This window comes from Pseudomonas sp. NPDC089554, assembly GCF_050280645.1.
Classification (GTDB): Bacteria; Pseudomonadota; Gammaproteobacteria; order Pseudomonadales; family Pseudomonadaceae; genus Aquipseudomonas.
The window spans coordinates 1-56865 of the sequence record NZ_JBNNVR010000020.1 but is presented as its reverse complement, the minus strand read 5'-3'; the positions used below and the strand labels follow the sequence as shown (position 1 = coordinate 56865).

49 protein-coding genes and 1 pseudogene (1 of these 50 only partly in view) are annotated in these 56865 nt (G+C 64.8%); 28 read left to right on the top strand and 22 right to left on the bottom strand.

The window, feature by feature from the left end; genetic code table 11:
* The 9 genes from ACQKPE_RS09005 to ACQKPE_RS08965 all read left to right on the top strand — a co-directional run.
* Positions 1-179 carry the final stretch of an alpha/beta hydrolase gene (locus ACQKPE_RS09005; RefSeq protein ID WP_427665062.1) on the top strand. 676 nt of this gene lie to the left of the window's left edge, so only the last 179 of its 855 coding nucleotides appear in the window; its start codon lies off the left edge, out of view; the stop codon is at positions 177-179.
* 106 nt (positions 180-285) lie between these two features.
* Positions 286-1077: a DUF4892 domain-containing protein gene (locus ACQKPE_RS09000; protein ID WP_427665060.1), complete on the top strand. Its 792-nt coding sequence runs from the start codon at positions 286-288 to the stop codon at positions 1075-1077.
* A gap of 13 nt (positions 1078-1090) precedes the next feature.
* Positions 1091-2140, top strand: coding sequence for an AI-2E family transporter (locus ACQKPE_RS08995; RefSeq protein ID WP_427665058.1), 1050 nt, complete (start codon positions 1091-1093; stop codon positions 2138-2140).
* 228 nt (positions 2141-2368) lie between these two features.
* Complete coding sequence (kdpF, locus tag ACQKPE_RS08990; RefSeq protein WP_082421007.1) at positions 2369-2458, top strand: K(+)-transporting ATPase subunit F; 90 nt, start codon at positions 2369-2371, stop codon at positions 2456-2458.
* A gap of 9 nt (positions 2459-2467) precedes the next feature.
* Positions 2468-4162 (top strand): potassium-transporting ATPase subunit KdpA, encoded by a 1695-nt coding sequence (kdpA, locus tag ACQKPE_RS08985; protein WP_427665056.1) that lies wholly within the window; start codon positions 2468-2470, stop codon positions 4160-4162.
* 10 nt (positions 4163-4172) lie between these two features.
* The gene (gene kdpB, locus ACQKPE_RS08980; protein ID WP_427665054.1) at positions 4173-6224 is read left to right on the top strand and encodes a potassium-transporting ATPase subunit KdpB; all 2052 of its coding nucleotides are present in this window, start codon (positions 4173-4175) and stop codon (positions 6222-6224) included.
* 11 nt (positions 6225-6235) lie between these two features.
* Entirely contained in the window at positions 6236-6799 is a 564-nt protein-coding gene (gene kdpC / locus ACQKPE_RS08975) for a potassium-transporting ATPase subunit KdpC (RefSeq protein ID WP_427665052.1), read from the top strand.
* A gap of 144 nt (positions 6800-6943) precedes the next feature.
* The gene (locus ACQKPE_RS08970) at positions 6944-9598 is read left to right on the top strand and encodes a DUF4118 domain-containing protein (RefSeq protein WP_427665051.1); all 2655 of its coding nucleotides are present in this window, start codon (positions 6944-6946) and stop codon (positions 9596-9598) included.
* Entirely contained in the window at positions 9595-10296 is a 702-nt protein-coding gene (locus tag ACQKPE_RS08965; RefSeq protein WP_427665049.1) for a response regulator, read from the top strand. Before ACQKPE_RS08970 ends, ACQKPE_RS08965 begins: the two co-directional genes overlap by 4 nt.
* A gap of 10 nt (positions 10297-10306) precedes the next feature.
* On the opposite strand, the gene ACQKPE_RS08960 is transcribed toward ACQKPE_RS08965, so the two are convergent.
* Positions 10307-11170, bottom strand: a complete 864-nt coding sequence (locus ACQKPE_RS08960; RefSeq protein ID WP_427665048.1) for a pirin family protein — start codon at positions 11168-11170, stop codon at positions 10307-10309.
* Positions 11171-11334: 164 nt separating this feature from the next.
* Here ACQKPE_RS08960 and ACQKPE_RS08955 point away from each other — a divergent pair, with 164 nt between their 5' ends.
* The 3 genes from ACQKPE_RS08955 (at position 11335) to gstA (ending at position 13878) form a co-directional block, all read left to right on the top strand.
* On the top strand, positions 11335-12270 hold the full coding sequence (locus ACQKPE_RS08955; protein ID WP_427665046.1) for a LysR family transcriptional regulator: 936 nt from the start codon (positions 11335-11337) through the stop codon (positions 12268-12270).
* 113 nt (positions 12271-12383) lie between these two features.
* Positions 12384-13250: a glutathione-dependent disulfide-bond oxidoreductase gene (gene yghU / locus ACQKPE_RS08950; protein WP_427665044.1), complete on the top strand. Its 867-nt coding sequence runs from the start codon at positions 12384-12386 to the stop codon at positions 13248-13250.
* A gap of 16 nt (positions 13251-13266) precedes the next feature.
* Complete coding sequence (gstA, locus tag ACQKPE_RS08945; RefSeq protein ID WP_427665042.1) at positions 13267-13878, top strand: glutathione transferase GstA; 612 nt, start codon at positions 13267-13269, stop codon at positions 13876-13878.
* Positions 13879-14023: 145 nt separating this feature from the next.
* Here gstA and ACQKPE_RS08940 read toward each other — a convergent pair whose 3' ends face one another.
* From ACQKPE_RS08940 to ACQKPE_RS08915, 6 genes are all read right to left on the bottom strand, one after another.
* The gene (locus ACQKPE_RS08940) at positions 14024-14932 is read right to left on the bottom strand and encodes a LysR family transcriptional regulator (RefSeq protein ID WP_427665041.1); all 909 of its coding nucleotides are present in this window, start codon (positions 14930-14932) and stop codon (positions 14024-14026) included.
* A complete protein-coding gene (locus ACQKPE_RS08935) occupies positions 14929-15231 on the bottom strand; it encodes a LysR family transcriptional regulator (protein ID WP_427665039.1) in 303 nt (100 codons plus the stop codon). The genes ACQKPE_RS08940 and ACQKPE_RS08935 overlap by 4 nt, the downstream gene beginning before the upstream one ends.
* A complete protein-coding gene (locus ACQKPE_RS08930; RefSeq protein WP_427665037.1) occupies positions 15228-16316 on the bottom strand; it encodes an NADH:flavin oxidoreductase in 1089 nt (362 codons plus the stop codon). The genes ACQKPE_RS08935 and ACQKPE_RS08930 overlap by 4 nt, the downstream gene beginning before the upstream one ends.
* 64 nt (positions 16317-16380) lie before the next feature.
* Entirely contained in the window at positions 16381-17886 is a 1506-nt protein-coding gene (locus ACQKPE_RS08925) for an efflux transporter outer membrane subunit (protein ID WP_427665035.1), read from the bottom strand.
* On the bottom strand, positions 17883-21089 hold the full coding sequence (locus ACQKPE_RS08920) for an efflux RND transporter permease subunit (RefSeq protein WP_427665033.1): 3207 nt from the start codon (positions 21087-21089) through the stop codon (positions 17883-17885). The genes ACQKPE_RS08925 and ACQKPE_RS08920 overlap by 4 nt, the downstream gene beginning before the upstream one ends.
* On the bottom strand, positions 21086-22240 hold the full coding sequence (locus ACQKPE_RS08915) for an efflux RND transporter periplasmic adaptor subunit (RefSeq protein WP_427665032.1): 1155 nt from the start codon (positions 22238-22240) through the stop codon (positions 21086-21088). Before ACQKPE_RS08915 ends, ACQKPE_RS08920 begins: the two co-directional genes overlap by 4 nt.
* Positions 22241-22458: 218 nt before the next feature.
* Here ACQKPE_RS08915 and ACQKPE_RS08910 point away from each other — a divergent pair, with 218 nt between their 5' ends.
* The 4 genes from ACQKPE_RS08910 (at position 22459) to ACQKPE_RS08895 (ending at position 26141) form a co-directional block, all read left to right on the top strand.
* Positions 22459-23397 (top strand): LysR family transcriptional regulator, encoded by a 939-nt coding sequence (locus ACQKPE_RS08910; RefSeq protein ID WP_427665031.1) that lies wholly within the window; start codon positions 22459-22461, stop codon positions 23395-23397.
* Between the two features lie 81 nt (positions 23398-23478).
* On the top strand, positions 23479-24102 hold the full coding sequence (locus ACQKPE_RS08905; protein WP_427665029.1) for a DJ-1/PfpI family protein: 624 nt from the start codon (positions 23479-23481) through the stop codon (positions 24100-24102).
* Positions 24103-24183: 81 nt separating this feature from the next.
* Entirely contained in the window at positions 24184-25155 is a 972-nt protein-coding gene (locus ACQKPE_RS08900) for an ornithine cyclodeaminase family protein (protein ID WP_427665028.1), read from the top strand.
* A 20-nt stretch (positions 25156-25175) separates the two neighbouring features.
* Positions 25176-26141, top strand: a complete 966-nt coding sequence (locus tag ACQKPE_RS08895) for a threo-3-hydroxy-L-aspartate ammonia-lyase (RefSeq protein WP_427665026.1) — start codon at positions 25176-25178, stop codon at positions 26139-26141.
* 26 nt (positions 26142-26167) lie between these two features.
* On the opposite strand, the gene ACQKPE_RS08890 is transcribed toward ACQKPE_RS08895, so the two are convergent.
* A complete protein-coding gene (locus ACQKPE_RS08890) occupies positions 26168-26797 on the bottom strand; it encodes a helix-turn-helix transcriptional regulator (protein ID WP_427665024.1) in 630 nt (209 codons plus the stop codon).
* A 138-nt stretch (positions 26798-26935) separates the two neighbouring features.
* Here ACQKPE_RS08890 and ACQKPE_RS08885 point away from each other — a divergent pair, with 138 nt between their 5' ends.
* On the top strand, positions 26936-28063 hold the full coding sequence (locus ACQKPE_RS08885) for a DSD1 family PLP-dependent enzyme (protein WP_427665022.1): 1128 nt from the start codon (positions 26936-26938) through the stop codon (positions 28061-28063).
* Between the two features lie 126 nt (positions 28064-28189).
* Here the strand turns inward: ACQKPE_RS08885 and ACQKPE_RS08880 are convergent, their stop codons facing one another.
* From ACQKPE_RS08880 to ACQKPE_RS08865, 4 genes are all read right to left on the bottom strand, one after another.
* Positions 28190-29170: a D-2-hydroxyacid dehydrogenase family protein gene (locus tag ACQKPE_RS08880; RefSeq protein ID WP_427665020.1), complete on the bottom strand. Its 981-nt coding sequence runs from the start codon at positions 29168-29170 to the stop codon at positions 28190-28192.
* A 71-nt stretch (positions 29171-29241) separates the two neighbouring features.
* Positions 29242-30327 (bottom strand): alkene reductase, encoded by a 1086-nt coding sequence (locus tag ACQKPE_RS08875; RefSeq protein WP_427665019.1) that lies wholly within the window; start codon positions 30325-30327, stop codon positions 29242-29244.
* 236 nt (positions 30328-30563) lie between these two features.
* Complete coding sequence (locus ACQKPE_RS08870) at positions 30564-31265, bottom strand: cysteine hydrolase family protein (RefSeq protein WP_427665017.1); 702 nt, start codon at positions 31263-31265, stop codon at positions 30564-30566.
* Between the two features lie 19 nt (positions 31266-31284).
* The gene (locus tag ACQKPE_RS08865; RefSeq protein ID WP_427665016.1) at positions 31285-31800 is read right to left on the bottom strand and encodes a DUF1097 domain-containing protein; all 516 of its coding nucleotides are present in this window, start codon (positions 31798-31800) and stop codon (positions 31285-31287) included.
* Positions 31801-31983: 183 nt separating this feature from the next.
* On the opposite strand from ACQKPE_RS08865, the gene ACQKPE_RS08860 reads away from it, so the two are divergent.
* From ACQKPE_RS08860 to ACQKPE_RS08840, 5 genes are all read left to right on the top strand, one after another.
* The gene (locus ACQKPE_RS08860) at positions 31984-33432 is read left to right on the top strand and encodes a glutamine synthetase family protein (RefSeq protein ID WP_427665015.1); all 1449 of its coding nucleotides are present in this window, start codon (positions 31984-31986) and stop codon (positions 33430-33432) included.
* Positions 33433-33487: 55 nt separating this feature from the next.
* A complete protein-coding gene (locus ACQKPE_RS08855; RefSeq protein ID WP_427665013.1) occupies positions 33488-34441 on the top strand; it encodes a carbon-nitrogen hydrolase family protein in 954 nt (317 codons plus the stop codon).
* A 36-nt stretch (positions 34442-34477) separates the two neighbouring features.
* A complete protein-coding gene (locus ACQKPE_RS08850) occupies positions 34478-35146 on the top strand; it encodes a glutamine amidotransferase-related protein (RefSeq protein WP_427665012.1) in 669 nt (222 codons plus the stop codon).
* 18 nt (positions 35147-35164) lie between these two features.
* Positions 35165-35794, top strand: coding sequence for a helix-turn-helix domain-containing protein (locus ACQKPE_RS08845; RefSeq protein WP_427665010.1), 630 nt, complete (start codon positions 35165-35167; stop codon positions 35792-35794).
* Between the two features lie 86 nt (positions 35795-35880).
* Positions 35881-36210 (top strand): hypothetical protein, encoded by a 330-nt coding sequence (locus ACQKPE_RS08840; RefSeq protein ID WP_427665009.1) that lies wholly within the window; start codon positions 35881-35883, stop codon positions 36208-36210.
* Here the strand turns inward: ACQKPE_RS08840 and ACQKPE_RS08835 are convergent.
* Complete coding sequence (locus ACQKPE_RS08835; RefSeq protein ID WP_427665007.1) at positions 36201-37136, bottom strand: LysR family transcriptional regulator; 936 nt, start codon at positions 37134-37136, stop codon at positions 36201-36203. The two genes, ACQKPE_RS08840 and ACQKPE_RS08835, sit on opposite strands and share 10 nt — an antisense overlap.
* A gap of 83 nt (positions 37137-37219) precedes the next feature.
* Between ACQKPE_RS08835 and ACQKPE_RS08830 the strand changes: the two genes are divergently transcribed.
* Together ACQKPE_RS08830 and ACQKPE_RS08825 are read left to right on the top strand one after the other, a co-directional pair.
* Positions 37220-38542, top strand: coding sequence for an MFS transporter (locus tag ACQKPE_RS08830; protein WP_427665005.1), 1323 nt, complete (start codon positions 37220-37222; stop codon positions 38540-38542).
* A gap of 30 nt (positions 38543-38572) precedes the next feature.
* Positions 38573-39502 carry a carbon-nitrogen hydrolase family protein gene (locus ACQKPE_RS08825; protein ID WP_427665004.1) on the top strand — a complete coding sequence of 310 codons (930 nt, stop codon included), beginning with the start codon at positions 38573-38575 and terminating at the stop codon, positions 39500-39502.
* Positions 39503-39544: 42 nt separating this feature from the next.
* On the opposite strand, the gene ACQKPE_RS08820 is transcribed toward ACQKPE_RS08825, so the two are convergent.
* On the bottom strand, positions 39545-41053 hold the full coding sequence (locus ACQKPE_RS08820; protein WP_427665003.1) for a hypothetical protein: 1509 nt from the start codon (positions 41051-41053) through the stop codon (positions 39545-39547).
* Positions 41050-42735 (bottom strand): hypothetical protein, encoded by a 1686-nt coding sequence (locus ACQKPE_RS08815; protein ID WP_427665002.1) that lies wholly within the window; start codon positions 42733-42735, stop codon positions 41050-41052. Before ACQKPE_RS08815 ends, ACQKPE_RS08820 begins: the two co-directional genes overlap by 4 nt.
* Positions 42736-42942: 207 nt before the next feature.
* Here ACQKPE_RS08815 and ACQKPE_RS08810 point away from each other — a divergent pair, with 207 nt between their 5' ends.
* Complete coding sequence (locus ACQKPE_RS08810) at positions 42943-44295, top strand: spinster family MFS transporter (protein ID WP_427665000.1); 1353 nt, start codon at positions 42943-42945, stop codon at positions 44293-44295.
* 119 nt (positions 44296-44414) lie between these two features.
* Here ACQKPE_RS08810 and ACQKPE_RS08805 read toward each other — a convergent pair whose 3' ends face one another.
* Positions 44415-44906, bottom strand: coding sequence for an Lrp/AsnC family transcriptional regulator (locus ACQKPE_RS08805; protein WP_427664999.1), 492 nt, complete (start codon positions 44904-44906; stop codon positions 44415-44417).
* 136 nt (positions 44907-45042) lie between these two features.
* Here ACQKPE_RS08805 and ACQKPE_RS08800 point away from each other — a divergent pair, with 136 nt between their 5' ends.
* Together ACQKPE_RS08800 and ACQKPE_RS08795 are read left to right on the top strand one after the other, a co-directional pair.
* Positions 45043-45972 carry a DMT family transporter gene (locus ACQKPE_RS08800; RefSeq protein ID WP_427664997.1) on the top strand — a complete coding sequence of 310 codons (930 nt, stop codon included), beginning with the start codon at positions 45043-45045 and terminating at the stop codon, positions 45970-45972.
* Between the two features lie 73 nt (positions 45973-46045).
* Positions 46046-47899, top strand: a complete 1854-nt coding sequence (locus ACQKPE_RS08795) for an ABC transporter ATP-binding protein (RefSeq protein WP_427664995.1) — start codon at positions 46046-46048, stop codon at positions 47897-47899.
* A 54-nt stretch (positions 47900-47953) separates the two neighbouring features.
* Here the strand turns inward: ACQKPE_RS08795 and ACQKPE_RS08790 are convergent, their stop codons facing one another.
* Positions 47954-50503: an HWE histidine kinase domain-containing protein gene (locus ACQKPE_RS08790; RefSeq protein ID WP_427664993.1), complete on the bottom strand. Its 2550-nt coding sequence runs from the start codon at positions 50501-50503 to the stop codon at positions 47954-47956.
* 233 nt (positions 50504-50736) lie between these two features.
* On the opposite strand from ACQKPE_RS08790, the gene ACQKPE_RS08785 reads away from it, so the two are divergent.
* A complete protein-coding gene (locus tag ACQKPE_RS08785) occupies positions 50737-52941 on the top strand; it encodes a TonB-dependent receptor (RefSeq protein ID WP_427664992.1) in 2205 nt (734 codons plus the stop codon).
* Positions 52942-53015: 74 nt separating this feature from the next.
* Here the strand turns inward: ACQKPE_RS08785 and ACQKPE_RS08780 are convergent, their stop codons facing one another.
* From ACQKPE_RS08780 to ACQKPE_RS08760, 5 genes and pseudogenes are all read right to left on the bottom strand, one after another.
* Positions 53016-53270, bottom strand: coding sequence for a DUF3077 domain-containing protein (locus ACQKPE_RS08780; RefSeq protein ID WP_427664990.1), 255 nt, complete (start codon positions 53268-53270; stop codon positions 53016-53018).
* Between the two features lie 154 nt (positions 53271-53424).
* On the bottom strand, positions 53425-53661 hold the full coding sequence (locus ACQKPE_RS08775; protein ID WP_427664989.1) for a hypothetical protein: 237 nt from the start codon (positions 53659-53661) through the stop codon (positions 53425-53427).
* A gap of 328 nt (positions 53662-53989) precedes the next feature.
* Positions 53990-55600 carry an ABC transporter ATP-binding protein gene (locus tag ACQKPE_RS08770; protein ID WP_427664987.1) on the bottom strand — a complete coding sequence of 537 codons (1611 nt, stop codon included), beginning with the start codon at positions 55598-55600 and terminating at the stop codon, positions 53990-53992.
* Between the two features lies 1 nt (position 55601).
* The gene (locus tag ACQKPE_RS08765) at positions 55602-56621 is read right to left on the bottom strand and encodes an ABC transporter permease (protein ID WP_427664985.1); all 1020 of its coding nucleotides are present in this window, start codon (positions 56619-56621) and stop codon (positions 55602-55604) included.
* Between the two features lies 1 nt (position 56622).
* Positions 56623-56784 (bottom strand): annotated as a pseudogene (locus ACQKPE_RS08760) (microcin ABC transporter permease); the annotation flags it as partial.
* Positions 56785-56865: the final 81 nt, after the last annotated feature.

Sequence of the window (56865 nt, the reverse complement as noted above, 5' to 3'; positions counted from 1 at the left end):
AATGCCCGGCCTGCCTGGTGGTGGCTGCCGATGGCATGCTGGCGCGCCACACGACGCTGCTGGAGCAGCTACCCTTCGAGCAGGTGACCTTGTCCGGTGGCCATCATCTGCACCTGAACGATGAGCAGGGCGCGATCCTTGTCGCAGACTGTTTCAATCGCTTCTTTGGCTTTTCTTGACTTGCACCGGACAAGTGTCGAGGCTTGGCGGGTTGAACAGGGAGACAACCATGTATATGCCAGACACCCACTGCCTTCATTGCGGCACCTGCCGCCAGGTTGGCCGATGAGCGCGCCGTTTTTCCTTCGCGGCGGCATCGCCTGCATCGCCTTCGCCAGTAGCTTTGCGTTCGCCGGCAGCCTGCCGGTGCCAGTAGATGGCAAAGTGGTCGACCAACGCCCCGCCGTCGAGCAGGAACGGGTCTACCCGATGGGCCCCTTGCGCAAGATCAGCGGCCGCCTGCGGGTCGAGGACAAAGTCGAAAGCCGTGGCCAGGTCAGCTCCATCACTTACGAGTTGCCCGCCGAACGCACCGCCCGCGAAGCCTTCACCAGTGCCCGTGAACAGTTGCAGAAAGACGGCGGCTACCCGTTGTTCTGGTGCCAGGGTCGTGACTGTGGCGAAGCTAGCCTGTGGGGCAACGAGGTGTTCAATAACGCCCGTCTCAATGGTGGTGACGAACAGCAGGCCTTCCTCCTGCTGCGTCGCTCGGCCGAGGAGGCCGACACCCTGGTTGCCCTGTACAGCGTTACCCGCGGCAACCGCCGCGCCTACCTGCACGTCGAGGAGTTCGTTGCCGGCAGCCCGCTGGGTGACCTGCTGCCCACCGCCGCCACCGTGCTGCGCGAAATGCGCGACACCGGCAAGCTCGACTACCCTGACCTGGGCAGCCCGCAAGCGGCCTGGGTCACGCTGCTGGCACGCAGCCTGAACCTCGACAGTACCTTGCGCGCCAGCCTCAGCGGTGCCGAGGCTGAAGCCTGGCGCGAGCAACTGGTCAATGCCGGCGTGCGCAGCGCCCGGCTGGAGGTCGGCACGGCGCCGACCGATGGCTTGCACCTGGAATTGATCCGCTAGAAAGAGGGCCTCCATGGCCAGCAATGACCGCCTGTTGGTGCAGATCCTGCTGCTGGCGCTATTGGGCGCTGGCTTGTGGGTGATGGCTCCGTTCATCTCCGCCTTGCTGTGGGGCGCGATCCTGGCCTTCGCCAGCTGGCCGTTGATGCGCTTGCTGACACGTTGGCTGGGCGGGCGCGAGACCCTGGCCGCGAGCATCCTCACCACCCTGTGGATTCTTGTCGTCGCCCTGCCGCTGGTGTGGCTGGGCTTCAACCTCGCCGACCATATCCGCGATGCCACCAATTTCGTGCGTGACGTGCAGGTCGACGGCCTGCCCGACGCGCCGGAATGGGTACGCGGCATACCCTTCGTTGGCGAGCGCCTGGTGAGCTGGTGGGAGTCTCTCGACCAGCAGGGCGCGGCACTGATCGCCACGATCAAGCCGTACTTCGGCCAGGTCGGCAACTGGTTCCTGGCGCGCAGCGCGCAGATCGGCAGCGGCGTGCTGGAGCTCACCCTGAGCATCGTCTTCGTGTTCTTCTTCTATCGCGATGGCCCACGCCTGGCGGCCTTCGTGCAGCGTCTGCTGCAACGCCTGGTGGGCGAGCGCGCCGACTACTACATCGACCTGGTCGCCGGCACTGTGCAGCGGGTGGTCAACGGCGTGATCGGCACCGCCGCCGCCCAAGGCCTGCTGGCGCTGATCGGCTTCCTGATCGCCGGGGTGCCGGGGGCGATCGTGCTGGGCCTGGTCACCTTCATGCTCAGCCTGATTCCCATGGGCCCGCCGCTGGCGTGGATACCGGCCACCGGCTGGCTGGTGTGGCAGGGCGAGTACGGCATGGCGGTGTTCCTCGGCATCTGGGGCACCTTCGTCATCAGCGGCGTGGACAACGTGCTCAAGCCCTACCTGATCAGCCGTGGCGGCAACTTGCCGCTGGTGATCGTGCTGCTCGGGGTGTTCGGCGGGTTGATCGCCTTTGGCTTCATCGGGCTGTTCATCGGGCCGACCTTGTTGGCGGTGGGGTATAGCCTGCTGCTGGACTGGAGCCGTCAAGCTGGGCAGGGCACCCAGGCCTAGTTTTCTGTTGTCAGTGCCGGCCTCTTCGCGGGCAAGCCCGCTCCTACAGACGGTGCAGTACCTGTAGGAGCGGGCTTGCCCGCGAATAGGTCGGTACAACCCCCGGAAAACCCCGATCTTTACGCATTCTTTATGCCCTGACCCACCCCTCTACCTCGCCCCTTTACGCCCCTCCCTCCGACAATTTCCCCAAAGCGGCCAACCGCCGCCATTCGGGGAGATTCACAGATGAACATGCTCGACGGGGTGTCACTGCTGCTGGCAGTGGCGTTGTCCATTTACCTGCTGGTGGCGCTGCTGCGCGCCGATCGCAGCTAGGGAGTGGCCATGCACAGTTACGATTTCGCCTTGCTGCTGGGTTTCCTGGCCCTGGTACTCATACCTGCCCCTTTTCTCGGTCGCTTCTACTACAAGGTGATGGAAGGCCAGCGCACCTGGCTGTCGCCGATTCTCGGCCCCGTGGAGCGTGGCTGCTACCGCGTGGCAGGCGTGCGTGCCGACCAGGAGCAGAACTGGAAGCAGTACGCCCTGGCCTTGCTGGCCTTCAACCTGGTCGGTTTCATCCTGCTGTTCGGCCTGTTGTTGCTGCAAGGCCACTTGCCGCTCAACCCGCAACAGCTGCCTGGCCTTGAGTGGTCGCTGGCCTTCAACACCGCCATCAGCTTCGTCACCAACACCAACTGGCAGGCCTACAGCGGCGAAGCGTCGCTCAGCTACCTGAGCCAGATGGCCGGCCTGAACGTGCAGAACTTCGTCAGCGCCGCCACCGGCCTGGCCGTGCTGGTCGCCTTGTGCCGGGGCATCGCCCGACGCTCGACCCATAGCCTTGGCAACTTCTGGGTCGACATGACCCGCGCCACCCTCTACGGCCTGCTGCCGTTGTGCCTGCTGCTGGCGCTGCTGCTGGTCTGGCAGGGCGTGCCGCAGACCTTCGCCGAATACGTCGGCGCCGTCACCCTGCAAGGCACCGACCAGACCATCCCGCTGGGCCCGGCCGCTAGCCAGATCGCCATCAAGCAACTGGGCACCAACGGCGGCGGCTTCTTCGGCCTGAACTCGGCGCACCCATTCGAGAACCCCACCGCCTGGAGCAACCTGTTCGAGCTGGTCTCGATCATCCTGATCCCGGTGGCGCTGGTGTTCACCTTCGGCCACTACGTCAAGGACCTGCGCCAGAGCCGCGCGATCCTGGCCTGCATGTTCGGCCTGTTCCTGATCGGCGGCGCCACTGCGCTGTGGTCCGAGCACCAGGCCAACCCGCTGCTGGAAAGCGCCCAGGTGCAGCAGGCCGCGCCCATGGAAGGCAAGGAAAGCCGCTTCGGCACCACCGGCAGCGTCCTCTGGGCAGTTACCACCACCGCTGCCTCCAACGGCTCGGTCAACGCCATGCATGACAGCCTCAACCCGCTCACCGGCATGGTGGCGCTGGTCAACATGATGGTCGGCGAGGTGATCTTCGGCGGCGTCGGTGCAGGGCTCTACGGCATGTTGCTGTTCGTGCTGATTGCTGTATTCCTGGCCGGGCTGATGATTGGCCGCACCCCGGAGTACCTGGGCAAGAAACTGCAAGCCCGCGAAGTGCAATTGCTGGTGGCGACCCTGCTGGTGATGCCGGTCGGTGTATTGGTGCTCGGCGCCATTGCCGCAAGCCTTCCCGGCCCGGCCGGTTCGGTGAGCAACCCCGGCCCGCACGGCTTCAGCCAACTGCTGTACGCCTACACCTCGGGCACCGCCAACAACGGCTCGGCCTTCGGTGGCTTCGGCGCCAACACCCCGTTCCACAACGTGATGATCGGCCTTGCCATGTTCATCGGGCGCTTCGGCTACATCCTGCCGGTATTGGCCCTGGCCGGTAGCCTGGCGGCGAAGAAAAGCGCGCCGCAAGGCCTGAACAGCTTCCCCACCCACGGCCCGTTGTTCACCACCTTGCTGCTGGTGACCATCCTGCTGGTCGGTGGCCTGACCTTCTTGCCGACCCTGGCCCTTGGGCCGATTGCCGAACAGCTGAGCCTGGGTTTCTGAGGATCCAACCATGAACATGCCCCTTCCTGAAGTGAAAGCCTCGCGCGCCGTGGCCCAGACCCACTTCTCCGCGCTCTGGCGCCCGGCCCTGGTGCAGGCCTTCGTCAAGCTCGACCCGCGCCAGCTCAAGCGCTCGCCGGTGATGTTGGTGGTCGCCCTGACCGCCGTGCTCACCACCGTGCTGTGCCTGTTCCCCGATAGCGGCGTAAGCACCGGCGTTGCCGTGCAGATCGCCCTGTGGCTGTGGTTCACCGTGCTGTTCGCCAACTTCGCCGAAGCCCTGGCCGAAGGCCGTGGCAAAGCCCGCGCCGACAGCCTCAAGGCCGGCAGCCAGGGCCTGACCGCCAAGCGTCGCCTGGCCAATGGCAACTTCGAGACCGTCGCCGCCAGCGCCCTGCGCAAGGACGACGTGGTCAAGGTGGTGGCCGGCGAGCTGATCCCCGGCGACGGCGAGGTGCTCGAGGGCATTGCAGCGGTCAACGAGGCGGCCATTACCGGTGAGTCCGCGCCGGTGATCCGCGAGTCCGGTGGCGACCGCTCGGCGGTCACCGGCAACACCCGCCTGGTGTCCGACTGGCTGCTGATCCGCATCACCAGCAACCCCGGCGAGTCGACCCTGGACCGCATGATCGCCCTGGTCGAAGGCGCCAAGCGGCAGAAAACCCCCAACGAGATCGCCCTGGACATCCTGCTGATCGGCCTGACCCTGATCTTCCTGATCGTGGTGGTGACCCTGCAGCCGTTCGCCCACTTCGCCGGTGGCAGCCTGCCGCTGATCTTCCTGGCCGCTCTGTTGGTGACGCTGATCCCCACCACCATCGGTGGCCTGTTGTCGGCCATCGGCATCGCCGGCATGGACCGCCTGGTGCGCCTGAACGTCATCGCCCGCTCCGGCCGCGCAGTGGAGGCTGCCGGTGACGTGCACACGTTGATGCTCGACAAGACCGGCACCATCACCTTCGGCAACCGCCGTTGCAGTGCCCTGCATGCCGCGCCCGGCATCACTGCCCGCGAGCTGGGCGAGGGCGCGTTGTTCGCCTCCTTGGCCGACGACACCGCCGAGGGCAAGTCGGTGGTCGAGTACCTGCGCCAGTTGCACGACTTCAGCGAACCAGCAGCCGAGCAGTTCACCCCGATCGCCTTCAGCGCCGAGACGCGCCTGTCGGGTATCGACTTCATGCAGCACCGCTACCGCAAGGGCGCCGTCGATGCGGTGCTGGATTTCGTCGGCATGCAACGCCTGGAAATGCCTGCGCCGCTGGCCCGTGAAGTGGAGCGTATCGCGCAGAGCGGCGGCACTCCGCTGCTGGTGTGCGTCGACCATCGCCTGCTCGGCGTGATCCACCTCAAGGACGTGGTCAAGCCCGGTATCCGCGAGCGCTTCGCCGAGCTGCGCAAGCTGGGTATCCGTACCGTGATGGTTACCGGCGACAACCCGCTGACCGCTGCCGCCATCGCCGCCGAGGCGGGCGTGGACGACGTACTCGCCGAAGCCACCCCAGAGAAGAAACTGGCGCGCATTCGCCAGGAGCAGAACGACGGCCGTCTGGTGGCCATGTGCGGTGACGGCGCCAACGATGCCCCGGCCCTGGCCCAGGCCGATGTCGGCATGGCCATGAACGACGGCACCCAGGCCGCGCGCGAAGCGGCCAACATGGTCGACCTCGACAGCGACCCGACCAAGCTGCTGGACGTGGTGCAGGTGGGCAAGGAACTGCTGGTGACCCGTGGCGCGCTGACCACCTTCTCGATTGCCAACGACGTGGCCAAGTACTTCGCCATCCTGCCGGCGCTGTTCGCCGCGATCTACCCGCAACTGGGTGTGCTCAACCTGATGGGGCTGGCCAGCCCGCAGAGCGCGATCCTCGCGGCGATCGTGTTCAACGCGCTGATCATCATCGTGCTGATTCCTCTGGCCCTGCGCGGTGTGCGCGTCCAGGCGGCGAGCGCTGCGCACCTGCTGCGCCGCAACCTGCTGATCTACGGGCTGGGCGGCATCCTGGTGCCGTTCGCCGGGATCAAGCTGATCGACATGCTGCTCAACGCGCTGCAACTGGTTTGAAGGAGACTGACATGAGCACCTTTTTACGCCCGGCCCTGAGCCTGGTCCTGCTGATGACCGTGGTCACCGGCGCGCTTTACCCCCTGGCGGTGACCGGTATCGCCCAGGTCGCCTTCCCCGAGCAGGCCAATGGCAGCCTGGTGCATGACGATAAGGGCCAGGTGCGTGGCTCGGCGTTGATCGCCCAGGAATTCAAGGGCGAGGGCTGGTTCCAGTCGCGCCCGTCGGCCGGCGCCTTCGCCACCGTGGCCAGTGGCGCCAGCAACCTGGCGCCGAGCAACCCGGCGCTGGCCGAGCGGGTCAAGACCGACGCCGATGCGCTGTACCAGGCCAGCCAAGGCCCGGTGCCGCTGGTGTTGCTGACCACCTCCGGCAGCGGCCTGGACCCGCACCTGTCGCCCGAGGCCATTGCCTACCAGCTGCCACGTGTGGCGGCGGCGCGGCAGGTGCCACAAGAGCGCTTGCAAGCGCTGGTGAATGACGCCACCCTGCGCCCATTGATCGGCCCGCCGGTGGTCAATGTGCTGGCGTTGAACCAGGCGCTGGAGCGCTTGGCGCCAATCACCAAACCTTGAGGCAAGGGCCGCTTCGCGGGCAAGCCCGCTCCTACAGAGGACAGCGCTGTACCTGTAGGAGCGGGCTTGTCGGGACGCCGAACCGCCGCGAAGGCCTGCGAAGCAGGCCCACCCGAAGCCCACCGCCCACCCGAAGGATGAAACATGAGTGACTCCGCCCGCGCCGATGCGCTGTTGGCGAGCCTGCCCCGCAACGGTCGCGGCAGGCTTAAAGTATTTCTGGGCGCCGCCCCCGGCGTGGGCAAGACCTTCGCCATGCTGCAAGCCGCACACGCCCAGCAGCGCCAGGGCATTCGCGTGCTGGCCGGGGTGGTCGAGACCCACGGTCGCGCCGAAACCGAGGCGCTGCTGGGCGGCTTGGCGCAACAACCCCTGCTGCGCAGCGAATACCGCGGCGTGACCCTCGAGGAAATGGACCTCGACGGCCTGCTCAAGGCCGCACCGCCCCTGGTACTGGTGGACGAGCTGGCGCACACCAACGCCCCCGGCAGCCGCCACGCCAAGCGCTGGCAGGATGTGCAGGAACTGCTGGCCGCGGGCATCGACGTGTACACCACGGTCAACGTCCAGCACCTGGAAAGCCTCAACGACAAGGTGCGCGACATTACTGGCGTGCAGGTACGCGAAACCCTGCCCGACTGGGTGTTGCAGGAAGCCTTCGAGCTGGTGCTGATCGACCTGCCACCACGCGAGCTGCTCGAGCGCTTGCGCGAGGGCAAGGTGTACGTGCCCGAGCAGGCCCGCGCGGCCATCGACGCGTTCTTCTCCCAGACCAACCTCACCGCCCTGCGCGAACTGGCCATGCAGACCGCCGCCGCCCAGGTCGATGCCGACCTCGCCCATGGCTACCGCCAGCGCGGCGAAGAGGCGCCGGCCTTGCGCGGGCGTTTGTTGGTGGGCGTGGATGGCGACGAGCAGGCCGAACGCCTGGTGCGCCATGCCAGCCGAGTGGCGCAGCGCCGCCACTTGCCGTGGAGCCTGGTGCATGTCGACAATGGCCGGCTGCGCGACGAACACGCGCGTCATCGCCTGCAAGCCGCCCAGCAACTGGCCGAACGCCTGGGCGGCGAAGTGGTGGTGCTGCGCGCCGGCGAGGTGGCGCGCACGCTCATGTTGCATGCCGTGGAGCGCCGCGCCAGCCTGGTGTTGGTGGGTCAGTCGCGCGACCGCCTGCGTCGGCGCTTCTTCGGCGCCGGCGTGGCCGCCCGTTTGCTGCGCGACAGCCGAGGGCTGGAAATCAACGTGCTGGACCGCGACACCCAGCCCGCGCCAGCGCGTCTTGCGGCCAATCGGGTGTGGGTCTGGCGTCACTACCTGCTGGCGCTGTTGGCAACCGTGCTGGCGTCGGGCCTGGCCTGGGCGGTGTCGGGGGTGCTGGCGCTGCCAAACATCTCCCTGGTGTTCCTCGCCGCTGTGCTGCTGGTGGCGGTACGCAGCAGCCTCGGCCCGGCGCTGGCGTGCGCCGTGCTGTCGTTCCTGAGCTATGACTTTTTGTTCATCCCACCGAACTTCTCGCTGCTCATCCAGCGCGAAGAAGACGTGCTGACCCTCGTGTTCTTCCTGCTCATGGCCGCGCTCACCGGCAACCTCGCCGCGCGCCAGCGTCGCCAATTGCAGGCACTGCGTGAAACCCAGGGCGAAACCCGGCAACTGCTCGACCTGTCGCGCCGCTTGACGGTGGCCACCGACCGCCAGGCGGTATTCAGCGCGGCGAGCCAGCACCTGGACGATTGGCAGGACATCCAGGTCTGCCTGCTCGAGCGCGATAACCAGGGCACCTTGCAGGTGGCCAGCGGCAGCCCGCAGGCATTCACCAACAACGAACGAGCCGCTGCCGATTGGGCCTGGCAGCACGGTCTGGCCGCCGGTCATGGCAGCGACACCTTGCCCGAAGGGCGCTGGTGGTGGTGGCCGCTGGCGGTGGACGAACAGCCCTTGGCGCTGCTTGGTGTGCGCCCGACGTCGCAAGCACCCCTGGGTGCACAGCGTCGTCGCGTGCTGACCGCCCTGGCCGAGCCCCTGGCCCAGGCCTTGGCGCGGGCGCGCTTGGGCGAGCAGTTGGAGGCGGCGCGCCTGCACGGTGAAACCGAGCAGTTGCGCAGCGCCTTGCTCGCCTCGGTCTCCCATGACTTGCGCACGCCGCTGACCGCCATGCGTGGCAGCATCGACAGCCTGCTGGCCCTGGGCGATGCGATCCCGCCAGACGACCGCCGCGAACTGCTCGAGGGCACGCGCAACGAAGCCGAGCGCCTGGACCGCTACATCCAGAACCTGCTGGACATGACCCGCCTGGGCCATGGCGGCCTTAAACTGGCCCGCGACTGGGTAGCGCCTGCCGATATCGTCGGCAGCGCGCTCAACCGCCTGCGCGTGGTACTGGCGCCGTTGCAGGTGCACACCGAGGTGCCTGGCGAGCTGCCGCTGCTGTACGTGCATGCTGCGTTGATCGAGCAGGCGCTGGTCAATGTGCTGGAAAACGCTGCGCGCTTCTCGCCGGCCAACGGCCGCCTGGAACTGCAATTGTCGGTGCAGGAGCAGCAGCTGTACTTTGCAGTCAGCGACCAGGGCCCCGGCATTCCGGTGGCCGAGCGCGAGAAGATCTTCGACATGTTCTACACCGCCGCCCGGGGCGACCGCGGCGGGCAGGGCACCGGCCTGGGCCTGGCGATCTGCCAAGGCATGATCGGCGCCCACGGTGGGCGCATCCTGGTCGGCGAGGGCATCGATGGCCATGGCACCTGTATCACCCTATGCTTGCCCTTGCCCCACCAACCCGACAGCGAAAGTGAAGCCCCATGAGCCAAGCCGCGACCCTGCTGGTGATCGACGATGAGCCGCAGATCCGCAAGTTCCTGCGTATCAGCCTGGTGTCCCAGGGCTACAAGGTGATCGAGGCTGGCACCGGCGGCGAGGGCTTGGCCCAGGCCGCCTTGAACAAGCCGGACCTGGTGGTGCTCGACCTGGGCCTGCCGGACATGGACGGCCAGCAAGTGCTGCGCGAGCTGCGTGAATGGAGCGCGGTGCCGGTGATGGTGCTGTCGGTGCGCGCCAGCGAAGTGCAGAAGGTCGATGCCCTCGACGGCGGGGCCAACGACTACGTGACCAAGCCGTTCGGCATCCAGGAGTTCCTCGCGCGCATTCGCGCCCTGTTGCGTCAGAAGCCGCAGTCGGACGTGGTGCCGGTGGCCAGCGCCGGGTTCGGGCCGCTGCGGGTCGACTTCGCCTTTCGCAAGGTCACCCTCGACGGCGCCGAAGTGGCCCTGACCCGCAAGGAATACGCGCTGCTGGCGCAGTTGGCCGGGCACCCGGGGCGGGTGATCACCCAGCAGCAGCTGCTCAAGGACATCTGGGGGCCGACCCATGTGGACGACACCCACTACTTGCGCATCGTGGTCGGGCACCTGCGCCAGAAGCTCGGCGACGACCCCACCGCACCGCGCTTCATCATCACCGAGCCTGGTGTCGGCTATCGGCTGGTGGTGCCTGCTGCCGATTGAGGCCTGTGCGTTAACGAATGTCGTAAGGGTCCAGGCGGCCTTCCTCGACCAGGCGCTGGCCGAGTTCGCGAATGTGCGCTTCGCCGAGCAGCAAGGCGTTTGGCGAGGTGTGCACCGAGTAATAGCCCAGCGCCAGGTCGTGCTCGTGGGGCGCGGCCGAGCCCAGCACGAATTGGGTATCGGTCAGCGCTCGGAAGTGCACGGCGTCATCGCCGGCCTCGAAGGCGATCAGTTCTTCCGGTTGCAGGAGTTCGCCATTGCCGAGCAGGCCACCTTCGACAGGGGAAACCCACAGCACCGTGTGGCCGCGTGGCGGCGTGTAGGTCCAGTGCTCGCCGGCCTTGAGCTTCACCGCCAGGTAGTTCATCGGCGAGGGCGCCGGTAACGCGCTGCGAGCGCCATCGTACTCACCCAGCAGTACCTTTGCAGGCCCGCTGCTGGCAATGTCTGCGCTGGCCTGGAAGGCCCCCATCGATGGGCCCAACTCAAGGCTGGGCGGCAGCGCGACCCAGAGCTGGAAGCCACGCACCCGGTTGTTCTGCACATCGCTCGCACTGGCGCCATGCCACATGCCGCGACCCGCCTGCATCCACTCCACACCGCCAGGGCTCAGGGTGACGGTGGTGCCGTCCGGGTCGATCAGGTCCATGTGCCCGTCGATCAGGTACGACAGCGTCGCGATGCCGGAATGAGGGTGCAGCGCGCCAGCGAAGGGTGGGCCCTGCATATCGAAGAAGTCCAGGAACACGAATGGCTTCAGGTGCTGGCCCAGGTCGCCGGGGCTCATCAGACGGGTCACCGGGCCACTGCGGCGACCGTAGGTGCGATGTGCGATGCGGCGAAGTGGCAGGGTGCTGCGAGCGACTGCGGACATGACGGTCTCCTTCGTTTTGGCGGTTGTGGCGCGGTTGCGTCCTGGTGCCCACTGTAGGGAATGGCGAATAGCTCGGAAATATGGTTGAGTGGGATGCACTATTCCAAAAATCTTAGTAATAGAATGCTGTTGACCCGCTCCCATTTGCCGACAAGGAACCTTTCATGGACCTCAACGACATCGCGCTGTTCGTCCAGGTGGTGCGCGCCGGCAGCTTCGCTGAAGCCGGCAGGCGCCTGGGCATGCCGCCCAGCACCGCGAGCCGGCGGTTGCAGGCGTTGGAGCAGGCGCTGGGCGTGCGCTTGATGCAGCGCACCACGCGACGCCTGGTGCTGACCGACGCGGGACGCAGTTTCTTCAGCGAGTCGGCCGACCAGATCGATGCGTTGCAACGCACGGCCAGCCAGGTGAGCACCGCGTCAGGGGAGGTGGCTGGTCGCGTGCGGGTCGCGGTGCCGGCCGATTTCTTCGCCTGGTTTCCGGCGCAGGCCGTGGCGCAGTTTCTCCAGAAGCATCCACGCGTGCGCCTTGAATTCGAGCTCAATGACGCCCGTGTCGATCTGCTGGGCGAATGCATCGACGTTGCCCTGCGCGCGGGCAGCCTGGCTCCAGGGCTGCATGCGCGCAGGCTCGGCACCAGCCACGAGACCCTGGTGGCCAGCCCCGCGTACCTGGCCACGCACGGCGTGCCGCTGCAGCCGCATGAGCTGGCCACGCACCTGTGCATCACCACGCCCTCGAACGGCGGCCCGCGTACGACCTGGCGCCTGGGGGATACCCAGGGCAATGTCGCGCAGGTCGAGGTGAGCGGGTCGTTCCAGGCCAATACCGCCTCGGCGCGACTCGCCGGAGCGTTGGCGGGGATGGGCATTGCCCTGTTGCCCAGGGCGTTCAGCGCACCGCACGTGGCGGCGGGGCAGTTGCAGGAGGTGTTGCCGGACTACGGCTGCGGGGAGCTGGGCATGCACCTGGTCTATCACAGCCGTCGCCAACTGCCGCTGGCGGTGTCGGCGTTCATCGAGTTCGCGGCGAGCACCATCAAGGCGCAGGGCTTGATGCGTGTCGATCGCCCTCGCGGTGGTGACTCGAACAGGCGCTGAAGGCCATTGTTCAAGGGCCTGAACGGTCAATTCGCCCGCGCCTCGTATATCCGCAGGCAGCCCCTCGTTAGAGTCCACTCAACCTGACGCCCCCTCATCCCAAGGAGCGAAGCATGAGTGACTCGACCCAGCAAAACTTTCCTGCGGGCTACCAGCCGCCGAAGGTGTGGCGCCCGAAAACCGACCACGGCGGCACGTTCGCCAGCATCAACCGCGCCGAATCCGGCGCCCGCTTCGAGCAGGCGCTGCCGGTCGGCAAGCACCCCTTGCAGCTGTATTCCCAAGGCACGCCCAATGGGCAGAAAGTCACCATCCTGCTCGAAGAGCTGCTGGCCGCCGGGCACAACGGCGCCGAGTACGACGCCTGGCTGGTGGACATCTTCAAGGGCGAGCAGTTTTCCAGCGGCTTCGTCGACATCAACCCGAACGCGAAGATTCCGGCACTGGTGGACCGCACCACCGACCCGGTGACGCGGGTGTTCGAGAGCGGCTCGATCCTGATCTACCTGGCCGAGCGCTTCGGTGCCTTCCTGCCTCGTGAAGGGCAGGCGCGCAGCGAAACGTTCAACTGGTTGATGTGGCAGATGGGCTCGGCGCCGTTCCTCGGCGGTGGCCTGGGCCATTTCTACGCCTACGCGCCGATCAAGATCGAATACGCCATCGACCGCTACGCCATGGAAACCAAGCGCCAGCTGCATGTGCTGGACAGCCACCTGGCTTCCCATGAATTCCTCGCGGGCGATACCTACACCATCGCCGACATGGCCGTGTGGCCGTGGTACCCCGGCAGCCTGCTGGGTGTCTATGGCGCTGGTGAGTTCCTGGAAGTGGAGCAGTACACGCACCTGTTGCGTTGGTACCACGCCATTGCCGCGCGCCCGGCAGTGAAGCGGGGAAGGGTGGTCAACCGCATCAACGGCGGGCCTGGCGAGTGCCTGCGTGAACGGCATGCTGCATCCGACCTGGATGCGTTGTTCTGAAACTGGAGATTGAAACGTGAAACTGTATTTTGCCCCGGGTTCCTGTGGCTTGGCCTCGCAGATCGCCTTGCGCGAAGTGGGCCAGGTGTTCGAGTTGATGAAGGTCGATTTCGCCACCAAGACCACAGTCGAAGGTGATTACTTCAAGATCACGCCCAAAGGCTTCGTGCCAGCCCTGAAGCTGGAAGACGGCGATGTGCTGACCGAGGGCGCGGCGATCCTGCAATGGATCGCCGACAGCCACCCGGAACAAGGCTTGCTGCCCGCGTTCGGCAGCCGCGAGCGTTACAAGGCATTGGGTTGGTTGAACTACGTGGCTACCGACCTGCACCGCGGCATGGCGACGATGTTCTCGCCGTTCATCGATGCCGCGTCCAAGGCCCGCTATGCCGAGAGCAACCTGGCACCTCGCTTCGCCTATGTCGATGAGCACCTGGCCAGCCATGAATACCTGATGGGCAGCCAGTTCAGCGTGGCCGATGCCTACCTGTACAACGTGCTGTGCTGGCCGCCGCGTGTGGGGGTGGATATCACAGGCTTCGCGGCGATTCAGGCGTTCATGGCGCGTATGGAGCAGCGTGAGAGCGTGCGTGCGGCGTTGGAGGCCGAAGGTATTCAGCGGCACTGACAGGTGGCAGGGTGTTGGGCTGGGGCCGCTTTGCGGCCCTTCGCGGGCAAGCCCGCTCCTACAAGTTCTTCAGAGTCCTCAAGAACGCTGCAATACCTGTAGGAGCGGGCTTGCCCGCGAAGGACTGCAAGGCAGCCCCATCGTCTCACCTCAAGCTGGGGTGATTGCCGAACAACTGCGCCGCCCAATCCAGAAACACCCGCAGCTTGGCCGGCAAATGCCGGTGCTGCGGGTACACCAGGTAGATCGGCAATGGGTCGTTGTGCCAGTCCTCTAGTACCGGCACCAGGCGTCCCGCTTGCAGATGCGGCGCCAGCAAGTGCTCGGCCATCTGCACGATGCCAAGGCCCGCCACCCCCGCCGCCGTGTAGGCGAAGCTATCGTTCAGGGCTATATGGCTGGACAACCCCACCTGCACACGCTCGCCTTCGCGGGCGAAGTACCAGTCGAACACCTTGCCCGTGCGTGCGGAAAAGTAGTTGACGCAGGCATGCCCGGCCAATTCATCGGGATGCTGCGGGCAGCCGTGGCGTTCGAGGTAGGCCGGTGAGGCGCAGGTCAGGTAGCGCATGCTGCCGACGCGCTTGGCCACCAGCCGCGAGTCAGCCAGCTGGCGCCCGCCGCGGATGGCGCAATCCACCCCTTCCTCGACCAGGTCCACCGCGCGGTCGCTGCTGCCCAGCTCCAGCTGGATACCGGGGTAGGTGGCGAAGAATGCCGGCAGGGCAGGGACGATCACTTCGCTGGCAAGCCAGGTGGGGGCGTCCACGCGCAGGCGCCCGGCAGGGCTCTGCTGGTTGTGCGCCAGGTCGTCCTCGGCGTCGCGCACCGCCGACAGGATGCGCAGGCAGCGCTGGTAGTAGGCAGCGCCTTCGGTGGTCACGCTGACATGCCGGGTGGTGCGGTTCAGCAATTTGGCCGACAGCGAGGCCTCCAGCGCCTGCACCAGGGTCGACACCGTGGCCTTGGGCAGCTTCATGTTTTCGGCAGCCCGGGTAAAGCCACCGGCATCCACCACCTGTACGAACACTTCCATCGCTTGCAGCTTGTTCATGGACGTTCCTCATCTTCGCAGGCCCCGGCAATCAGCACTTGCAGGATGAACAGCGCCGGTGCCAGTTCCTGGGCGAGCATGTCAGCCTTCGACGTTGGGCGCACGCTTCGCCCGCAAGGTACGAACAAGGGGTCGCCGAAGCGCACGCGCAGCTTGCCGAGCACGTTGCTCACCGCAGGCTGCGTGACGTTCAGGCGCTTGGCCGCCTTCGAAACGCCGCCCTCCTGGTACACCACCAGGAAGGTCACCAGGGTGTTGAGGTCGAATTCCAGGAAGTGCCGTACATCGACCGTGGTCACAGGCTTCCCCGTACCACGAAGCTCTGCCAGCAGCGCATGTGGCGGATGAAACGTTCGCTCAGGCCGCCCGCGCGCAGGTACTCGGCGGTGACCGGGGTAGCAGGGCTGTCGTACAGCGGGTTGGCCTGTACTTGCAGCGGGAAGTCGCGTTGCAGGATGCCGGCGCGGCCGATCAGCACGAAGTCGCAGCCTTCTTCGAGCAATTGTGCAGCGCGTTGCGCGCCCATGATCTTGCCCGCCGCACCCAGGCGCACGCGCTTGCGCGGCAGTTCGGTGAACACGTTGAGCATGCGCTGGCCCTTGAAGTCGCCGTCCTGGACGATCTGCGCGCTGTCCCACAGGGCCAGGTCGAGGTAGTCGATCAGCTCGCGGTCGAGGATATCGGCGGTGACTTCGCGCAGCTCTTCCAGGCGCAGGCCGTAGCGCTCCACCGACAGGCGCCAGCCGATCTGGAAGTTGGGGCCGCACACGCGGCGGATGCCTTCGATCACTTCCAAGGTCAGGCGTGCCCGGTTCTCCAGGCTGCCGCCGTAGCGGTCGGTGCGGTCGTTGAGATGGGGCGACATGAACTCCGAGAGAATCCAGCCGAATGCGCCATGGATGGCCACGCCATCGAAACCGGCGCGCTCTGCACGCAGCGCACCGGCGATGAAACTGTCGCGGATACGTTCGATCTGTTCGGTGCTCAGGGCCCGTACACCTGGCACGGTGAAATTCGAAGCGGGCGACGGGGTACCGCCGATCAACGGGTTGGCGCGATGCCCGGCGTGGTGCAACTGCACGGCAGACAACCCGCCGCCTGCGCGCACGGCATCGGCCATCTGGGTCAGCCCGGCGAGGTGTTCGTCGCAGAAGATGCCCAGCTGGCGCTCGAAACCGATACCGCCGGCTTCGACATGGCTGGCGCAGGTCTGTACCAGGCCGTAGCCGCCTTGGCCGACCTGGGCCATCCAGTCGACGTCGAAGGCCGAGGCGGTACCGTCGTGTTCGCTTTGCTGGTTGGTCAAGGGCGCCAGCATGAAGCGGTTGCGCATAGCCGGGCCGTGCAGCAGGGGCAGGGGTTTGAACAGGTCCGAAACGGGCATGGGAAAGCCTCCAGGTTCAGGAAAGGGTGGGCGGCCTTGGGCGAGCTCCCGGCCGCCGGTCAGGTCAACTGCGGTTGCCGGACTGGTCGAGGTTGGCGTCGCTCCAGCCGCCGCCCAGTGCTCGCACCAGCTCGACGGTGGCACGTGCGCGCTCGCCCTCGGCCTGGATCAGCGCCTGGCGGTTGCGCAGCAGCGTGCGCTGGGCATCGACCACGTTCAGGTAGTCGACATCGCCTTCGTCGAAGCGCGATTGCGCCGCACCCGCCACCCGCGTGGACGCCTGCTCGGCGCCGCGCTGGTGAGTGATGCGCAGGTCCAGGGTGCGCAGCGAAACCAGGCCGTCCTCGACCTCGCGAAAAGCCTGCAACACGGCCTTGCGATATTCGCCGACGCGTTGCTGGTACAGCGCCCGAGCGCGGGTCAGGTCGGCATCGCGCCGCCCGCCGTCGAAGATCGGCAGGTTCAGCGCCGTGCCCACCAGCGGCCCGAGCAGGAAGGTGCGTTGCGACCAGTGGGCCAGGTTGCCCAGTTCCTGCGACTCGTAGCCCAGGCTGCCGGTCAGGGTCAGCGCCGGGAAGAACGCCGCCTTGGCCACGCCGATACGCGCGTTCTCGGCAGCCATGGCGCGTTCGGCGGCGGCCACGTCCGGGCGCCGTTCGAGCAGGCTCGACGGCAGGCCTGGCGGTAGGCGAACGGTCACCGCTTGCAACGGCGCAGGCGCCAGCGAGAAGGCGGCAGGCGCCTGGCCGAGCAGGGTCGCCAGGGCATGGGCGGTGAGTGCGTATTGCAGCTCGACGGCCTGTTGCTCGGCGCGTGCCGAGAACAGTTCGGTACTGGCCTGGTCGACGATGAAGCTGGCCGCGTCGCCGTCGTCGAGACGGCGTTGCAGCAGGCGCTGGGCGTCCTCGCGCAGGGTCACGGTTTCGCCTAGCAGCTGGCGCTCGCCCTCCAGTTGGCGCAGGCTGAAGTAGGTGCGGGCGACATCGGCCTGCACCAGCAACAGCATCTGGTGCGCCAGGGCCTGCTGCTGGGCAGCGTCGGCCTGCGCGGCATCCACCGACGCCGCCACGCGGCCGAACAGGTCGACCTCGTAGGCCACCGTGGCCTGGGCGCGCCACAAGGTTTGCGAGGTGCCGGGGGCGCCGTCGCCATTGCCATCGGCAGCCCCGGAGGTGCGCTGGCGGGTGGGGCCCAGGCCCGCATCCACCGATGGCACCCGCGCCGCTTCGCTGCGTGCGCTCAGGGCGCGGGCCTGTTGCAGGCGAGCCATGGCGATGCTGACGTCAGGGTTGGCCTTCAGCGCCTCTTGTTCCAGGCGCATCAGCACTGGGTCGCCAAGCACCTCCCACCATGGGGAGGGTGCCTGTAGGTCGGCGGGCTCGGCCGGGCGCCACTGGCCTGGGGTTTCGGCGGGCTTGAGCGGGGTGAAGACACCCGGCTCGGCTTCTGCGAAGTGGGTCGGCACGTTCAAGTCGGGCCGTTGTTCGTCAGGGGGGACCGAGCAGGCCGCGAGCAAGGCGATGGCGATGGCCAGGGCGCAGCGTGCTGGCGTTTGGATCGAATGGCTCATGGCTGGCCCTCCGGCTGCTGGTGTTCAGGGTGATGGGGGACGGTTGCCGGGGGCTGGTGCTGCGCCGCCGAATGCAATGGCCGACCTTTGCCCAAGGCCCTGGCCAGCACGTAGAACACGGGGGTGAGGAACAGCCCGAAGAAGGTCACGCCGATCATTCCGAAGAACACCGAGATACCCATGGCCTGGCGCATTTCGGCGCCCGCACCGCTCGACAGCACCAGCGGGATCACGCCCATGATGAAGGCCATGGAGGTCATCAGGATCGGCCGCAAACGCAGGCGGCAGGCTTCGATAACGGCCTTGAGGGTGGGCATGCCGGCAATCTCCAGCTCCCGGGCGAACTCGACGATCAGGATGGCGTTCTTCGACGCCAGGCCAATCAGTACGATCAGGCCGATCTGGGTGAAGATGTTGTTGTCGCCCCCGGTCAGCCATACGCCCAGCAAGGCCGAGAACAGGCTCATGGGCACGATCAGCAGGATCGCCAGCGGCAAGGTCAGGCTTTCGTACTGGGCGGCCAGCACGAAGAACACCAGCAGCACGCACAGCGGCAAGATCCACACCGCGCTGTTGCCGGCGATGATCTGCTGGTAGGTCAGGTCGGTGTACTCGTAGGCCATGCCGGCGGGCAGGGTTTCCCGGGCAATGCGCTCGATGGCCTGCATCGCCTGGCCGGAGGAATAACCCGGCGCCGGGCTGCCGCTGACGTCGGCGGCAGTGAAGCCGTTGTAGCGCACCACCTGGTCGGGGCCGTAGGTCTGGCTGACCTTGGCCAGCGACGCGATCGGCACCATTTGCCCCGACGTGCTGCGCACATGTAGCTGGCCGATATCGTCGGCCTTGGTGCGGAACTGACCATCGGCCTGCATGCGTACCTGGTACACCCGGCCCAGGAAGTTGAAGTCGTTGACGTAGTACGAACCGAGGAAGGCTTGCAGGGTGTCGAACACCGCCGAGGTGTCCACGCCCAACTGCTGGGCCTTGGCGCGGTCGATGTCGATCTTCAGTTGCGGCACGTTCACTGTGTAGGTTGAGAACAGCGGGCTGAGCTCGGGCGCCTCGGAAGCCTTCTTGATGAACGCCTGGGTGGCGCTGTACAGCGCCTCGTAGCCCAGGTCGGCGCGGTCCTCGACCATCAGCTTGAAGCCGCCGGTGGTGCCCAGGCCGAACACCGGTGGGGGCGGGAAGATACCGGTGAAGGCATTGCCGATGCTGGCGAACTCCTTGCCCAAGTCGGCCGCTACCTGGTCGGCGCTGATGCCCTTGCGTTCACCGAAGGGCTTGAGCAGCACGAAGCTCAGGGCGGTGCTGGAACTCTTGGTCACGGCGTTGATCGACAGCCCGCTGTAGCCCGAGGTGCCCATTACCGCCGGATGCTCGAGGGCCATTGCGTTCATCTTGTTGATGGTCTGCTCGGTGCGGTCCAGGGTGGAGCCTTCGGGCAGCTGGGCCAGCATCACCAGGTATTCCTTGTCCTGGGCCGGCACGAAGCCGCCGGGCACGTGGCCGGTCAGCCAGGCGGTGGCACCCAGCAGACCTGCGTACACTAGCAGCATGGCGCCCTTGCGTTTGACCAAGCCCTGAATGCCAGTGCCATAGTTTTCGCTGGCGCGGTCGAAGGTGCGGTTGAAGCGGTTGAAGAAGCGCCCGAACAGTTTCTGGGTGACGCGAGTGAAGGCATCCGGTGCTTCGCCATGCCCCTTGAGCAGCAGGGCGGACAGCGCAGGCGACAGGGTCAGCGAGTTCACCGCCGAGATCAGCGTGGAGATGGCGATGGTGACTGCGAACTGCTGGTAGAACTCGCCGGTCAAGCCGCTGAGGAACGCCAGCGGCAGGAACACCGCCGACAGCGTCAGGGCGATGGCGATGATTGGCCCGCTGACTTCGCGCATGGCCTGGTAGGTGGCCTCGCGCGGGGTAAGCCCGCGGGCGATGTTGCGTTCGACGTTCTCCACCACCACGATGGCATCGTCGACCACGATGCCGATCGCCACCACCAGGCCGAACAGCGACAGGGTGTTGATCGAGTAGCCCGCCAGCAGCAGGAAGGTGAAGGTGCCGACGATGGAAATCGGCACCGCCAGCAGCGGGATGATCGACGCGCGCCAGGTTTGCAGGAACAGGAACACCACCAGCACCACCAGCGCCACCGACTCGAGCAGGGTCTCGATCACCGCGTCGATGCCCGACTGCACGGCGCGACTGGGCTCGTAGACGATGCGGTAGGTGAGGTCTTCGGGGAAGTCCTTTTCCAGCTCTTCCATCACCCGGTGCACTTCGCGGGAGATCGCCAGCGAGTTGGCGCCCGGTGCTTCCTGGGCGGTCACCGCCACGGCAGGGGCGTTGTCCAGCGTGGCGCGGATGCCGTAGTCCTCGGCGCCGAGTTCCACCCGGGCGACGTCACCCAGGCGCGTGATGGCGCCCTGGGCATCGGCCTTGATGACGATGTCGCGAAATTCCTCGGGAGTCTTCAGGCGCCCGTCGGCGTTGACGTTGAGCTGGAACGCCGTGCCGGCAGGCGCCGGTGCGCTGCCGATGGTGCCCACGGCGGCTTGCAGGTTCTGGCGGCGAATGGCGTCGGCCACGTCAGTGGCGCTCAGCCCGCGTTCGGCCAGCGCCGCCGGGTTCAGCCAGATACGCATGGCATAGCCGCCCGGGCCCCAGATCGACACCTCGCCCACGCCAGGCACCCGCGCCAGGCGGTCTTTCACGTGGCGGATGGCGTAGTTGCTGACGTAGTTGTTGTCGTAGGTGCCCTTGGGCGAAACCATGTGCACGGAGATGGTGATCACCGGCGAGCTCTTGACCGCCGTCACCCCCAGGCGCTGCACATCCTCGGGCAGGCGCGCCTGGGCCTGGGATACGCGGGTCTGTACCAACTGCTGGGCCAGGTCTGGGTCGGTGCCCAGCTTGAAGGTCACGGTCAGGTACAGGTGGCCGTCGCCGGCGGCCTTGGAGTCCATGTAGAGCATGTCCTGCACGCCGTTGATCGACTGCTCCAGGGGCGCGGCCACGGTTTCGGCGATGGTCTTGGCGTTGGCGCCGGGGTACTGGGCGTGCACCACCACCGACGGCGGGATCACCTGCGGGTATTCGGATACCGGCATGTTCAGCGACGAGACGATCCCGGCCAGCAGGATCAGCGCCGAGATCACGCAGGCGAAGATGGGGCGGTCGATGAAGAACTTGGAGATATTCATGGCTGGCCTGCGCCTGCGTTATCGGCGGCCACGGCGTTTACCGCCGTGCCAGGAGGCGCGCGGAAGGCGCCGTCATTGATCACCTTGGTGCCGGCCTCGATGCCGCTGCGCACCACACGTTCCTTGCCCTGGAGTACGCCCAGCTCGACGAAGCGCCGCTGCACCTTGCCCTGGGCGTCGACGATCAGCAGGTACTTGCGGTCCTGGTCGGTACCGACCAGGGCATCGTCGACCATCACCGCGTCGTAGTTCACACCGCCCTGCAAACGCACGCGGGCCTGCAAGCCGGGCAGCATCTCGGCGCTGGCTTGATCGATGCGTGCCCTTACGCGCACGGTGCCGGAGCGCACGTCCATGCGGTTGTCCAGCGCCTCGAGGGTGGCCGGGTAGGGGAAGGCGCTGTCGTTGGCCAGGCCCACGCGGACCTGCGATGGCTTACCGGCACGCAGCGAGGGGGCGATGATGCGCAGGTAGCTCTGCTCGTCCACGTTGAACGCGGCGTAGAGCTTGTCGTTGGAGACGATGCGGGTCAGCGGCGCTGCGTCGCCACCGGCACCCAGCACGTTGCCGGCGGTGATTTCCGCCCGCGAGATACGCCCGGCGATCGGTGCACGCACCTGGGTGTAGCCCAGTTGCAGTTGCGCGTGTTCGAGCGCGGCCTGGGCGCCTTTGAGGGCTGCGGCGGTTTCGCGCGAGGCGTTGTCGAGGGCGTCGAACTCACGGCGTGAAATGGCGTTGGCCTCCACCAGCCGGCGGCCGCGCGCCTGGTCGGTCTCGGCCAGTTGCTTGCGCGTCTGGGCTGCGGCCAGGTTGGCCTGGGCCTGGTTGACCTGGGTTTGGTAAGGGGCCGGGTCGATGGAGAACAACAGCTCGCCCTGGCGCACCTGCTGGCCCGGTTTGAAATGCACGGTCAGCAGGGTACCAGGCACGCGCGGTCGCACGTCGACGACCTCCACGGCCTCCAGGCGGCCGGTGTAGTCCTGGGTGTCGGCGATGCTGCGTTGCTGGGCGAGCTGGTACTTGACGGTGGGCAGCGCGGCAGCGGCCTCGGCGTGCACTTCGGTGCTCTCGGTCCACAGGGTGGCGCCCACGCCGATCACGGCGATCGCAGCCGCCAGGGCTGCCAGTTGAGGCTTTATCAAGGGTTTCATGGTGGCATGCTTGGGGAAGTGGGAAAGCTTGAGTCTGCGCACGCCACGCGGGGGTATCTAGAGCTGAACCTGGCTAACTTTATTGCCTTTTTTGGAATTATTGGTTGGTTTGGTTGATGTGGAAAATAGGGTTTTTTGTTTGTAGTGGCTGGTTTAGCCTAGATAACACTCATGCTTATTGCTTCAAGTGCAATAAATTTCATTCCGGGAGTGCTGCCGTGGACCGCCTTCAATCGATGCAGATCTTTGCCCGCGTCGTCGAAATGCACAGTTTTGGCCGTGCCGCCGACAGCCTGTCGCTGCCACCTTCGCGGGTGACCCGTGCAGTGAAGGAGCTGGAGGCGTTCCTGGGCGTGTGCCTGTTGCGCCGTACCACCCGGCACATCAGCCTGACTCCCGACGGCACGCTGTACTACGACCATTGCCGCCGCCTGCTGGCGGACATCGAGGCGGTGGAGTCGGGTTTTCCAGGCTCGGCGGGCACCCCACGTGGGCGCTTGCGTGTGGACATGACGCTGTCGCTGGCGCGCCTGGTGGTGCTGCCGCGCATCAAGGATTTCCAGGCACGCTTCCCGGATGTCGAACTCACCCTGACCATGAACGACCGCACCGTGGAGCTGGTGCAGGAGGGCATCGACTGCGTGATCCGCGCCGGTACTCCGGAAGACTCGCCCACCTTGGTGGCCAAGCGCATCGGCGCCTTCGAATGGGTAACCTGCGCCTCGCCCGGCTACCTGGCCGAGCATGGCGAGCCCAAGACCCTGGAGGACCTGGCCGACCACCATGCCGTCGGCTACCTGTCGAGCCGCACCGCGCGTTCGCTGGAATGGCACTTCGTAGTCGATGGCGAGGACCGTTGCCTGCGCATGCGCGAGCGGCTGATCGTCAACGACACCGATGCCTATGTGGCCTGCGCGGTCGAGGGCCTGGGCCTGATCCGCGCCGGCAGCTACATGGTGCGCGACCAGCTGGCCAGCGGGCACCTGCGCCAGGTGCTGCCCGATTGCCGCTCGCCAGCGGTGCCGTTGTCGGTGCTGTACCCGAAGAACCGTCACCTCTCGCCGACCGTGCGAGCCTTCGTCGACTGGGTAGCCGAGGTGGTGGGCGAGGCGCAACCCAGCTGGCGCGTCGAGGCGCCGTTGCATTCGGTGGAATAGTCAATTGCGCTGCGGCGGGTTGTCAGGAAGGGGCGCAGCATCAAGTATCCCGCTGTCTTCCCTGCTACCTGAGAGTCGCGCATGAAAAAGGTGCTGATGTTGTTGGCCAATGGTGTCGAGCCCATGGAAATGGCGGCGTTCACCGATATCCTCGGTTGGGCCGACCTGGTGGGCGATGAAAATATCGAGTTGGTGATGGCCGGGTTGCGTGCGCAAATCACCTCGACCTTCGGCCTGGTGATCCGCCCCAATCACCAACTGGCCGAGCTGGACCTCGATGCGTTCGATGCGCTGGCACTGCCGGGTGGCTTCGAGCCCAGCGGTTTCTACGAGGAAGCCTTGAGCGAGCCCTTCCTGGCGGCGATCCGGCATTTCGTCGACGCCGGGAAAATCGTTGCCAGCGTCTGTGTGTCGTCGTTGTGCCTGGGCCAGGCCGGGGTACTGAAAGACCGCGAGGCGACCATCTATCACCAGGTGGGTGGGCGGCGTAAGCAGCAGTTGCTGGAAACCGGTGCGCGGTTCGTCGACCGGCCTGTGGTGCGCGACGGCAACTTCATCACCTCCAGCGGGCCGGGCACGGCGTCGGAGGTGGCGTTCCTGCTGGTGGAGATGCTCAGCAGCGAGGCCAATGCGACGAACCTTCGCAGAATCATGCGGTTTCCCACACCGGATGCGCGGTGGTACGAAACACCGCAGGTGGGTTAAGGGGCGCTTTTTGGGTGTTTACAGAATGTCTTGGTCTGGATATTGTGTCTAGAAATAGATGTTCTATCCAGGAGCACCCCCATGGCCAAGCTGGAAACCCTCCGCCTGCTGGACCGCGACAGCGTCAACGCCCTGATCCAGCCCGAGCGAATCCTCGTTGCCGTACGCGAAGCCTTCCAGCTTCACAGCGACGGCGCCGGGCAAGTATTCCCCCTGGTACGTGAAGCGCTGGCCACCGGCGGGGTCTTCGGGATCAAGTCCGGCGGCATCGCCAGCCAAGGTGTACTCGGCTTCAAGGCCGCCGGCTTCTGGCCTGCCAACCGCGCCGAGGGCGGCGAGCCGCACCAGGCCACGATCATGCTGGTCGACCCCGCCACTGGCCGCCCCCTGTGCGTCATCGACGGCAACACCGTGACCACCTTGCGCACCGGTGCTGCTGGGGCGCTGGGGCTGGAATTGCTGGCCCGGTTAGATAGCACTCGCCTGACCGTATTCGGCACCGGCGTGCAAGCGAGCATCCAGGTGGACTACGCCTTGCGCGTGTTGCCCAGCCTGCGCTCGGTGACCTATCTCAGCTCCGACGGCAAGCCCAACCCCACCTTCGAAGCCCGCTTCGCCAGCCGCTGTCACATCGGCCTGGGCACCTCGGCCAACGATGCCGTGGCCCACAGCGACGTGGTGATCACCGCAACGCCCGGTCGGCAAGTGCTGTTCGACCTCGACGCGGTGCAGCCGGGTACCCACTTCAACTGCGTCGGGGCCGACACCCGAGGCAAGCGCGAAGCCCCGGAAGGCTTGCTGGCCAAGGCACGGGTGTTTGTCGATGACCGCCAGCAAGCCCAACAGGTCGGCGAAAGCCAGTGGGCGCCGGCATTGCCGGTGACGGAAATTGGCGATGTGCTCACTGGCAAGGGTGAGCACCTGCGCGCGGCCCACGACATCACGCTGTTCGACATGACCGGCTTGGCGCTGCAAGACCTGACCGTGGCGCGAATGCTGTTCGAGCAGGCAAACACTCAAGAGGTGGGCCACGCTGTCTGCTGGCCCTGGTAATCGAATCGAGGAACTGCGTCATGCCCATCACACTGCCTACCTACAAGGATGTCGTCGCGGCATCGCAGCGGCTCGAAGGCGCCGCCAATGTCACCCCGGTATTGACCTCGCGCACGATCAACCGCGAAGTCGGCGCCGAGCTGTTCTTCAAGTGCGAGAACTACCAGCGCACCGGCTCGTTCAAGTTTCGTGGTGCCTACAACGCGCTGTCGCAGTTCGATGCCGCGCAGCGCAAGGCCGGTGTGGTGGCGTTTTCCTCGGGCAACCATGCCCAGGGCATTGCCCTGGCCGCGTCGATACTGGGCATGCCGGCGGCCATCGTGATGCCCACCGACGCCCCGGCGGCCAAGGTGGCGGCCACCCGAGGGTATGGCGCCGAAGTGATCCTGTACGACCGCTACACCGAGGACCGCGCTGAAATCGGCCGGGCGCTGGCGGTAGAGCGTGGCATGACGCTGATCCCGCCCTACGACCATCCCGACATCCTGAGCGGGCAGGGCACGGCGGCCAAGGAGCTGTTCGAAGAGGTCGGCGCGCTGGATGCGCTGTTCGTCGGGCTTGGCGGCGGTGGGATGCTTTCAGGCACCACGTTGTCGACCCGCGCGCTGGCGCCGGACTGCATGCTGGTTGGCGTTGAGCCGCAAGCGGGCAACGATGGCCAGCGTTCATTCGAGAGCGGGGCGATCGTGCGTATCGACACCCCCGAGACCATCGCCGATGGCGCGCAGACCCAGTTCCTGGGCAACTACACCTTTCCGATCATCCTCGAGGGCGTGAACCGCATCGTCACCGTAACCGACGACGAGCTGGTGGCGGCGATGAAGTTCTTCGCTCAGCGCATGAAGATGGTGGTCGAGCCCACCGGCTGCCTGGGCCTGGCGGCGGTGCGCAAGCTCAAGGATGAGCTGCAAGGCAAGCGTGTCGGGGTGATCATCACGGGCGGCAATATCGATATCGACAAGCTCGGGCGCTTCCTTCATTCGTAATAGGGGCTGCGCAAGCAGCCCCGGTTTCACCCTTTGCTATCGCTGTACACCGTCGCGCGCGACACCCCCAGGTGCGCCGCGACGGTATCCATCGCCTTGCGGATATCCAGCATGCCCGCTGCCTTCAGCTCTTGCAGCAGCAGGCGGCGATCAGCCGCCTTCAAGGCGCGCGGTGTGGTTGCCAGGCGCGCGGCGAACTGGTCGATGCGGGCGCGAATGCTATCTGCGCCGCTGCTTTCCAGCGACTCGTTCGGGCGCTCGCTGCCGAAGCTGCCGAACTGCTCGAGCATGCCTTGCAGGCCCCGAAACAGCGTGAGGTCGACGTTCATGCACAAGGCCGCCACGTAGCGGCCGCTGGCGTCCTTGATGCCGATGGAGGTGCTTTTCACCGGCCGCCCGTCCTTGAAATGGTTCGGGTAGTTGGCGATCACCTGCGGGTAGTCGGGGTCGGCGATACGCGCCAGGCCAAGCTCGGTGGCCGGCTCGCCGACTTCACGGCCGGACAGGTTGTTGTGGATGGCCAGGATCGCATGCTCCGGGTCGCGCAGGTCGTGCAGCACCACTTCGCAGAAGGGGCTGAAGGTCTGGCTCAGGCCTTCGGCGATCTGTTCCAGCTGGCTGATGAGCGCTTGCTGTTCGGGGGTCACTTTCTGCATGGGGTGGCGGTATCCGGTCGTTCCAGGTCGGCAAGAATGAACATTGAGTTTGGCTTACTGAATGTGTTGATAAACGTTAACGAGAACATAGAGCGTTCTACCTCAGGGTTGCAAACGCTCCATCGAAGAGGATGCCCCATGAGCCCCACGCTAGACACCCCATGCGCCGTCATCGACGTTGCCCGCATGCAGCGCAACATCCAGCGCATGCAGCAACGCGCAACCCAGCTGGGGGTAAGGCTACGCCCGCATGTGAAGACCAGCAAATGCCCACAGGTGGTCGAGGCCCAACTGACCGCTGGCGCGCAGGGCATCACGGTGTCCACCCTAAAGGAGGCCCAGCTGTTTTTCGCCCAGGGCGTCACCGATATCCTCTATGCCGTGGCGATGGCACCGACCAAGCTGGATCAGGCCCTGGCGCTGCGGCGCGCAGGCTGTGCGCTGGTCATCGTCACCGACAGCGTCGCTGGGGCCAAGGCCATCGTCGAATTCGGCCAGCGTCATGGCGAGCGCTTCGAGGTGATGATCGAGATTGACAGCGACCACCACCGCTCCGGTGTACGCAGCGACGACCCGCTGCTGCTGGAGGTCGCCAGAGCCCTGCATGAGGGTGGTGCGTTGCTCAAGGGCGTGATGACCCATGCTGGCGAAAGCTACAAGCTCGATACCCCCGAAGCCTTGCAGCGCATCGCTGAGCTGGAGCGCAGCGAGTGCGTGAAGGCGGCCCAGGCCATTCGTGCAGCGGGCCTGCCGTGCGTCGAGGTAAGCGTAGGTTCCACGCCCACGGCGCTGAGCGCAGCGCATCTTGCAGGCGTTACCGAGCTGCGTGCCGGGGTGTACGTTTTCTTCGACCTGGTGATGCACAACGTGGGCGTGTGCGGCCTGGACGAGCTGGCCTTGAGCGTGCTGACCACGGTGATCGGGCACCAGCCGGAGAAAGGCTGGGTCATCACCGACGCCGGCTGGATGGCGATGAGCCGCGACCGTGGCACCCAGGCCCAGAAGTGCGACTACGGCTATGGGTTGGTCTGCGATGTGGACGGGGTGCCGATCGACGGCCTGCTGTTGCGCTCGGCGAACCAGGAGCATGGCGTGGCGTCGTTCGAGCCGGGCCAGGTGGTGGATGTGGTGCAGCAGTTTCCGCTGGGGACGCGGCTGCGCATCCTGCCCAACCATGCGTGTGCGACGGGGGCGCAGTATCCGGCGTATGTCGCGCTGCAAAGCGGCGGTGAGGTGGCGCAATGGCCGCGTGAAAACGGTTGGTAAGGCGTGCTGCTCAACCTGTAGGAGCGGGCTTGCCCGCGAACCAGGGCGAAGCCCTGGCCATACACCGTGGTGCCTGATTCGCGGGCAAGCCCGCTCCTACAAGGTTCAGTGCTGTCCTTAAAAACGTCAGGCGCTGCGCGTCCCCAGCACCTCAGGGTTGGCGATGTTCTTCGGCGTACCTTCGAAGAACGCCAGCACATTGTCGAAAGCATCGCCGAAGTACAGCTCGTAGCCATTCTTCTCCACGTACCCCAGGTGCGGCGTGCTCAACACGCGTGGGTGGCGCAGCAGCGGGTGGCTGGGGTCGAGCAGTGGTTCCTCTTCGAACACATCCACCGCCGCGAAGCCCGGCCGCCCAGCATCGAGGGCCTGGAGCAAGGCGCCCGGTGCAATCAGTTCGGCGCGGCTGACATTGACCAGTAGGGCATCGGGCTTCATCCCTGTGAGGTCGTCGAAGGTCACCAGGTGCCGTGTCCGCTCGGACAACCGCAGGTTCAAGCTGAGAACATCCGCCTCGGCAAAGAACGCCTCCCGCGAGGCCGCTGCCTGGTGTCCATCGGCCTGGGCGGCAGCGCGGCTGGCCTCGCTGCCCCAGACCAGCACCGGCATGTCGAAGGCCTGAGCGTATAGCGCCAGGCGCTGGCCGATCTTACCGTAGCCCCAGATTCCCAGCACTTGCCCGGCCAAGGCCTGACCCAGGTTGACCTGCCATTGCCCCTGGCGGAAGGCCTCGATGGCCGGCACCAGTTGGCGACGGGCATTGAGGATAAGCGCCCAGGCAAGCTCCGCCGGCGCCACCGGTGAGCCGCGCCCCTCGCTGACCGCCACGCCCCTCGCGGTGCAGGCTGCCAGGTCCAGGTGCCCAGCCACCTTGCCGGTCTGGCTGATCAGCTTGAGTTTCGGCAAGCGCGCCAGCAATGCGGCATCGATGCGGGTGCGTTCGCGGGTAAGCACCAATGCGTCGGCATCGGCGAAGCGCGCTGCCAGTTCATCCAGGGTGGCGGGCTGGCGCTCATGGAGCACGGTGACCTGGTGTCCGCCCAGGCGCTGGAAGCAGTCGAGCGAGCGGATCACGTCCTGGTAGTCGTCGGGGATGACAATGTGCATGCGGGGAGGGCCCTGGTGAGCGAATGAAGGTCAGACGATAGCGCAGACCAAGGCCCCGCGCGACGGTGTGTCTAGGCGTTCTGGGTGGCCAGGGTCGGGTAGTCGGTATAGCCCTCGGCACCCTGGCTGTAATAGGTCTCCATGGAGTCGCCATTGAGCGGTGCGCCGTCGCGCAGGCGCTCGACCAGGTCCGGGTTGGCCAGGAACGGGCGGCCAAAGCTCACGGCGTCGGCCAGGCCGCTGTCGAGGTCGGCCTGGGCGCGGGCCAGGTCATAGTCGCTGTTGAGCACGATAGGGCCGCTGAAGTGCTGGCGGATCAGCGGCGAGAGCCTTGGGACCTCAGTGGCGCCGAAGGTGCCGTCCGGGCCGGGTTCGCGCAGTTCGAGGAAGGCGATGCCGATCTTGTCGAGCATCTGCGCGACCGCGGCGTACAGCGGCGCTGGGTCGCTATCGTCAACGCCATAGCTTTCACCATTGGGCGACAGGCGCACCGCAGTGCGCTGCGCGCCCACGGCGTCGGCGACGGCCTGGGTGACCTGCTTGAGCAGGCGCATACGGTTCTCGATGCTGCCGCCGTATTCGTCTGTGCGCAGGTTGCTGTTGTCTCGCAGGAACTGGTCGAGCAACTGGCCATTGGCGGCGTGGATCTGCACCCCGTCGAAGCCTGCGGCCATGGCGTTGTTCGCTGCCCTCACATAGTCGTCGACCAGCTCGGGGATCTCCTCCAGCATCAAAGGTCGTGCGGTTTCGAAGGGGCGCTTGCCGTCATAGGTATGCGCCTCGCCGGGCATGGCGGTGGCGCTGGACGATACCGGGTGCACGCCGGTGACGGCCGAGTGCGCCATGCGGCCCATGTGCCAGAGTTGCGCGAAGATCAGCCCGCCCTGGGCATGCACGGCATCGGTCACAGGTTTCCAGGCCTGTACCTGGGTGTGCGACCAGAGCCCCGGGGCATAGGGCCAGCCGACGGCCTGGCGGGAAATACCGGTGGCCTCGCCGATGATCAGGCCAGCCGAGGCGCGCTGGGCGTAGTACTCGGCCATGATCGGCGTGGGAACGTGGTCGCGGGTGGCGCGGGCGCGTGTCAGCGGCGCCATGATGATGCGGTTGGCGGTCTTCAGTGGGCCGATCTTGAGTGGGTCGAAAAGCGTTTTCATGGGATGTCCTTGGTAGCGATTGCGTGATCTCGAAAGGTTCACGGCCAAGGCACACGCTTGGGTTTCTTGCCTCATGCGCAACAAAGCGCATGGCCGACGAAGACGTGTACGTCATGATCGTGAAGCTTCATGCACTATGAAAGCCGCTCGCACGGACATACAGACCTGAACCTGGCTAACTTTATTTTCGATTCTGGAAGAATTCCTCGCCCCAAACGGGGCGAGGGCCTGTGCGCTCAGGCAGCGGGCAGGTAGGTCAGCAACTCGTCGGTGGTCATCACGTCGCAGTAGATCATGTTGAGGATCTCCAGCTCCCGGTCGTGCAACGCGAGGCTTGCGGCCGCGCACGCATCGTCGACCACGATCACCTCGAAGCTCTCATCGGCCAGGCTGCGCACCGTGGACGACACGCACTGATCGGTGAATAGCCCGGTACACACCACCTGGGTGATGCCCAGGTTGCTCAGGGTCAGGCGCAGGTTGGTGCCGGTCAGGGCGCTGTCGGTGGTCTTGATGACGACGATTTCGTCGGGGGCTGGCGCCAGCCTGTCGATCACCTGCGAAGCATGCTCGTCCTTGGGCAGCAGCAGGTTGTTCCAGCCAGGCTTTTTCTGGCTCAGCGAGCGGTCGCGACCGTCGGCCCTCTGACAGGCGATGCGTGCGTACAACACGTCCAGCTGACGCTGGCGGAAGCTTGCGAGCAGGCGCTCGATATTCGGGATCACAGTGCCTTGCAGGCGTTCGTGGAAAGGTGTCCAGGCGTCGTAGCGCGCCTGCTCGGCAGGTTCGAGCGACGTACGGTCAGGCCGTTGCAGGTAGGTGTTCTGTACATCGATGACCAGCAGGGCCACCTTACCTGTCAGCAGTACCGGGTCATGCGGTTCGGGGGCGCCGACGTAGTACAGCGAGCGGCGCGCGGTTTTCCAGTGTGCGGTCATGGAAGCTCCGTGGAAGTGTTCAGGCCTTGCTTGCCAAGGTGCTGGAAAGACGTGCCGAGGCCACGGCGAAGCCGGTGCCCAAACTCATCGACAGCAGCACGATCAACAGTGCGTTGTGCAGGCTGATCGACAGCAACGCCGGGTAGGTGAAGGCACCGGGCGTCTGGCTGAGGAAGGCGAAGGTGGTGGCATAGCCCAGCGTGACCGCCGGAACCGAGGAAAACGCCGGAATAGGCGAGGCGAGGATGTACAGCAACACGCTGAGGCTCACCAGGATGCCGACCCACACCGGCGCGGGCAGGGCGTCGAACGGATTGGCCAGGGCCAGCAATGCCACCAGCCAGGCAACGGCCACGCCGAAGGCGTTCGACGTCAGGTTCAGGCCGATGGCCGTTCGGTCCCCGCCGATGGCGAAATACGACGCCCAGGCCACGAAGGCCGCCCAGATGAGCAGCGTACCCACGGAGAGGAACAGCCAGGCGGCCACTCCTCCCATGATTCCAACACCAATTGCGGTCGCAAGCACTGTGGGCATAGGTCACCTGTTTTTCGCTTGAGAGAAAAATACCGTCCAAGAAAATCTATCTGTGAAAAAATTCTCGTTCAAGAGAAAAACGGGTGTATGTTCAATCTGTCCCTGCATGAACAGGGTGTGATCCCAACCGTCGTAAGCGCATTCGTCATAGCCAGCTGCATCCATAAGAACACGAGGCCAGGTATGTCTATCGAAAGAGCTCATTTCATCCAGCATCACAACCTGTGGACCGACACCATGGCCCGCGCCGCAGCCGACGTGCTGCAGCGTATCGAGAAAGAAGGGTTGCGCTTCATCCGCTTGGGCTGGGGCGATCAGCACGGCATCGTGCGGGGCAAGACCATCACCGTCGAGGAGTTCAAGTCGAGCTTGAAGGGTGGCAAGGACTTCCAGCTCGTCACCTCGATCTTCGATACCACCAACCACCCCATCGTCCCGCCGTTCGGCGCAGAAAACGCCCTGGGCGTGCCGGAAATGATCGGCTTGCCAGACGGCATCCTGGTACCGGACCCCACCACCTTCCGCGTGCTTCCCTGGGTCAAGGACACCGGCTGGTGCCTGAGCGATGCCTACCTCTCGAACGGCGCGCCGTGCCCGTTCTCGACCCGGCAGATCCTGCGCAACCAGTTGGCCAAGCTGGGTAATGACGGCCTGTCGATGGTGGTGGGCCTGGAGTTCGAGTTCTACGTGTTCCGCCTGCTCGACCCCAAGCTGTCCCCCGAGTCGTCCGGCTACCCACCCGCGCCGCCGGAAGTGGCGATGATCCAGCACGGCTACCAGTACCTCACCGAGAACCGCGGCGACGAGGTAGAAGGGCTGCTCTCGTTCATTCACGAGAACGTCGAGAAGCTCGGCCTGCCCCTGGCGACCCTGGAAGACGAATGGGGCCCAGGCCAGTGCGAGGTGACCTTCAACCCGATGGACGCCATGCAGGCCGCCGACTCGGCGCTGCTGTTCCGCTCGGCGATCAAGCAGCTGTGCCGTCGCAATGGCCTGCACGCCAGTTTCATGGCCATGCCCAAGGTTGCCAACATCTTCCCCAGCGGCTGGCACATGCACCAGTCGATCGTCGACCGTAATGGCCGCAACATCTTCATGGCCGACGAAGGCCCGGGCCCGTTGTCGCAGAAGGGCATGCACTACATGGGCGGGTTGCTCGAGCATGCCGCGGGTACCGCGCTGATGACCACGCCGACGGTCAATGGCTACAAGCGCCACCGCCCGGATGGCTTCGCCCCCAACAAGGCGTCGTGGGCCCACGAGAACCGTGGTGCGATGCTGCGTTCGATCGGCGGCCCTGGCGACAGTGCCTCGCGCATCGAGAACCGCGTGGGCGAACCGACGGCCAACCCGTACCTGTACATCGCCTCGCAGATCATCGCCGGGCGCGATGGCATGGCCCGGCAGATCAATCCGGGCGAGCCGGTCAAGGCGGCGTATTTGGCCGACCGGCCGTACCTGCCGATGAGCCTCATGGACGCCACCGTGGCATTTCGCAAGAGCGAAGTGCTCAAGGAGGAACTGGGCCCGGTGTTCCACAATTACCTGGCAATGTTGAAGGAGTTCGAGGTCAATCGGTTCCTTTCCGCAGTCACCGACTGGGAACAGACCGAATACTTCGAGATGTACTGACACAAGGCAGGCGCTCTGGCACACAGGCGCACACCACAGCATCAGGGGGATGAACATGAAAATCGGCGCAGCGCAGTTGCGACCTGCCTGGCTCGACCGGGCAAGGACCTGCCAGATCGTCATTCAGGCGATCAAGCAGGCCAGCGATCAGGGGATCGAGCTGTTGGTCTTTTCCGAGTCGTTCCTGAGCGGCTACCCGTTCTGGATCTGCCGCACCAATGGCGCGGCGTTCGACGACGCGCTGCAAAAGCGCGCCTATGCGCAGTTCCTGGACGCTGCCGTGGAAATTCCCGGCAGTGAGGTATTGGCGATCGTCGAGGCCGCCCGCGACTACAACGTCAGCGTGTACCTGGGTATCAACGAGCGCGGCGTGCAGGAAGGCCGCGGCTCCATTTTCTGCTCACTGCTGGCCATCCATGCCCAGCGCGGCCTGCTGAGCGTGCACCGCAAGCTGGTGCCGACCTACGACGAGCGCCTGTGCTGGGCGCCGGGGGACGGGCACGGGTTGCAGGTACATGACTTCGGCGACTTCAAGGTGGGCGGCCTGAACTGCTGGGAAAACTGGATGCCGCTGGCGCGCTTTGCGATGTATGCGCAAGGCGAGGATGTACACGTCAGCGTATGGCCGGGCAATGCCTCGGCGATCAAGAACGTTGGCCAGCTGATCGCCACCGAAGGCCGGGTGTGGTCGGTGTGCGCCAGTGGCTTGCTGTCGCTGGCCGACGTGCCCGAGGACTTCGCCTTCTTCGAGGCGCTCGAGCAAGACGGTGTCGATGAAATCTTCACCGGCGGCTCGTGCATCATCGACCCGGCCGGGCGCATCGTCGCCCAGGCCGAGGATGGCCAGGAGCAGATCATTTCCTTCGATGCGGACCTTGAGCGAGTGCGTGAGGAGCGCCAGAACTTCGACCCTACGGGGCATTACCACCGCCAGGACATCTTCCGCGTCTCCATCGACAGTTCGCGTCGCCAGGCCCTGCACCACCACGGCTCCAACTCGGGCCAATGACGCCTTCGATTTTTCAACTGCCGGACACCTAAAGAAATGAAAGCCATCGTCATCCAGCATTCCCCTGATACGGGCATTGGCGTGGTCGGCCCCATACTCCGTGATATCCACGGGTTCGAGCTGCGCACCATCGATGCCACCACTGCCGATTTCAACGCTATCGACCCGGACGCGGCCGACCTGTTCGTGATCCTGGGTTCTCCCAATGGGGTGTACGAGCAACACATTCCCTGGGTGGTCGCCGAGCTTGCCTTCACCCGCAAGCTGATCGCCCTGGGCAAGCCAATCATGGGCATCTGCTTCGGCGGGCAGATGCTGGCATTGGCCCATGGCGCCACGGTAGAACCCATGGGCTACCGCGATTCGGGCTGGCTGGAAAACGACTTCGCCATCGACGATGCCTGGGCCGGCCCTTGGTTTCGCTGGCACGGCGACCATTTCACCTTGCCTCGGGACGCCCAGCGGCTGGCCAGCGCAGGCGAGGTGATGCAGGGCTTCCAACTGGGCAACAGCGTGGGCATGCAGTTCCACCCCGAAGTGACCCCCGAGATCATCGGCAAGTGGGTGCAAAAGCGCCGTGAGTCGTTGATTTGCAACGGTGTCGACGTCGAACAGGTGCTCTATACTGCCGACGCCAATGTCAAGGAGGCGCAGCCTCGTGTCGAAGCGCTGGTTGCCGATGTGCTGGCGCGCTGTCTTGGCTGAACCTGACGGAGAGGTAGCTTGAGCAAGAAACCGATGAAACCTGGGCCCGATCCGCTGCTTGGCGTCGAGATCAAGGCCCAGCGCACGGCGCGGGGCTGGACGTTGGAAGACCTCAGCCAGCGCAGTGGCGTGTCGATCGCGGCGATCTCGAAGATCGAGAAGGGCCAGTCACGCCCAAGCTTCGACACGCTGCTCAGTATTGCGCGGTGCCTGAAGATGAACTTCGTCGACATCATGGACGGTGTGTCGGCCGTCCAGCCCCAGGCGGTGATGGCACGCTTGAGCGCCACTCGGGCCGACGAGGCGGAGCAATTCAGCACGCCGTTCTACGACTACCGCGTGCACTCGGCTTCGCTCAAGTCGAAAGTGATGGTGCCGCTGCGCATGACCATCCACAACCACAAGGTCCCGCCCTTCGAAGACTGGAGCGTGCACGACGGCGAGGAGTTCGTGTTCGTGCTCAAGGGCGTGCTGCAGTTCCACACCGAGCACTATGCGCCACTGACCCTGAACGAGGGCGACAGTTGCTACATCGACAGCACCATGCGCCATGCCTTCGTGGCGGCGGGGGCAGGGGACACCGAGATCCTCTCGATCTGCCTTTCGATCAGGCCGTTCAATGGGCAGCCGGAAGTGGAGTCACAGTGAGCATGCAGGGTGAAGTGGGGTTTTGCCAATGGTACCCATGGTCACAGCGTGGCGAGCTGCCAGGCCGGGAGTTTCCCGGCGTCTACATGATCGCCAGGAGCCGGCGCAGGCCGGACAACCACCGTATCAACAACGACTTCATCATCTACGTTGGTGAAACCACCGGTCAGACACTCAGAGACCGTCTACGCCAGTTCAATACCTCGGCCTTCAGTGAAAAGCCCGGCCATTCCGGTGGCAACACGTTCCGCCTGACGCTGATGGAAACCACACCCGCCGAGCACCTTTGGGTATCGGCATGCCCTGTCGACATGGGCAGCCCATACACCACTGCTTACATCAAGCACCTCGAGCGCAAGTTGCTGTGGGAATACGTATGCACCTGGGGCCGCTACCCCGAGTGCAATCACTCATGAAGGCGCACCGCCTGGGTTTGCTCGCCGATGAACTGGCGTAGCCATTCATGGTGCGGTTTATTGTGCTTGGTCATGTCCCACACCATGAAGCAGCGGAACGACGGCACCGGGAACGGCACCGGGCATACGCTCAGCGTACTGATCGCGGCGTAGCTCTCGGCGGCGAAGCTGGGAATGGTGGCGATGACGTCGCTGTGCATCAGGGTGGTCAGCGCACCACTGAAGTGCGTGAACGAGGCGGTGACATGCCGCGCATAGCCTGCGGCTTCGAACATGTCGTCGATGAAGCCGCGACGGCCATCGTAGGAAATCCGTACGTGGTTGGCCTTGAAGTAGTCTTCCAGGCTGATGGCGTCCTGCGCCGCGCGTAAGCGAGGGTTGACCAGGCACGAATAGGATGACGAGAACAGCACCTGGGATGAGAAGCAGGTGCTGAAGTCCCTCGGTTCGCAGCAGATCACCAGGTCCATGTCCGGGTCCTGCAACGACTGTTTCCACAGCAGGCTGTTGCTTTGGTGGAAGGCAAAGCTCACACCCAATCCTTGCGCTGCGGCTGCGTTGACGATGCGCGGCGCCAGGTACGCCTCGATGTCGTCGGACAGCCCAATGTTGAACACATAGCTGGAATCGTGCGGCGAAAATTCGGCTTCTGCGGTGAGCATGCCGGAAATCGAGGTCAGCGCCTCGGTTACACGCGGCGCCAGCTCCATGGCCCTGCGCGTCGGCTGCATGCCCGAAGCGGTGCGGATGAACAGCTCGTCGCCAAAATGCTCGCGCAGCCGACGCAGCGCCGCGCTCACCGCACCTTGGGTCACGTGCAGCATGGCCGAGGCGCGGGTGGCGCTGCGCTCGGTCATCAGGCAGTGGAAGGTGAGCAGCAGGTTCAGGTCCACTCGCGAGATATTACGTACGTTAATCCGGCTCATATTTCCTAATCGTTTGCCCCGTGATCGATGAAGTTCCAGTCTGGCGCCTACAACAACCAGCATAACAACACGAGGAGCAGGTCATGGGCGCGACGACACATAGCGTGGGTGCAAGCAACACGCATACCACCGCAGGGCAGGTGGATATCCGCAAGCGGGCCATCGCGGTCGGCATCGGCAACTTCATGGAGTGGTTCGATTTCGCGGTGTACGGCTACTTCGCCGCCGTGATCGGGATGCTGTTCTTTCCCTCCAGTGCACCTGGGGTGTCATTGCTTTCGTCGCTGGCGGTGTTCGCCGTGGGCTTCCTCTCGCGGCCGCTTGGGGCGCTGCTGCTGGGGCCTATCGGCGATCGCTTCGGGCGCCGTGCGGTGCTGGTGATCACAGTGTTCGGCATGGGCGTGTGCACCACCATCATCGGCTTGTTGCCGACCTATGAGGCGATTGGCATTGCCGCGCCCATCCTGCTGATCGCCATGCGCTTCATCCAGGGCATGATGGTCGGTGGCGAGTGGTCCAGCGCCGGTATCTACATGGTCGAAAGCGCGCCATCGAACCGCCGCGCCACCGCCGCCAGCGTGATCACCGGCACGGCGGGCCTGGCCTTCCTGTTCGGTACTTTCGTTGCGGCGGCCCTGACCACCACAATGGATGAGGCCGCGTTGAACAGCTGGGGCTGGCGCGTGCCGTTCGTGGTGTCGATCGTGATGACCGGTATCGCCGTGTTCATCCGCCGCAAGCTCGGCGACACCCCGGTGTACGAGGAAATGGTGCGCCAGCGCGATCAGCACAAGGCCTTGGCGCCGAGCAAGGCCGTGCGCCGCCGTGCGTTCATCACCACCTTTGCATTCTCCGCGCTGTTCGGGGTGTCGCTGTACTACTTCGTCACCTACGCCAACAACCACCTGGTCAGCACCGTCGGCCTGCCGCGCAGCACCGCGTTGTGGCTGTGCAGCATCGCCTTGCTGGTGTACGTCATCGTCAACCCGCTGGTCGGCCAGCTCAGCGACCGCATTGGCCGGCGCAAGCTGCTGCTGGGCGCGGCGGGTGGGCTCACGGTGCTGGCGTTTCCGATCTTCCTGCTGCTCAACAGCGGCAACCCGGTAGCGATTCTGGCGGGGCTGATCGTGCTCGGCGTGCTGGTGGCGGTCACGGCGGTGATGGACGTGGTGCTGCTGGTGGAAGTGTTCCCGGCGTCCATTCGCTCCTCCGGCGCGGCCCTGGGCCACAACCTGGCGCTGGCCACCCTGGCAGGCCCCGGGCCGTTCATTGCCGCTGCGCTGATCAGCATGACCGGCAACGCGAACCTGCCGGCGGCCTACCTGGCGGCGGTGTCGCTGGTGTGCCTGGTGGTGCTCTACAAGACCCTGCCGGAAACCCGTGACAACGACATCACCCGCTTCTGAACCCCTTTTTCAGCAGAGACAGGAGTCATCATGACCCGTGTAGCAATCATCCAGGCCGCCTCGGTGCCCTACGAGCCGATGGCCAGTGTCGAAAAAGCCGCTGGCATTCTCAGCCGGGTGGCAGAACAGGGCGCAAAGCTTGCGGTGTTTCCCGAGGCGTTCATTGGCGGCTACCCCAAGGGCGCGTCGTTCGGCAGCGTGGTGGGTAACCGTGGCGCGGCCGGGCGGGCGCTGTACCAGCGCTATGTCGAAGGCGCCGTGACGCTGGACGGCCCGGAGCTGGCCGCCCTGGCCGAAAGCGTCGAGCAGACCGGCGTGACCACGGTGGTCGGCATCATCGAGCGCTTTGGCCGCACGCTCTATTGCACCGCCGTGACCCTGGTGCCAGGGCGTGGCATCGCCAACTACCGGCGCAAACTGATGCCCACCGGGCAGGAGCGCTTGATCTGGGGCTTCGGCGACGGCTCGACCCTGGCGCCTGTCAGCACTGAGCTGGGCGTGATCGGCAACGTGATCTGCTGGGAGAACTACATGCCGGCCTTGCGCCAGGCCATGTATGCACAAGGTGTGCAGCTGTATTGCACGCCCACCGCCGACGACCGCCCCAGCTGGGCCAGCTCCATGGTGCACATCGCGCTGGAGGGCAGGGTGTTCGTGCTGTCGTCCTGCCAGGCGATTCGCTTGGGCGAGTTCCCGGCGCAGCATCGTGAGGCGTTTGGTCTGGACTTCCAGGAAGACGACTACGTGATGCGCGGCGGCAGCATGATCGTCAGCCCCTTGGGTGAGGTGCTGGCCGGCCCGGTGTTCGATTGCGAGACCGAGCTTTACGCCGACCTGGACATGAGCCAGCTGAGCCAGGGCAACCTCGACTTCGATGCCGCCGGGCATTACTCGCGGCCGGATGTGTTCGAGCTGAAGGTCAATACCGCGCCGTTGCAGGCGGTCACCTTCGCGCCGTGAAACCACTCGACCGCGCCTTTGGCCGGCGCGGTCGAGCCATTTTCATGCTGCCAGCAGGCGTGCGTATTCGGCGTCCAGATATTCATCGACCGCTTCTACATCCAGCGACCCTGCCAGGTAGCAGGCTTTGAGCTCCTTGATCGCCAGGGTGCCGAAGCGGGCCCAGGCGATCAGGTTGCTGCGCACCATGAAGGCGACGATATTGCCCCCCGAGCGCAACGCGGCATCGGTGCCGTCCACCAGGCACAAGGTGCCATGGCCGATCAGCAGCATCCTGCGCAGCTCTGGGTTGCCGGCGGTGGGAATGCAATCGCGCCAGGCCTGCTCGTGGTAGAAGCGCTGCTTGATCACCCACATCATGCGGGTGAGCAGTTCGGTGATCAGCACCGGAATGGCCATGGCCAGGCCGTGGCGCAGGTCGTAGCCGGCTTCGAATACTTTTACGGCGATGGTCGAGAAGGTCTGGCGATGCTGGCCGAAGGCACCCACGTTGAGAAACTGCAGCAGCGAATAGAAGGGAATCGGAATACCCGACCCGCGCCCGGCATTCACCTTGCCACGCCCGCCAGATGAACCGGCCATGTCCGAGAACAGGTGCCCCAGCCAGTTCATGAAGCCTGCGAATACCTTGGCCACCAGGTTGGAGCCACTGAGTTCGAAGGTCTTGGTGTCGATGCTGATCAGCTTGCCCTTGTCGACGAAATGGGCGGTGTTGCTGAACTGATCGAGAATCGAGAAGAACAGCCCCACCAGGTCGGGTGAATGGCCCAGGCTTTTCACATGGTGGTTGCTCATCGACATGTTCTTCACCGCACCGCCGGTGGCATGGGTGGTGGCGTGGTCATAGTTGATGTGGAACTTTTGCTCGAGAAAGCTGATGGCACTGGCGATTTCGCTGGAGCCCTCTCGTGCACCTTTCCAGCCATTGAGCTTGGCAAAGCCCTTGACCGCGTTGTCGGTCTGCTCATCGGCCCATTTGCCCAAAGCGCCCTTGCCCGGCACGCCTACGAAGAACACATCGACCAGACCGCCGATCAGGCCGCAGGTGCCGGCGATCATGTAGTCGTACTTGTCGCAGGCGGCGGCCTTGAGTGCGAACTCGTCCTTGATGCGTTTTTCCAGCATGACCCGCTGGCTGTCGGTCATCAGGCCGCGGAACGGGTCTTCGGCGCGTTCGAGCCCTTGGCGCGCGGCATAGTTGTCGAGCTGGGCCAGGCAGTCGAGCCAGTTCGCGTCGTCGTCGAGCTCGACGACGTCGAGCATCGGTAGCGGTTGCAGCGTTGCCTGGTAGTCCGAAGGTGTTGCCAGCAACTCGTGCTCGAACATGGCCGTTTCATCGGCATCGACGACGAACACCAGGTCCTGGCCTTCCAACGCGTCGTTGGCTTGGGCCAGGAGGCTGTCCAGCAGGTCGGCGTTGCTGCGCTGGTCATGGGCCATCTGTTCGAGCGTGCCGAGCATGGTGTCCAGGTGCGCATTGCTCTGGTCGAGCTGATGCTGCTGGATACCCAGCGCCTGGGCTTGTTCGTAGAGCGGCGGCTTGGTGCTCATGAGAACAGGCTGCTCAGTTTTTCACGGGCCTTGCCCGCAGCTTCGCTGGCGGTGCCCAGCAGCACGTCGCCGACGTTGAAGTAGCCGATGGCTTCGAAGGCGCGGGCCAGGGTTTCCAGCTGCTTGCGGTCGCGGTCACGCTTGAGGCACAGCTTTACCTCGGTCTTTTCTTCGCCAGCCTCGTCGCGCCCTACCACGACCGGGCGTTCTTCGTAGAACTCGAGAATCCACGGGTACAGCTCTGCCTTGGTCGGTTCGCGGGTCAGCGCGCGCAGCTTGCTTTCATCCAGGTGCTGGGCGCAACGCAGCTTGGTGGCGCTGGCCTGGGCCGAGTTGGTCTTCTCCGTGAGCACTGCGCCTGCGCCTGTCATCTGCGCCATCAGTCCAGCCAGGCGCTTGATCTGCGCGTCCTGCACGCCGTGGGTGCGGATGGCTTCGTTGAGCTTCTCGGTGATGAAGTTGATGTCCTTCATCACCAGGGAAATGGTCAGTTGGGTCTGTTTGATCACTTCGTTGAGCATCAGCTCGCGGCGCTTGGAGCGGGTCAGCTCGTTGGCGCCGGTCAGCTTGCGTACACCTGCGTAGGCGCCGACACCAATCAACACCGCTACGCCGATGCCGGTCATCATCCCCGACATGCCGAGCAGCCCGCCCATGCCCAGGCTCGCCAGGCCAGAAGTCAGGCCCGCCGCCGACATGCCCACCACCGAGCCTGACAGGTACACCGCCGCCAGGGGCGTGCCCACTGCCGCGGCTTTTGCCGAGAGCAACTTCAGCGCCGAGACGATCTGGTCATCGGTCAGGTCGTCGCGCAGCATGTCGTAGTCATTCTTGATGGCCATGACCGCCAGCTCGATTTCCTCGTCGCTGACATCAAGCAATTCACGGTTGTTCTGCAGGAACGCGAACTGCGCGATGTCGCGCCCGCCGGTGCTGTAGTAGACGTTTATCAGGTCCTTGACCAGCGACACATGCAGCGCCTTGACCTGCCCGGCGGGGCTGTTGCTGTTGATGCGTTCGAGCAGGGTGGCCAGGGGGATGTGCCCGCTGCTGGAGGCCATGTAGGTGCGCAGGATGAAGCGGGCTTCGGGGGTGAGGTCCAGGCGGGTCATCAACTGGAGGACTTCGGCGAACTCCTTGTCATCGATGACCTGGTCGTTGTCGTAGGCCATGTTGATGACCGCCTGCACATAGGCGACTTTCAACGGCTCGCCCAGTTCATCGATGGAGATGAGTTGGCGCTCTTCGGTGAACTCGCTGAAGTCCTGCACGCAGGTTTGCAGGGTTTCCACCAGCTTGCGGTAGTTGCAGCTGAGCAGGCCGGTGATCGGCAGGGCCGCGCCTTCCTTGCGGCGGATCAGCAGCGACACTTCGGTCTTGTCGCCCTTGCTGCCGGTGACGGTCTCCACGTACTCGACGGCTTCGATGGAGGCGAAGGGCACGCTGACCGGGTCGGAAAAACTGCCGCGGTAGATCAACTGCTCGCCGGTGAACAAGATGCCGTCCTTGCCGCTGCCGAACAGGGTGTTGTCGAACAGCGCCACGACAGTGGACGGGCTACCGGTGAAGGCGAACGCTTTCACGGCATTGTTGAGTTTTTTCTCGTCGATTTGCGGCGCGATGCTGATGTTGCTGGAGATACCGACGAGGTTTTCCCGCAGGAAAACGTTGATGTTGGTCATGGCACATCCCTGTGAAAGGCTGGAGTGGCTTTTTGATATCAAGTCAATCTAGCAAATGCCATCCTCCAGCCCAAGGCTTTTTGACAGGCCTTCTCCATGCATCACTTGTCATCACCCCGGTCAATGGTGGCAGACGTCGCGCCACCTTACCCTCTAGATTCGCGAGGCATGCTGGAAGCCCTAACAAAAATAAAGAGGGAGCCGCCCATGACCACCGGTCCGCAAGTGTCCAACGCCTGGCGCATTCTGTTCCTGCTGTTCCTGGCCAACCTGTTCAACTTCTTCGACCGCACCATTCCCGCCATCATCATCGAACCGATCCGCCGGGAGTGGCACCTGAGCGACTTTCAGATCGGCCTGATCGGCACCGCCTTCACCCTGGTCTACGCCATTGCCGGCTTGCCGTTGGCGCGTCTGGCCGATACCGGTTCGCGGGCCAAGCTCATGGGCTGGGGCTTGATGGCCTGGAGCGGGCTGACGGCGGTCAATGGCATGGTCGGCAACTTCTGGAGCTTCCTGCTGGTGCGCATGGGCGTGGGCATTGGCGAGGCCAGCTATGCACCCGCTGCCAATTCGCTGATCGGAGACCTGTTCCCCGCCGAGCGGCGCTCGAGGGCGATGGGTATCTTCATGCTGGGCCTGCCGCTGGGGCTGCTGCTGGCATTCTTCACCATCGGCGCCATGGTGCAGGCGTTCGACAGCTGGCGTGCGCCGTTCTTCATCGCCGCCGTGCCGGGGATGCTATTGGCCGTATTCCTGTTCATGATTCGTGAACCGGCACGCGGCGCGGCGGAGGCGATGGCGATCTCCCAGGCCCCAATCGACCGCCCGCTGCGCCGGGTGCTCAGCGTGCCGACCTTCGCCTGGCTGGTGCTGGCGGGGCTGACCTTCAACTTCTCGTCCTACGCTTGCAACTCGTTCATGGTGCCGATGCTGCAACGCTACTTTGAGCTGTCGCTGCACCAGGCGGCGGTGTCTACCGGGGTGATCGTCGGGGTTACCGGCCTGTTCGGCCTGACCCTGGGCGGCTGGGTCGCCGACAAGGTGCACCAGCGCTGGGCCAATGGCCGCCTGCTGTTCGCCGTGGTCAGCATGTTCGTGGCCTCGCTGGCCACCGCCTGGGCGCTGCATGCGGGGCGCATCGAGCTGAGCGTGTTCGTCGCGGTGTTTGGAGTGGGCTGGCTGTTCTCGTACAACTTCTATACCTGCGTGTACACCGCTATCCAGGACGTGGTGCAACCGCGCCTGCGGGCCACGGCCATGGCCTTGTTCTTTGCCGGGTTGTACCTGCTCGGTGGCGGCCTGGGGCCGGTGGTGGTGGGTGGGCTGTCGGACCACTTCGCCAACCAGGCCATGCTGGCCGCCGGGGAGGTGGTGATGAACGAGGCGTTCAAGGCCCAGGGGCTGCACGATGCGATGTACCTCATTCCGGTGGCCTTGTTGCTGACCATGCTGTTTTTGCTGGGGGCTTCGCGCTGCTTCAGCCGGGATGCGCAGCGTATGCGCGAGGGGATGGTGGGGGAGGGTGAGGTGGTGGCTGGGCGGGCGGCTGAGGCTTGAGGCAAGGGGCCGCTCTGCGGCCCTTCGCGGGCAAGCCCGCTCCTACAGGCACTGCGCCAGCACTACATCTGTAGGAGCGGGCTTGCCCGCGAAGGGCTGCAGAGCAGCCCCAATAGCATTTAAGCCCCCCGCCCACGCAAGTGGTTGGTCGGCAACGCCGTGGTGTACTTCACCTGGCTCAAGGCAAAGCTCGACCTGATGCTCGCCACCACCGGAATCACCGTCAGGCAGTCGAGCAACAGGTTCTGGTACTCGCTCAAATCCTGGCTCACCACCCGCAGCATGAAGTCGGCCTCGCCACTCATCAGGTAGCACTCCATCACCTCGGGGCGTTCGCGGATGCAGTTGGTGAATACCTCCAGCGACTTCTTGTCCTGCAACTTGAGGGTCACGTGCACGAACACGTTGATGGCCAGGCCAAGGCTGGCCGGGTCGACCAAGGTCACCGCGCCGCGCAACACCCCGGCCTCCTTCATTTCCGCCACGCGGCGCCAGCACGGCGAGGCGGAAAGCCCCACCAGTTCGGCCAGTTCCGCGTTGCTCAGTTCGGCGTTGGATTGAAGGGCATCGAGGATACGCAGGCTGGCGTCATCGAGCTTGGCTCTGCTCATGGTGAGATTTACCTATTTTGTTTTTGGTTTCGGTAAACCTTACCTCATCCGCACAATTTGAGGACGAGATAGAACAGAATTTCTTCCTGCTTCGAAATAGCATTTGTCATGTGAATTCGAAGCGTCGGAGCCCGTCATGTCTGCATCCAATCAAGCCTGTGCAAGCCTGGGTCAAACCCGGCAATTGCCGTCCAACAGCTATGCCTGGCTTGCGCTGATGGTGCTGCTGTGGGGCGCGAGCTGGCCGATCACCAAGCTGGCATTGGCCGAAGTGTCGCCGCTGTGGCTGGCGACCATTCGCTTCGCCAGTGCCGGCGCCTGTTTGTTCGTGTACCTGGCCGTGCAGGGCCGCCTGCGCCTGCCGCCGAAGAAAGACCTGCCCATCGTGCTGTCCATCGGCCTGTTGCAGATGATGACCTTCACCGGCCTTGGCATGATCGCCATGGTGCATATCGACGCCAGTCGCGCAGTGCTGCTGGCCTACACCACGCCGCTGTGGTGCGTGCTCGCCGCCTGGGTGGTGTTCAAGGAGCGGCCGTCGAAGTTGCAGTTGCTGGCGCTGTTGGTGGGGTTGGCTGGCATCGCGGTCATCTGCTCGCCCGCCGAGCTGGACTGGAGCGCCGAGAGTACCGTGATGGGCGCCGCCTTCCTGTTGCTCGCGGCCATCGCCTGGGCGGTGGTGATCCTGCATGTGAAGCGCCACCGCTGGACGTCGTCGCCCATCGAGTTGGCGCCCTGGCAGATGCTGTTGGCCAGTGTGCCGTTGGCGATCGTCGCGTTCGTTCAGGAGGGCAGCCCGGCGAACATCGAGCTGAACCTGGGGCTGGTGCAGATGCTGGTGTTCATCGGCCCGATCGCCACCTCGGCGTGCTTCGTGATCTCGGCTGAACATGGCCGGCGTATCTCCACCTTCGAGATGTCGAACTTCACCCTGGGCGTTCCGCTGGTGGGTATCGCGCTCTCGCAACTGGTGCTGAACGTGGAAATCACCGCCGTGTTCACCCTGGGGCTTTGCCTGGTGGTAGCCGGTGTGGTGCTCGCGGCGCTGGCCGTGCGCAGGGCCTGAACAGGGACGCGGCGGGGGCCAAACGCGGCGATAAGTGGCAGAATCTCCAGGTTCTAGTGATATGGAGATTCTCATGCTGCGTGTATTCGAACGCTGGCTCGACCCTTTCCCACCCGATGAAGTCCCGCCGCCGCCCATGGGGCTGGCGCGCTTCATGTGGGCCTGCACGCGCGGTGCTCGCGGCTACATCCTGTTGATGGCGCTGCTCAGCGCCGCTGTTTCGATCTACGAAGCCTGGCTGTTTTCCTTCCTCGGCCAGGTGGTCGACCTGCTGTCGACCTGGCAGGCCGGCGACACGGTAGGCGAGCAGGAGCGCCAAGTGCTGTGGGGCGTAGGGCTGGTGCTGGTCACCAGCATCGGCCTGGTGGCCATGCGTACCGTGATGCAGCACCAGGTGCTGGCGATCAACCTGCCGCTGCGCCTGCGCTGGGACTTCCACCGCCTGATGCTGCGCCAGAGCCTGTCGTTCTTTTCCGACGAATTTTCCGGACGGGTCACCACCAAGGTGATGCAAACCGCCCTGGGCGTGCGCGAAGTGCTGTTCACCCTGATCGAGATCATTCCCGGTATCGGCGTGTACTTCGTGGCGATCATCGCCTTGGCAGGCGGCTTTGCGCTGAAACTGATGCTGCCCTTCCTGGCGTGGATCGCGCTGTTCGGCCTGGCCATGTGGTACTTCGTGCCACGCCTGGGCAAGGTGGGCCAGGAGCAGGCCCATGCGCGCTCGTCGATGACCGGCCGGGTGTCGGACGCCTACACCAACATCACCACGGTCAAGCTGTTCTCCCACTCCAAACGCGAGGCGCATTTCGCCCGCGCGGCGATGGAAGACTTCAAGCAGACCGGTTTCCGGCAGATGCGCCTGGTGAGCCAGTTCGAGATCGTCAACCAGGCGCTGGTGGTGGGCCTGATCATGAGCGCTGGCGGCTACGCCCTGTGGCTGTGGCACCAGGGCGAGGTGGGCGCTGGCGCGGTGGCGGCGATCACCGCCATGGCGTTGCGCATCAACGGCATGTCGCACTGGATCATGTGGCAGATGACCTCGCTGTTCGAAAGCATCGGCACCGTGCAGGACGGCATGGCCACCCTGGCCAGCGGCCCCAAGGTGCAGGACGCGCCGAACGCTGGTGTGCTGGAGCCGCGCGGCGGGGCGGTGAGCTTCGACAACGTGAGCTTCAACTACAACGGCGAGCGCCAGGTACTCGATGGCCTGAGCCTGGACATTCGCGCGGGCGAGAAGATCGGCCTGGTGGGCCGCTCGGGCGCAGGCAAGTCCACGTTGATCAACCTGCTGCTGCGCTTCTACGACGTCGATAGCGGGAAAATTCGCATCGATGGGCAGGACATCGCTCAGGTCACCCAGGACAGCTTGCGCGCCACCATCGGCATGGTGACCCAGGACACCTCGCTGCTGCACCGCTCGATCCGCGACAACATCGCCTATGGCCGCCCCGAGGCGACCGATGCGCAGATCCGCCGCGCCGCCTTCAGCGCCCAGGCCGATGGCTTCATCAACCAGCTGACCGACCCGCAAGGGCGCAGCGGCTACGACACTTTGGTGGGGGAGCGTGGCATCAAGCTGTCGGGTGGCCAGCGCCAGCGCATCGCCATTGCCCGAGTGATGCTCAAGAACGCGCCGATTTTGCTGTTAGACGAGGCCACCAGTGCGTTGGACTCGGAAGTGGAAGTGGCGATTCAGGAAAACCTGGATGAAATGATGCAGGGCAAGACGGTGATCGCCATCGCCCACCGGTTGTCGACCATTGCGGCGATGGACCGGTTGGTGGTGATGGACGAGGGGCGGATCATCGAGCAGGGCACCCATGCTGAGTTGCTCGCCAAAAATGGCACCTATGCCAAGTTGTGGCAGCACCAGAGTGGTGGGTTCCTGGGGGAAGACCAGGGGGTGGTCGAGGCGTTGGAGTAAGCAGCGCAGCAATACTGTTCACTTGACATCGCCGGGGCCGCAAAGCGGCCCCAACTACCGCGCGTCGCTCGAAAGCAACCGCTGCAAGCTCGACAGGATGGACACCGCATCGTACGGCTTGCGCACCACTGGCACCCCACGCAGTCGGTCCGGCAAGCTCGCGCTGTCGCCATAGCCTGTGGCGAACACGAAAGGAATATTGCGTTTGACCAGCTCGTCGGCCACCGCCACCGAGGTGCCGCTGCCGAGGTTCACATCCAGCACCGCCACATCAGGCGCGCGGCTGGCGATCAGGCGCAGGGCCTCCACCTCGGAACTGGCAGTGCGCACATCGCTCACCAGGGCATCGGCCAATATCTGTTCCAGGCCCACCGCAATCACCAACTGGTCCTCGACGATCAGCACGTTCAGCGCCTGAAGCGCCTCGAAGTTGCCGCCGCCCAGTGCCGCCGGTACTTCCTGGGCACTGGCCGGCTCTGCCTCGGCGACAGTGATGTGCTTGGCCGGAATGCGGAACAGCCCGCGCACGCCTTCGGGCAGGTATTCCACGCGGCTGGTGCCGCCCAGGTCGAACGGAATGCTGCGGTCGATCAGCACCGAGCCAAAGCCGCTGCGGCTAGGCGCGCGCACCGTCGGCCCATCGCGCTCCACCCAGGTGATGTCGCAGGCCATGCCAGCGTCCAGCGTCCAGCTGACCGAGAGCTTGCCACCGGCCCGCGACAGTGCCCCGTACTTCGCCGCGTTGGTCGCCAGCTCGTGTAGCACCAGTGCCATCACCGAGTAGGCGCGGGCATCGAGGATCACCGTCGGGCCTGCCAGCTCGATCACTTCGGCAGAGCCGCGATAGGGCGAAAGTTCCGCCTCCAGCAGCGCCGACAGACGCCCACCGCCATCGCCGCGCACCACCTGGTCGTGGGCTAGCGACAGGGCCTGGATCCGCCCCTTGAGCTTGCCTACGTAGTCCTTCAGCGGCTGGCCTTCGGAGGTGGGGTGCGCCACCAGCGCGCCGATCAGCGACAGGATGTTCTTGACCCGGTGGTTGAGCTCCTCGTTGAGCATGCGCTGGCGCACGTCGGCCTTGGAGCGTTCGCTGGCCAGCAGCTCGCTGTTGTGCAGCGCCACCTCGACCACAGCGGTGCGAATGGCTTCGCCGAACTGGCGGTCCTGCTCGCTCCAGGGCTGCGACTGCTGGTGCACGGTTTCCTTCCAGATGGCGAAGCTCTTGCGTGGGGTCAGGCGCTCGCCGTGGGTGCCGGTGTCATAGGTCTTGTTCGGGTCGCCGGCCCAGTCGAGGGTTTCCAGTACTTCCTTGCGAAACAGCACCAGGTAGTCCCGTGGGTGCTGCGACATGGGAATGATCAGCACGCCTGACACCTGCGCCGCATAGGCCTGGGCGGGCGGGTGCACGCTCGACAGGCGGTTGGAGGCCCAGGTCTGGCCCTCGGCGACGCTCTGCGCCAGGCTCAGCAGTTCGGTGATGGCGGCCGCGGGCGGGGTGAGGCCGAGCGACGACCAGCGACCTTGCAGCGACATGCCGATGCCGTCGCACGCCACCAGCGACTTGAATTCGCCCAGGCGGGCATGGAAGAACTCGGCCATGTCCGGCGCCTGGTTGGCGTTGCGCAGCAGCGTGTCCAGCGCCTGGTGGACATGCCGGGAAGCATCGAGCTGCTGGCGGCTGCGCAGGCGCTCGATGTGCAGGGAGAAGAATTCGCCGAACATCTCGGCGGCCACCCGTTGCCCCATGGGCAGGGCGCGTGGCGCATAGTGATGGCAGGCGATCAGGCCCCACAGCTGGCCATCGACGATGATCGAGATGGACATCGACGCACCTACGCCCATGTTGGTGAGGTATTCGCAATGAATGGGCGAGACGCTGCGCAAGTGCGCGTAGGAAAGATCCAGCGGCTCGCCTGAAGGGTCCAGCACCGGCTCCAGCGGCACGGTCTTGCAAGTAGCATCGGAAATCACCCGGATCGGGTTGCGCAGGTACAGGGCGCGGGCCTGCTGGGGAATGTCGGAGGCTGGGAAGTATTGCCCCATGAAGCTTTCCAGGTCGCCGCGCTTGGCTTCGGCCACCACCTTGCCGGCGCCATCGACACCCAGCTTGTAGATCATCACCCGGTCATAGCCGAGCACCGCCCGCACGAAGCGCGCGGCGTCGCGGTACAGCTTGGCATTCTGGTCGATCTCGCGCAGCTGGGCGATCAGCGCGCGGGCCAGTTCCACGGGCTCGGCGACACTGGCGCCGGCCGCCTCGAATTCGATGATCGCAGTGCCTTTGAACAGGTGCGCGCTGATGTCGAACACCTTGCCCGAGGCCAGCTGCACGCCGAACAACAGCGCAGGGCGGGAGGCTTCCTTGGTGCGCGCCAGGGCGTTGCGAATGGCATGCGCGGCTTCGTCGCCCAGCACTGCATGCAGCTTCTGGCCGTTGATCTCGGCGTTGCAGCCGAGCATGTCCGAGGTGTTGGCCGAATGGCGCAGGACGAGGTTGGCGTAAGCGTCGCAGGCAAGCAGGCAACCGTGGGGCTGGATGCTGCCCGGGATCTGGATGGGTTCGCGGTCGCAGTTGGTGAGGTTGACACCGTGTCTGAAGGTCATCGGCCCTGCCTGTTGGATAGAGGTACGTACACGCGCAGGCGTTGGCTGTGGTGTGCAGGCGGCGAGGCGAGTGAGGTGAGTCTAGCAGGGCTGCCCCTGGGGAGGCAGGCACCTGAAAACGTAACGTTTTTAGATGCTGGCAAAAAGCAGTAACATTTGATGGTATTTGAAGATACAAACCATTACCATTTGCGCGTTTTTTCTTATCTTCATTACTTGTCAGGGTTCGCAAAATGGCCTCTCGCTTCCCCTCTCGACCAGCCGCGCTGGCGTTCTTTTGCTCCGTAGGCTTCATGGCGCACGCCGCCGAGCCTATCCAGCTCGAAGCCACCGATATCAATGCCGACGCGATCAAGGCCCGTAACGATGGCTTGACCGAAGAGTTCGCCGGTGGCCAGGTCGCGCGGGGCGGGCGGATGGGGGTGCTGGGCAACCAGGACAACATGGACGTGCCCTTCACCATGACCAGCTACACCTCCAAGGTGATCGAGGACCAGCAGGCCGAAGACATCGGCGATGTGCTGGCGAACGACCCGTCGGTGCGTGAGTCGTTCGGCTTCGGCAACCAGTCGAAGGTCTTCGTGATTCGTGGCCTGCCGCTGAGCGGCGACGATATTTCCTTCAACGGCCTGTACGGCATCCTGCCGCGCCAGATCATGTCCACCGACGGCGTGGAACGGGTAGAGGTGTTCAAGGGCCCCAACGCCTTCCTCAATGGCGTAAGCCCCACCGGCACCGGGCTTGGCGGCAACGTCAACCTGCAACCCAAGCGCGCCCAGGACACCCCGACGCGCCGCTACACCCAGGACATCAGCACCGATGGCCGAATCGGCGAGCACCTGGACATCGGCCAGCGCTTCGGTGAAGACAACCGCTTTGGCGTGCGCCTGAACCTGAGCCAGCGCGAAGGCGAAACCGCCATCGACGACCAGGACCAGCGCTCCAAGTTGTTCGTCGCAGGGCTGGACTACCGCGGCGACAACTTCCGTGTTTCCACCGACTTCGGCTACCAGAAGCAGCGCATCAACCACCTGCGCAACTCGGTACGCCCAGGCACGGGGGCCAACCTCACGACCAAGGTTCCCACGGCGCCGGACGCCAGCCGCAACTATGGCCAGGACTGGACCTACAGCGAGTCGGAAGACACCTTCGGCATGATCCGTGGCGAGTGGGACCTGAGCGACAGCTGGACCGCCTACCTGGCCGGCGGCGCCCGCCACACCCGCGAGCACGGCACCTACGGCACCCCGGTGCTGGTCGGCAATAGCGGCTCGGCGACCTTGGGCGGCTCGGACATCGTCCATGGCGAAGACAACACCAGCTTCAGCGCAGGCCTCAATGGTCGCCTGCAAACCGGCCCGCTCAGCCACCAGATCGCTGTCGGCGCGAACACCATGTGGACCCAGGCGGAAAACGCCTACATCTTCTATCGCTCCACCACCGGCAACAGCAACATCTACAACCCCCTGCCGCTGCCACGGCCGACCGATATCAGCCTGACCGGTGGCGACATGGGCGACCCAGGCGTGACCGGCAAGGTGCGTAACCGCAGCATCGCCATTTCCGACACCATTGGCGTGTTCGACGACCGCCTGTTGCTGACCTACGGCGTGCGCCGCCAGCAATTGTTGGTGCAGAACTACACCTACGACGGCACCACCTCCAACGGCGTGGCCAACCCGCGCAATGACGGCAGCCGTAGCGGCGAGCCGTACGACGAGGGCATCACCACGCCGGTGTACGGCATCGTGTTCAAGGCCACCGACAGCGTCTCGCTGTACGCCAACCGTATCGAAGGCCTGGCCCAAGGCCCGACCGCACCTGCGAACGTGATCAACGCCGGGCAGATGTTCCCGCCGGGCCGCACCAAGCAGCTGGAAATGGGGATCAAGCTCGACAAGCAAACCTACGGCGCCAACCTGGCCGTGTTCCGCATCGAGAAGCCTTCGGACGGCTACACCCAGGGCACCAGTTTCATTCGTGATGGCGAGCAGGTGAACAAGGGCATCGAGCTGAGCGTTTATGGCGAGCCGATCAGCGGCCTGCGCCTGATGGCTGGCGGTACCCGCATGAGCTCGGAGCAGAAGAAGACCCTCAATGGCCTGAACGATGGCAACGATGCCATTGGCGTGCCGACCTTCCAGCTGAACGCCAGTGTCGACTGGGATGTACCGGGTGTGAATGGCCTGGCGCTCAATGCGCGCATGCTGCGTACCGGTGGCCAGTACGTCGATGCGGCGAACAACCTCAGCCTGCCGACCTGGAACCGTTTCGACGCTGGTGCGCGCTACAAGCTGAAGCTGGCCGAGAAGGACCTGACCTTGCGCGTGAATGTCGAGAACATCACCGACAAGAACTACTGGGCCTCGGCCAACGGCGGCTACATGACTCAGGGCGATCCGCGGTTGGTGAAGTTCTCCGGCACCATCGATTTCTGATTTCGTCGAAGTAGCGGCAAGACTGGGGTGGCATGTGTCTCACATGCCACCCCAGTTGTTTTTGGGCTGCGCCGTTAATGGCACATGCCCAGTTCTGCGTCGTCCATCAGTGCCTTGGCCTGCGAGGCCCAGATCAGCTGGGGGTTCTCGTCCATCAGGCCGGAGAGGGTCATGTCGCGCACGTAGCCCATCAGTTCTGAAGCCTGCTCGCGGGCGTGTTGGCAGGGGATGCCGGGTTCGATGCAGAACAGGGGGTGGGTTTGGCCTTCGCCTTGGTAGAACTTGGTTTTGCCGACGGTGGTTTTGGTGGGGGTGTCGTCTGTTGGCATGGTGATCTTTCCCTGAAAAGTGGGGTGCCTGTTCCGGCCCTTTCGCGGGCAAGCCCGCTCCTACAGGTACAGCGCCGCTCTCTGGCCTGCGGTGAACCTGTAGGAGCGGGCTTGCCCGCGAAAGGGCCAGAACAGCCAATGTAAAACCTGATGCTTAGTGCCTTGCCTGCGCCGGCATCTGCACTTGAATCAACGCCGACTCAAGCAACACCCGCAGCGACTCGATCTCGTGCAGCGAGGCCATCATCAGAATCGCGCCAGGGCATTTGGGCAGAAGCAACAACGCCTGATGAGCCACGGTTTGCGCGCACAAGGCGTAGTCGGTGGCTTGGATCAGGGTGTCTTCGAGAGAATGAGGGGCGTGAGGTGGATCGGGGACGATCTTCAACATAGCTATTTACCTTCAAGTGCGGCCGCCCACCTGCTGTCAAACAGAAGGGTGGCAGCTGTACGTGGGTTGACAGACCGGCGGTAAATAGCAAATCTCCGGCGCACGCAAGCGTGCCCGCACGTACAGCCGCCATAAAGGCTTAGCCATACGCTATTTACCGTTACAGCCTGTCAAAGCTGTGTCGTTGATAAGCAACGACCCGCCGAGACTAGAGCGGTGCTAGAGCGGCTGCAACGGAAAAAAGGCGGTAGAAGAATGTTTGGGAAACGTACTACAAGGAAGCGGACAAATCCGATTTTCCGCCCCGCATTCGAGGCGCAATAACCTGCTACACCGCCGGCTCCACTTCCAGGAACGCCGCCTCCAGCAACTGCTTGGTATACGGATGCTGCGGCGCATGGAAGATCCCCGACGCCTCCCCCTGTTCCACCACATGCCCATGTTTGATCACCATCAACTGGTGACTCAGCGCCTTCACCACCGCCAAGTCATGGCTGATGAACAGGTAAGTGAGGTTGTACTTGCGCTGCAACGAGCGCAGCAGCTCTACCACCTGGCGCTGCACCGTGCGGTCCAGCGCTGAAGTGGGCTCATCCAGCAGGATCAACGCAGGCTTCAACACCAACGCCCGGGCAATGGCGATGCGCTGGCGTTGGCCGCCGGAGAATTCATGGGGGTAGCGGTGGCGGGTGCGTGGGTCCAGGCCCACTTCCTCCAGTGCTGCGATAATCGCTTTTTCCTGCTCTTCAGGCGTGCCGATCTTGTGAATCCGCAAACCCTCGCCAACGATCTCGCTCACGCACATGCGTGGGCTCAGGCTACCGAACGGGTCTTGGAACACCACCTGCATTTCCCGGCGCAGCGGGCGCACCTGCTTCTGGTTCAGGTCTTCGAGGTCGTGGCCGTGGAAGTGAATGCCGCCCCGGCTGGAAATCAGCCGCAGGATCGCCAGGCCCAGGGTCGACTTGCCCGAACCGCTCTCGCCGACGATGCCCAGGGTCTGCCCCTGGGGCAGGCTGAAGTTCACCCCGTCCACCGCCTTCACATGGTCCACGGTGCGGCGCAGCAGGCCTTTCTTGATCGGGAACCACACGCGCAGGTCGTTCACTGCCAACAGCGGCTTGCCGATGTCGGTGGCGGCAGGCTCGCCGCTGGGTTCGGCGTTGATCAGCATCTGCGTGTAGGGGTGCTTGGGCTGCTTGAACAGCGTGGCGCAGTCGGCCTGCTCGACGATCTTGCCGCACTGCATCACGCATACGCGGTGGGCGATGCGGCGCACTAGGTTGAGGTCGTGGCTGATCAGCAGCAGGGCCATGCCCAAACGCGCTTGCAGCGACTTGAGCAGGTCGAGGATCTTCAACTGCACGGTCACATCCAGCGCCGTGGTGGGTTCGTCGGCAATCAGCAGTTCCGGCTCGTTGGCCAGGGCCATGGCGATCATCACCCGCTGGCGCTGACCGCCGGACAGTTCATGGGGCAGGGCCTTGAGGCGCTTCTTCGGCTCGGGGATGCCCACCAGTTCCAGCAGCTCCAGGGTGCGGGCGGTGGCGGCCTTGCCGGTCAGGCCCTTGTGCAGCAGGAGGATTTCGTTGATCTGCTTCTCGATGCTGTGCAGCGGGTTCAGCGAGGTCATCGGCTCCTGGAAGATCATCGCGATGCGGTTGCCGCGAATGCGCTGCATCGGTTTCTCGCCCAGGTGCAGCAGGTCTTGCCCGGCGTACTGGATGACGCCGGACGGGTGCCGGGCCAGGGGGTAGGGCAGCAGGCGCAGGATCGAGTGGGCGGTGACCGACTTGCCCGAGCCGCTTTCGCCGACCAGGGCCAGGGTCTCGCCCTTGCGGATATCGAAGCTGATACCGTCGACCACGCGGTTGACTTGGTCGCCCGTGACGAACTCGACCGCCAGGTCGCGTACTTCGATCAGGGTGTCTTGGCTCATGTCATTTCCTCGGGTCGAAGGCATCGCGGGCGGATTCGCCGATGAACACCAGCAGGCTCAGCATCACCGCCAGCACGGCGAAGGCGCTGATGCCCAGCCACGGTGCCTGCAGGTTGGACTTGCCCTGGGCCACCAGCTCGCCCAGCGAGGCGGAGCCGGCGGGCAGGCCGAAGCCCAGGAAGTCCAGGGCGGTGAGGGTGCCGATGGCGCCGGTCAGGATGAACGGCATGAAGGTCATGGTGGAGATCATCGCGTTGGGCAAGATGTGTCGGAACATGATCGGCCCGTTGCGCATGCCCAGGGCGCGGGCGGCGCGCACGTACTCGAGGTTGCGCCCACGCAGGAACTCGGCGCGCACCACGTCCACCAGGCTCATCCAGGAGAACAGCAGCATCATGCCCAGCAGCCACCAGAAGTTCGGCTGCACGAAGCTTGCGAGGATGATCAGCAGGTACAGCACTGGCAGGCCCGACCAGATTTCCAGAAAACGCTGCCCGGCCAGGTCGACCCAACCACCATAGAAGCCCTGCAAGGCCCCGGCGATCACGCCGACGATGGAGCTGAGCACGGTCAATGTCAGGGCGAACAGCACCGACACGCGGAAGCCGTAGATCACCCGGGCCAGCACGTCGCGGCCCTGGTCGTCGGTGCCCAGCAGGTTGTCTGTCGAGGGTGGCGCGGGGGCGGGCACCTTGAGGTCGTAGTTGATGCTTTGGTAACTGTAGGGGATCGGCGCCCAGATCACTGTGCTGTCTTTGTGTGCCAGCAGCTCGCGGATATACGGGCTCTTGTAGTTGGCCTCCAGCGGGAATTCGCCGCCAAAGGTGGTCTCGGGGTAGCGCTTGAAGGCCGGGAAGTACCACTCGCCGTCGTAGCGCACGGCGATGGGCTTGTCGTTGGCGATCAGCTCGGCGCCCAGGCTCAGGCCGAACAGCACCAGGAACAGCCACAGCGACCACCAGCCACGGCGGTTGGCCTTGAAGCGCTCGAAGCGCCGACGGTTCAGGGGAGAGAGGGCCATGTCAGTGCTCCCGGCTGGCGAAGTCGATACGCGGGTCGACCAGGGTGTAGGTGAGGTCGCCGATCAGTTTCACCACCAGCCCCAGCAGGGTGAAGATGAACAGGGTGCCGAACACCACCGGGTAGTCGCGGTTGATCGCCGCTTCGAAGCTCATCAGGCCCAGGCAATATACGCCCCCGTCAGAATCACCCCGAACAAGCGCAACGTCTGCATCGCCAACACCATCCCCACATCCGCGTGGGTC

Coding starts and splice junctions, on each gene's coding strand:
- ACQKPE_RS08870 (WP_427665017.1), bottom strand. CDS start 31,265: ATGACCGCACACTGGAAAACCGCGCGCCGCTCGCTGTACTACGTCGGC.
- ACQKPE_RS08875 (WP_427665019.1), bottom strand. CDS start 30,327: ATGAAAACGCTTTTCGACCCACTCAAGATCGGCCCACTGAAGACCGCC.
- ACQKPE_RS08865 (WP_427665016.1), bottom strand. CDS start 31,800: ATGCCCACAGTGCTTGCGACCGCAATTGGTGTTGGAATCATGGGAGGA.
- ACQKPE_RS08805 (WP_427664999.1), bottom strand. CDS start 44,906: ATGAGCAGAGCCAAGCTCGATGACGCCAGCCTGCGTATCCTCGATGCC.
- ACQKPE_RS08795 (WP_427664995.1), top strand. CDS start 46,046: ATGCTGCGTGTATTCGAACGCTGGCTCGACCCTTTCCCACCCGATGAA.
- ACQKPE_RS08840 (WP_427665009.1), top strand. CDS start 35,881: ATGATCGCCAGGAGCCGGCGCAGGCCGGACAACCACCGTATCAACAAC.
- yghU (WP_427665044.1), top strand. CDS start 12,384: ATGAGTGACTCGACCCAGCAAAACTTTCCTGCGGGCTACCAGCCGCCG.
- ACQKPE_RS08890 (WP_427665024.1), bottom strand. CDS start 26,797: ATGCAGAAAGTGACCCCCGAACAGCAAGCGCTCATCAGCCAGCTGGAA.
- ACQKPE_RS08850 (WP_427665012.1), top strand. CDS start 34,478: ATGAAAGCCATCGTCATCCAGCATTCCCCTGATACGGGCATTGGCGTG.
- ACQKPE_RS08955 (WP_427665046.1), top strand. CDS start 11,335: ATGGACCTCAACGACATCGCGCTGTTCGTCCAGGTGGTGCGCGCCGGC.
- ACQKPE_RS08860 (WP_427665015.1), top strand. CDS start 31,984: ATGTCTATCGAAAGAGCTCATTTCATCCAGCATCACAACCTGTGGACC.
- ACQKPE_RS08880 (WP_427665020.1), bottom strand. CDS start 29,170: ATGCACATTGTCATCCCCGACGACTACCAGGACGTGATCCGCTCGCTC.
- ACQKPE_RS08970 (WP_427665051.1), top strand. CDS start 6,944: ATGAGTGACTCCGCCCGCGCCGATGCGCTGTTGGCGAGCCTGCCCCGC.
- ACQKPE_RS08855 (WP_427665013.1), top strand. CDS start 33,488: ATGAAAATCGGCGCAGCGCAGTTGCGACCTGCCTGGCTCGACCGGGCA.
- ACQKPE_RS08920 (WP_427665033.1), bottom strand. CDS start 21,089: ATGAATATCTCCAAGTTCTTCATCGACCGCCCCATCTTCGCCTGCGTG.
- kdpA (WP_427665056.1), top strand. CDS start 2,468: ATGCACAGTTACGATTTCGCCTTGCTGCTGGGTTTCCTGGCCCTGGTA.
- ACQKPE_RS08915 (WP_427665032.1), bottom strand. CDS start 22,240: ATGAAACCCTTGATAAAGCCTCAACTGGCAGCCCTGGCGGCTGCGATC.
- ACQKPE_RS08810 (WP_427665000.1), top strand. CDS start 42,943: ATGACCACCGGTCCGCAAGTGTCCAACGCCTGGCGCATTCTGTTCCTG.
- ACQKPE_RS08820 (WP_427665003.1), bottom strand. CDS start 41,053: ATGAGCACCAAGCCGCCGCTCTACGAACAAGCCCAGGCGCTGGGTATC.
- ACQKPE_RS08965 (WP_427665049.1), top strand. CDS start 9,595: ATGAGCCAAGCCGCGACCCTGCTGGTGATCGACGATGAGCCGCAGATC.
- ACQKPE_RS08825 (WP_427665004.1), top strand. CDS start 38,573: ATGACCCGTGTAGCAATCATCCAGGCCGCCTCGGTGCCCTACGAGCCG.
- ACQKPE_RS08830 (WP_427665005.1), top strand. CDS start 37,220: ATGGGCGCGACGACACATAGCGTGGGTGCAAGCAACACGCATACCACC.
- ACQKPE_RS09000 (WP_427665060.1), top strand. CDS start 286: ATGAGCGCGCCGTTTTTCCTTCGCGGCGGCATCGCCTGCATCGCCTTC.
- ACQKPE_RS08775 (WP_427664989.1), bottom strand. CDS start 53,661: ATGTTGAAGATCGTCCCCGATCCACCTCACGCCCCTCATTCTCTCGAA.
- ACQKPE_RS08930 (WP_427665037.1), bottom strand. CDS start 16,316: ATGCCCGTTTCGGACCTGTTCAAACCCCTGCCCCTGCTGCACGGCCCG.
- kdpC (WP_427665052.1), top strand. CDS start 6,236: ATGAGCACCTTTTTACGCCCGGCCCTGAGCCTGGTCCTGCTGATGACC.
- ACQKPE_RS08900 (WP_427665028.1), top strand. CDS start 24,184: ATGGCCAAGCTGGAAACCCTCCGCCTGCTGGACCGCGACAGCGTCAAC.
- ACQKPE_RS08995 (WP_427665058.1), top strand. CDS start 1,091: ATGGCCAGCAATGACCGCCTGTTGGTGCAGATCCTGCTGCTGGCGCTA.
- ACQKPE_RS08765 (WP_427664985.1), bottom strand. CDS start 56,621: ATGGCCCTCTCTCCCCTGAACCGTCGGCGCTTCGAGCGCTTCAAGGCC.
- ACQKPE_RS08895 (WP_427665026.1), top strand. CDS start 25,176: ATGCCCATCACACTGCCTACCTACAAGGATGTCGTCGCGGCATCGCAG.
- ACQKPE_RS08960 (WP_427665048.1), bottom strand. CDS start 11,170: ATGTCCGCAGTCGCTCGCAGCACCCTGCCACTTCGCCGCATCGCACAT.
- kdpB (WP_427665054.1), top strand. CDS start 4,173: ATGAACATGCCCCTTCCTGAAGTGAAAGCCTCGCGCGCCGTGGCCCAG.
- ACQKPE_RS08780 (WP_427664990.1), bottom strand. CDS start 53,270: ATGCCAACAGACGACACCCCCACCAAAACCACCGTCGGCAAAACCAAG.
- ACQKPE_RS08925 (WP_427665035.1), bottom strand. CDS start 17,886: ATGAGCCATTCGATCCAAACGCCAGCACGCTGCGCCCTGGCCATCGCC.
- ACQKPE_RS08885 (WP_427665022.1), top strand. CDS start 26,936: ATGAGCCCCACGCTAGACACCCCATGCGCCGTCATCGACGTTGCCCGC.
- ACQKPE_RS08940 (WP_427665041.1), bottom strand. CDS start 14,932: ATGAACAAGCTGCAAGCGATGGAAGTGTTCGTACAGGTGGTGGATGCC.
- ACQKPE_RS08790 (WP_427664993.1), bottom strand. CDS start 50,503: ATGACCTTCAGACACGGTGTCAACCTCACCAACTGCGACCGCGAACCC.
- ACQKPE_RS08800 (WP_427664997.1), top strand. CDS start 45,043: ATGTCTGCATCCAATCAAGCCTGTGCAAGCCTGGGTCAAACCCGGCAA.
- ACQKPE_RS08835 (WP_427665007.1), bottom strand. CDS start 37,136: ATGAGCCGGATTAACGTACGTAATATCTCGCGAGTGGACCTGAACCTG.
- kdpF (WP_082421007.1), top strand. CDS start 2,369: ATGAACATGCTCGACGGGGTGTCACTGCTGCTGGCAGTGGCGTTGTCC.
- ACQKPE_RS08815 (WP_427665002.1), bottom strand. CDS start 42,735: ATGACCAACATCAACGTTTTCCTGCGGGAAAACCTCGTCGGTATCTCC.
- ACQKPE_RS08785 (WP_427664992.1), top strand. CDS start 50,737: ATGGCCTCTCGCTTCCCCTCTCGACCAGCCGCGCTGGCGTTCTTTTGC.
- ACQKPE_RS08770 (WP_427664987.1), bottom strand. CDS start 55,600: ATGAGCCAAGACACCCTGATCGAAGTACGCGACCTGGCGGTCGAGTTC.
- ACQKPE_RS08905 (WP_427665029.1), top strand. CDS start 23,479: ATGAAAAAGGTGCTGATGTTGTTGGCCAATGGTGTCGAGCCCATGGAA.